Annotated in this window: 59 protein-coding genes (1 of these 59 cut by a window edge); 34 read left to right on the top strand and 25 right to left on the bottom strand. The window is 72.7% G+C overall.

The window, feature by feature from the left end; all coding sequences use genetic code 11:
* Nucleotides 1-1,239, bottom strand: a 1,239-nt coding sequence (locus tag DN069_RS35110; RefSeq protein ID WP_111507355.1) for an aminotransferase-like domain-containing protein, incomplete at its 3' end; no start/stop codon positions are given.
* Between DN069_RS35110 and DN069_RS35115 the strand changes: the two genes are divergently transcribed.
* The 8 genes from DN069_RS35115 (at nt 1,238) to DN069_RS35150 (ending at nt 9,010) form a co-directional block, all read left to right on the top strand.
* Nucleotides 1,238-2,164: a DMT family transporter gene (locus DN069_RS35115; protein ID WP_111507302.1), complete on the top strand. Its 927-nt coding sequence runs from the start codon at nt 1,238-1,240 to the stop codon at nt 2,162-2,164. The genes DN069_RS35110 and DN069_RS35115 overlap by 2 nt on opposite strands.
* A gap of 94 nt (nt 2,165-2,258) precedes the next feature.
* On the top strand, nt 2,259-3,068 hold the full coding sequence (locus tag DN069_RS35120; protein ID WP_111507303.1) for an acetoacetate decarboxylase family protein: 810 nt from the start codon (nt 2,259-2,261) through the stop codon (nt 3,066-3,068).
* A 2-nt stretch (nt 3,069-3,070) separates the two neighbouring features.
* Nucleotides 3,071-3,958 (top strand): SDR family NAD(P)-dependent oxidoreductase, encoded by an 888-nt coding sequence (locus tag DN069_RS35125; protein WP_111507304.1) that lies wholly within the window; start codon nt 3,071-3,073, stop codon nt 3,956-3,958.
* A gap of 36 nt (nt 3,959-3,994) precedes the next feature.
* A complete protein-coding gene (locus DN069_RS35130) occupies nt 3,995-5,305 on the top strand; it encodes an amidohydrolase family protein (RefSeq protein ID WP_111507305.1) in 1,311 nt (436 codons plus the stop codon).
* Nucleotides 5,302-6,564: an amidohydrolase family protein gene (locus tag DN069_RS35135; RefSeq protein ID WP_243640185.1), complete on the top strand. Its 1,263-nt coding sequence runs from the start codon at nt 5,302-5,304 to the stop codon at nt 6,562-6,564. The genes DN069_RS35130 and DN069_RS35135 overlap by 4 nt, the downstream gene beginning before the upstream one ends.
* Nucleotides 6,565-6,796: 232 nt before the next feature.
* Entirely contained in the window at nt 6,797-7,546 is a 750-nt protein-coding gene (locus DN069_RS35140; protein WP_111507306.1) for a hypothetical protein, read from the top strand.
* 44 nt (nt 7,547-7,590) lie between these two features.
* On the top strand, nt 7,591-8,469 hold the full coding sequence (locus tag DN069_RS35145) for a sterol desaturase family protein (RefSeq protein WP_111507307.1): 879 nt from the start codon (nt 7,591-7,593) through the stop codon (nt 8,467-8,469).
* A 136-nt stretch (nt 8,470-8,605) separates the two neighbouring features.
* Complete coding sequence (locus DN069_RS35150) at nt 8,606-9,010, top strand: hypothetical protein (RefSeq protein WP_111507308.1); 405 nt, start codon at nt 8,606-8,608, stop codon at nt 9,008-9,010.
* Nucleotides 9,011-9,031: 21 nt separating this feature from the next.
* Here DN069_RS35150 and DN069_RS35155 read toward each other — a convergent pair whose 3' ends face one another.
* Nucleotides 9,032-9,484, bottom strand: a complete 453-nt coding sequence (locus tag DN069_RS35155) for a nuclear transport factor 2 family protein (protein ID WP_111507309.1) — start codon at nt 9,482-9,484, stop codon at nt 9,032-9,034.
* Nucleotides 9,485-9,627: 143 nt separating this feature from the next.
* Here DN069_RS35155 and DN069_RS35160 point away from each other — a divergent pair, with 143 nt between their 5' ends.
* The gene (locus DN069_RS35160; protein ID WP_111507310.1) at nt 9,628-10,008 is read left to right on the top strand and encodes a helix-turn-helix domain-containing protein; all 381 of its coding nucleotides are present in this window, start codon (nt 9,628-9,630) and stop codon (nt 10,006-10,008) included.
* A gap of 29 nt (nt 10,009-10,037) precedes the next feature.
* On the opposite strand, the gene DN069_RS35165 is transcribed toward DN069_RS35160, so the two are convergent.
* Nucleotides 10,038-10,865: an exodeoxyribonuclease III gene (locus DN069_RS35165; protein WP_111507311.1), complete on the bottom strand. Its 828-nt coding sequence runs from the start codon at nt 10,863-10,865 to the stop codon at nt 10,038-10,040.
* Between the two features lie 149 nt (nt 10,866-11,014).
* Between DN069_RS35165 and DN069_RS35170 the strand changes: the two genes are divergently transcribed.
* Nucleotides 11,015-12,052 (top strand): cytochrome c oxidase assembly protein, encoded by a 1,038-nt coding sequence (locus DN069_RS35170; protein WP_111507312.1) that lies wholly within the window; start codon nt 11,015-11,017, stop codon nt 12,050-12,052.
* A 27-nt stretch (nt 12,053-12,079) separates the two neighbouring features.
* Here the strand turns inward: DN069_RS35170 and DN069_RS35175 are convergent, their stop codons facing one another.
* The 4 genes from DN069_RS35175 to DN069_RS35190 form a co-directional block, all read right to left on the bottom strand.
* Nucleotides 12,080-12,985 carry an ABC transporter permease gene (locus tag DN069_RS35175; RefSeq protein WP_111507313.1) on the bottom strand — a complete coding sequence of 302 codons (906 nt, stop codon included), beginning with the start codon at nt 12,983-12,985 and terminating at the stop codon, nt 12,080-12,082.
* A gap of 119 nt (nt 12,986-13,104) precedes the next feature.
* Entirely contained in the window at nt 13,105-14,124 is a 1,020-nt protein-coding gene (locus tag DN069_RS35180; protein ID WP_111507314.1) for an SMP-30/gluconolactonase/LRE family protein, read from the bottom strand.
* Between the two features lie 381 nt (nt 14,125-14,505).
* Entirely contained in the window at nt 14,506-16,173 is a 1,668-nt protein-coding gene (gene ptsP / locus DN069_RS35185; RefSeq protein ID WP_111507315.1) for a phosphoenolpyruvate--protein phosphotransferase, read from the bottom strand.
* Nucleotides 16,170-16,478: an HPr family phosphocarrier protein gene (locus DN069_RS35190; protein WP_424556358.1), complete on the bottom strand. Its 309-nt coding sequence runs from the start codon at nt 16,476-16,478 to the stop codon at nt 16,170-16,172. The genes ptsP and DN069_RS35190 overlap by 4 nt, the downstream gene beginning before the upstream one ends.
* A 249-nt stretch (nt 16,479-16,727) precedes the next feature.
* On the opposite strand from DN069_RS35190, the gene DN069_RS35195 reads away from it, so the two are divergent.
* The 3 genes from DN069_RS35195 to DN069_RS35205 all read left to right on the top strand — a co-directional run bounded on the left by DN069_RS35195 (nt 16,728) and on the right by DN069_RS35205 (nt 20,610).
* The gene (locus DN069_RS35195; RefSeq protein WP_111507316.1) at nt 16,728-17,501 is read left to right on the top strand and encodes a DeoR/GlpR family DNA-binding transcription regulator; all 774 of its coding nucleotides are present in this window, start codon (nt 16,728-16,730) and stop codon (nt 17,499-17,501) included.
* Nucleotides 17,498-18,448 (top strand): 1-phosphofructokinase, encoded by a 951-nt coding sequence (gene pfkB / locus DN069_RS35200; protein ID WP_111507317.1) that lies wholly within the window; start codon nt 17,498-17,500, stop codon nt 18,446-18,448. The genes DN069_RS35195 and pfkB overlap by 4 nt, the downstream gene beginning before the upstream one ends.
* Before the next feature lie 80 nt (nt 18,449-18,528).
* Complete coding sequence (locus DN069_RS35205) at nt 18,529-20,610, top strand: PTS fructose transporter subunit IIABC (RefSeq protein WP_111507318.1); 2,082 nt, start codon at nt 18,529-18,531, stop codon at nt 20,608-20,610.
* 49 nt (nt 20,611-20,659) lie between these two features.
* On the opposite strand, the gene DN069_RS35210 is transcribed toward DN069_RS35205, so the two are convergent.
* Nucleotides 20,660-22,849, bottom strand: a complete 2,190-nt coding sequence (locus DN069_RS35210) for a collagenase (RefSeq protein WP_111507319.1) — start codon at nt 22,847-22,849, stop codon at nt 20,660-20,662.
* Between the two features lie 149 nt (nt 22,850-22,998).
* Nucleotides 22,999-23,907 (bottom strand): LysR family transcriptional regulator, encoded by a 909-nt coding sequence (locus tag DN069_RS35215; RefSeq protein ID WP_111507320.1) that lies wholly within the window; start codon nt 23,905-23,907, stop codon nt 22,999-23,001.
* Nucleotides 23,908-24,204: 297 nt separating this feature from the next.
* Between DN069_RS35215 and DN069_RS35220 the strand changes: the two genes are divergently transcribed.
* From DN069_RS35220 to DN069_RS41135, 4 genes are read left to right on the top strand one after another with little or no spacing between them, the layout of a single operon-like run.
* The gene (locus DN069_RS35220) at nt 24,205-25,356 is read left to right on the top strand and encodes an ABC transporter ATP-binding protein (protein WP_111507321.1); all 1,152 of its coding nucleotides are present in this window, start codon (nt 24,205-24,207) and stop codon (nt 25,354-25,356) included.
* Nucleotides 25,356-26,102 carry an ABC transporter permease gene (locus tag DN069_RS35225; protein WP_243640188.1) on the top strand — a complete coding sequence of 249 codons (747 nt, stop codon included), beginning with the start codon at nt 25,356-25,358 and terminating at the stop codon, nt 26,100-26,102. The genes DN069_RS35220 and DN069_RS35225 overlap by 1 nt, the downstream gene beginning before the upstream one ends.
* Nucleotides 26,075-26,851: an ABC transporter permease gene (locus DN069_RS35230; RefSeq protein WP_111507322.1), complete on the top strand. Its 777-nt coding sequence runs from the start codon at nt 26,075-26,077 to the stop codon at nt 26,849-26,851. Before DN069_RS35225 ends, DN069_RS35230 begins: the two co-directional genes overlap by 28 nt.
* Nucleotides 26,852-26,885: 34 nt before the next feature.
* Complete coding sequence (locus tag DN069_RS41135) at nt 26,886-27,848, top strand: glycine betaine ABC transporter substrate-binding protein (protein WP_207892380.1); 963 nt, start codon at nt 26,886-26,888, stop codon at nt 27,846-27,848.
* 67 nt (nt 27,849-27,915) lie between these two features.
* On the opposite strand, the gene DN069_RS35240 is transcribed toward DN069_RS41135, so the two are convergent.
* Together DN069_RS35240 and DN069_RS35245 are read right to left on the bottom strand one after the other, a co-directional pair.
* Nucleotides 27,916-28,407 carry an SRPBCC family protein gene (locus DN069_RS35240; protein WP_111507323.1) on the bottom strand — a complete coding sequence of 164 codons (492 nt, stop codon included), beginning with the start codon at nt 28,405-28,407 and terminating at the stop codon, nt 27,916-27,918.
* On the bottom strand, nt 28,404-28,778 hold the full coding sequence (locus DN069_RS35245) for an ArsR/SmtB family transcription factor (RefSeq protein WP_111507324.1): 375 nt from the start codon (nt 28,776-28,778) through the stop codon (nt 28,404-28,406). Before DN069_RS35245 ends, DN069_RS35240 begins: the two co-directional genes overlap by 4 nt.
* Nucleotides 28,779-29,191: 413 nt before the next feature.
* Between DN069_RS35245 and DN069_RS35250 the strand changes: the two genes are divergently transcribed.
* Both DN069_RS35250 and DN069_RS40640 read left to right on the top strand, forming a co-directional pair.
* Nucleotides 29,192-29,377 (top strand): hypothetical protein, encoded by a 186-nt coding sequence (locus DN069_RS35250; protein ID WP_133260151.1) that lies wholly within the window; start codon nt 29,192-29,194, stop codon nt 29,375-29,377.
* A gap of 318 nt (nt 29,378-29,695) precedes the next feature.
* Nucleotides 29,696-29,833, top strand: a complete 138-nt coding sequence (locus DN069_RS40640; protein WP_165845780.1) for a hypothetical protein — start codon at nt 29,696-29,698, stop codon at nt 29,831-29,833.
* 627 nt (nt 29,834-30,460) lie between these two features.
* On the opposite strand, the gene DN069_RS35255 is transcribed toward DN069_RS40640, so the two are convergent.
* On the bottom strand, nt 30,461-30,661 hold the full coding sequence (locus tag DN069_RS35255) for a hypothetical protein (RefSeq protein WP_111507326.1): 201 nt from the start codon (nt 30,659-30,661) through the stop codon (nt 30,461-30,463).
* A gap of 9 nt (nt 30,662-30,670) precedes the next feature.
* On the bottom strand, nt 30,671-30,925 hold the full coding sequence (locus DN069_RS35260; protein WP_111507327.1) for a hypothetical protein: 255 nt from the start codon (nt 30,923-30,925) through the stop codon (nt 30,671-30,673).
* A 49-nt stretch (nt 30,926-30,974) separates the two neighbouring features.
* Here DN069_RS35260 and DN069_RS35265 point away from each other — a divergent pair, with 49 nt between their 5' ends.
* From DN069_RS35265 to DN069_RS35280, 4 genes are all read left to right on the top strand, one after another.
* Nucleotides 30,975-31,616 (top strand): HAD family hydrolase, encoded by a 642-nt coding sequence (locus DN069_RS35265; RefSeq protein WP_111507328.1) that lies wholly within the window; start codon nt 30,975-30,977, stop codon nt 31,614-31,616.
* Nucleotides 31,617-31,721: 105 nt separating this feature from the next.
* Nucleotides 31,722-32,897 carry a helix-turn-helix domain-containing protein gene (locus DN069_RS35270; protein WP_111507329.1) on the top strand — a complete coding sequence of 392 codons (1,176 nt, stop codon included), beginning with the start codon at nt 31,722-31,724 and terminating at the stop codon, nt 32,895-32,897.
* A 93-nt stretch (nt 32,898-32,990) separates the two neighbouring features.
* Entirely contained in the window at nt 32,991-33,200 is a 210-nt protein-coding gene (locus tag DN069_RS35275; protein WP_111507330.1) for a hypothetical protein, read from the top strand.
* Entirely contained in the window at nt 33,200-33,430 is a 231-nt protein-coding gene (locus tag DN069_RS35280; protein WP_111507331.1) for a hypothetical protein, read from the top strand. The genes DN069_RS35275 and DN069_RS35280 overlap by 1 nt, the downstream gene beginning before the upstream one ends.
* 669 nt (nt 33,431-34,099) lie before the next feature.
* Here DN069_RS35280 and DN069_RS35285 read toward each other — a convergent pair.
* Nucleotides 34,100-34,576, bottom strand: a complete 477-nt coding sequence (locus DN069_RS35285; protein WP_243640190.1) for a MarR family winged helix-turn-helix transcriptional regulator — start codon at nt 34,574-34,576, stop codon at nt 34,100-34,102.
* Nucleotides 34,577-34,649: 73 nt separating this feature from the next.
* Here DN069_RS35285 and DN069_RS35290 point away from each other — a divergent pair, with 73 nt between their 5' ends.
* Nucleotides 34,650-35,045: a nuclear transport factor 2 family protein gene (locus DN069_RS35290; RefSeq protein WP_165845781.1), complete on the top strand. Its 396-nt coding sequence runs from the start codon at nt 34,650-34,652 to the stop codon at nt 35,043-35,045.
* The gene (locus tag DN069_RS35295; RefSeq protein ID WP_111507333.1) at nt 35,042-35,800 is read left to right on the top strand and encodes an SDR family NAD(P)-dependent oxidoreductase; all 759 of its coding nucleotides are present in this window, start codon (nt 35,042-35,044) and stop codon (nt 35,798-35,800) included. The genes DN069_RS35290 and DN069_RS35295 overlap by 4 nt, the downstream gene beginning before the upstream one ends.
* Nucleotides 35,801-35,824: 24 nt before the next feature.
* Here DN069_RS35295 and DN069_RS35300 read toward each other — a convergent pair whose 3' ends face one another.
* The 5 genes from DN069_RS35300 to DN069_RS35320 are packed head-to-tail and all read right to left on the bottom strand — an operon-like array spanning nt 35,825 to nt 39,916.
* Nucleotides 35,825-36,370 carry a GNAT family N-acetyltransferase gene (locus tag DN069_RS35300; RefSeq protein ID WP_111507361.1) on the bottom strand — a complete coding sequence of 182 codons (546 nt, stop codon included), beginning with the start codon at nt 36,368-36,370 and terminating at the stop codon, nt 35,825-35,827.
* 53 nt (nt 36,371-36,423) lie between these two features.
* Entirely contained in the window at nt 36,424-37,302 is an 879-nt protein-coding gene (locus tag DN069_RS35305) for a glycosyltransferase family 2 protein (RefSeq protein WP_111507334.1), read from the bottom strand.
* A 7-nt stretch (nt 37,303-37,309) separates the two neighbouring features.
* Nucleotides 37,310-38,098, bottom strand: a complete 789-nt coding sequence (locus DN069_RS35310) for a CDP-alcohol phosphatidyltransferase family protein (RefSeq protein WP_243640192.1) — start codon at nt 38,096-38,098, stop codon at nt 37,310-37,312.
* Between the two features lie 13 nt (nt 38,099-38,111).
* On the bottom strand, nt 38,112-39,173 hold the full coding sequence (locus tag DN069_RS35315) for an iron-containing alcohol dehydrogenase family protein (RefSeq protein WP_111507336.1): 1,062 nt from the start codon (nt 39,171-39,173) through the stop codon (nt 38,112-38,114).
* Nucleotides 39,161-39,916, bottom strand: coding sequence for a phosphocholine cytidylyltransferase family protein (locus DN069_RS35320; protein WP_111507337.1), 756 nt, complete (start codon nt 39,914-39,916; stop codon nt 39,161-39,163). Before DN069_RS35320 ends, DN069_RS35315 begins: the two co-directional genes overlap by 13 nt.
* Nucleotides 39,917-40,124: 208 nt before the next feature.
* On the opposite strand from DN069_RS35320, the gene idi reads away from it, so the two are divergent.
* Nucleotides 40,125-40,691 (top strand): isopentenyl-diphosphate Delta-isomerase, encoded by a 567-nt coding sequence (gene idi, locus DN069_RS35325; RefSeq protein ID WP_111507338.1) that lies wholly within the window; start codon nt 40,125-40,127, stop codon nt 40,689-40,691.
* 193 nt (nt 40,692-40,884) lie between these two features.
* On the opposite strand, the gene DN069_RS35330 is transcribed toward idi, so the two are convergent.
* Nucleotides 40,885-41,985 carry a calcium:cation antiporter gene (locus tag DN069_RS35330; RefSeq protein WP_111507339.1) on the bottom strand — a complete coding sequence of 367 codons (1,101 nt, stop codon included), beginning with the start codon at nt 41,983-41,985 and terminating at the stop codon, nt 40,885-40,887.
* Between the two features lie 128 nt (nt 41,986-42,113).
* On the opposite strand from DN069_RS35330, the gene DN069_RS42525 reads away from it, so the two are divergent.
* The 3 genes from DN069_RS42525 to DN069_RS35345 are packed head-to-tail and all read left to right on the top strand — an operon-like array spanning nt 42,114 to nt 44,760.
* Nucleotides 42,114-42,782, top strand: a complete 669-nt coding sequence (locus DN069_RS42525; RefSeq protein WP_111507340.1) for a MarR family winged helix-turn-helix transcriptional regulator — start codon at nt 42,114-42,116, stop codon at nt 42,780-42,782.
* On the top strand, nt 42,779-44,191 hold the full coding sequence (locus DN069_RS35340) for an MFS transporter (protein ID WP_243640195.1): 1,413 nt from the start codon (nt 42,779-42,781) through the stop codon (nt 44,189-44,191). The genes DN069_RS42525 and DN069_RS35340 overlap by 4 nt, the downstream gene beginning before the upstream one ends.
* A gap of 23 nt (nt 44,192-44,214) precedes the next feature.
* Complete coding sequence (locus tag DN069_RS35345) at nt 44,215-44,760, top strand: isochorismatase family protein (RefSeq protein ID WP_111507341.1); 546 nt, start codon at nt 44,215-44,217, stop codon at nt 44,758-44,760.
* Nucleotides 44,761-44,810: 50 nt separating this feature from the next.
* Here the strand turns inward: DN069_RS35345 and DN069_RS35350 are convergent, their stop codons facing one another.
* Nucleotides 44,811-45,584, bottom strand: a complete 774-nt coding sequence (locus DN069_RS35350) for an SDR family oxidoreductase (RefSeq protein ID WP_111507342.1) — start codon at nt 45,582-45,584, stop codon at nt 44,811-44,813.
* A gap of 162 nt (nt 45,585-45,746) precedes the next feature.
* Here DN069_RS35350 and DN069_RS35355 point away from each other — a divergent pair, with 162 nt between their 5' ends.
* Nucleotides 45,747-46,496 carry a L,D-transpeptidase family protein gene (locus DN069_RS35355; RefSeq protein ID WP_111507343.1) on the top strand — a complete coding sequence of 250 codons (750 nt, stop codon included), beginning with the start codon at nt 45,747-45,749 and terminating at the stop codon, nt 46,494-46,496.
* 72 nt (nt 46,497-46,568) lie between these two features.
* Here the strand turns inward: DN069_RS35355 and DN069_RS35360 are convergent, their stop codons facing one another.
* The gene (locus DN069_RS35360) at nt 46,569-47,795 is read right to left on the bottom strand and encodes a saccharopine dehydrogenase family protein (RefSeq protein ID WP_111507363.1); all 1,227 of its coding nucleotides are present in this window, start codon (nt 47,793-47,795) and stop codon (nt 46,569-46,571) included.
* A 16-nt stretch (nt 47,796-47,811) separates the two neighbouring features.
* Nucleotides 47,812-47,955, bottom strand: coding sequence for a hypothetical protein (locus DN069_RS40645; RefSeq protein WP_165845782.1), 144 nt, complete (start codon nt 47,953-47,955; stop codon nt 47,812-47,814).
* Between the two features lie 86 nt (nt 47,956-48,041).
* Here DN069_RS40645 and DN069_RS35365 point away from each other — a divergent pair, with 86 nt between their 5' ends.
* Nucleotides 48,042-48,899: an ABC transporter ATP-binding protein gene (locus DN069_RS35365; RefSeq protein ID WP_111507344.1), complete on the top strand. Its 858-nt coding sequence runs from the start codon at nt 48,042-48,044 to the stop codon at nt 48,897-48,899.
* Here DN069_RS35365 and DN069_RS35370 read toward each other — a convergent pair.
* Both DN069_RS35370 and DN069_RS35375 read right to left on the bottom strand, forming a co-directional pair.
* On the bottom strand, nt 48,871-49,947 hold the full coding sequence (locus DN069_RS35370) for a FecCD family ABC transporter permease (RefSeq protein ID WP_111507364.1): 1,077 nt from the start codon (nt 49,945-49,947) through the stop codon (nt 48,871-48,873). The two genes, DN069_RS35365 and DN069_RS35370, sit on opposite strands and share 29 nt — an antisense overlap.
* On the bottom strand, nt 49,944-50,957 hold the full coding sequence (locus DN069_RS35375) for a FecCD family ABC transporter permease (protein ID WP_111507345.1): 1,014 nt from the start codon (nt 50,955-50,957) through the stop codon (nt 49,944-49,946). Before DN069_RS35375 ends, DN069_RS35370 begins: the two co-directional genes overlap by 4 nt.
* A 178-nt stretch (nt 50,958-51,135) precedes the next feature.
* Here DN069_RS35375 and DN069_RS35380 point away from each other — a divergent pair, with 178 nt between their 5' ends.
* The 3 genes from DN069_RS35380 to DN069_RS35390 all read left to right on the top strand — a co-directional run.
* Entirely contained in the window at nt 51,136-52,167 is a 1,032-nt protein-coding gene (locus tag DN069_RS35380; RefSeq protein WP_111507346.1) for an ABC transporter substrate-binding protein, read from the top strand.
* On the top strand, nt 52,164-52,988 hold the full coding sequence (locus DN069_RS35385; protein ID WP_111507347.1) for a siderophore-interacting protein: 825 nt from the start codon (nt 52,164-52,166) through the stop codon (nt 52,986-52,988). Before DN069_RS35380 ends, DN069_RS35385 begins: the two co-directional genes overlap by 4 nt.
* Before the next feature lie 135 nt (nt 52,989-53,123).
* Nucleotides 53,124-54,145, top strand: the 5' portion of a protein-coding gene (locus tag DN069_RS35390; protein WP_111507348.1) for a pyridoxal phosphate-dependent decarboxylase family protein. It continues 439 nt past the right edge of the window; only the first 1,022 of its 1,461 coding nucleotides appear in the window; the start codon lies at nt 53,124-53,126; its stop codon lies off the right edge, out of view.

The raw sequence follows: 54,145 nt of genomic DNA on the forward strand, positions 1-54,145 counted from the left end.
CCTCGGCTGGCTCCGCCTCCCGCCCGGGGCGAGGGGGTGGGGTGGCAGGTCCGGCAGGTGACGCGCCAGGGCCGCGCCGAGGGCGATCCGGCGCTCGGCCAACGCTGCGGCGAGCGCCCGCAGATGACGGGACCAGGCCGGGGAGGAGACCAGCGCGAGGGTGGCCTCCTGCAGGGCTCGGGGCACGAAGAAGCTGTCCACGGCCTGCGTGGCGCGCAGGCGCTCGAACGCGGGGCCACGCGCGGTCAGCGCGGCGATGCGCAGGTTCGGGGAGGCGGCCTTGGTGAGCGAGCGGACGTGGACCACGACGCCGTCGGGGTCGTCCGCGGCCAGCGGCCGCGGCAGCCGCGGCGCGTCAGCGTGGGCGAGGAGCCGGGCGTAGTCGTCCTCGACGACGAACGCGCCCGCCGCGCGGGCCAGTCGGAGCACCTCGGCGCGCCGGCCCGGGGCGAGCGTCGCGCCCGTGGGGTTCTGGAAGAGTGGCTGGCAGACCAGCAGCCGGGCGCCGGTCACGGCGAACGCGTCGGCGAGGAGATCCGTGCGCAGCCCGTCGGCGTCGACGGGGACGGGGAACGGGCGCAGGCCCGCCGCGCGGGCGACGGCGAGGATCCCTGGGTAGGTCGGGGACTCGACCAGCACCGGCGCACCCGCCGGCGCGAGCGCGCGCAGCGCGGTCGTCAGCGCGCTCTGGCCGCCCGCCGTGATCAGCACGTCCGCCGTCGACAGGACCGCCTCCGGGCCGCCCACCTCGCGGGCGAACCAGGAGCGCAGTTCCGGCAGGCCCTCCACCGGCGGGCGGCTCCACGCCTCGGGACGCCGCGCCGCGCGGGCGAGCGCGTCGGCGAGGGCGCGTTCGGGCTGCAGCGAGGCGTGCGAATAGCCGCTGTTGAGGTCCACGACGTCGACCGGCGGCACGCTCAGCGTGGCCAGCAGTCCGCTCGCGTCCGCACGCGGCGCGGCGAGCGCGTCGTGGGCGCCGAGGGTGACCTCCTGCCAGGACAGGTCCCCGCCGTCCGCGCGCGGGGCGGGCCGCTCGGCCCGGAAGACCCCGGCACCGGGACGGCTCACGACCAGCCCCTCCGCCGCGAGCGCCCCGATCACCCGGGAGACCGTCACCGGGCTCACCCGGTACCGCTCCATCAGCGCCCGACTGGACGGCAGCTTCTCCCCACTCGGATAGCGCTCCCACTCCTGGCGCAGGCTTTCCACCAACTCGGCGACACTGCTACCGTCATTCATGAAGACACACGATAGCGCTACTCTTCCCCGACCGATAGCGGTCGACCGCGGTGGCGACGGCCGCGGCGCAGGACGGGGCATGCTGTGGGCGGGATCCGGGGTCGGCCTGTTCTCGCTCTCCTTCGCGGCGACGGAGTGGTCGCTCCGCGGCTTCGGCCCCTGGAGCACGGTCGGCGTACGCGGTGCGCTCGCCGCACTCGTCGCCGCGGCCTGCCTCGCGCTGCGCCGGGCGCCCCGGCCCGAGCGCCGGCACTGGGCCGGGTTGCTCACCGTCGGCCTCGGCTGCGTCGTCGGCTTCCCCGCCCTCACCACGCTCGCGCTGCGCACGGCCACCACCGCGCACTCGGCCGTCGTCATCGGCCTGATGCCGCTCGCGACCTCCTGCTACTCCGCCGTGCGCACCCGCAGCCGCCAGCCCCGCGCGTTCTGGGCCGCGGCCGTCGTCGGCGCGGCGACGGTGGTCGGCTTCACGCTGCTGGAGCACGGCGGCGCGCCGAGCGGCGCGGACCTCTATCTCTTCGCCGCGCTGCTGGTCTGCTCCGCCGGCTACGCCGAGGGCGGCCGGCTGGCGCGCGAGATGCCGGGCTGGCAGGTGATCGCCTGGGCACTGGTCGCCGTGCTGCCCGTGACCGCGACCATGGCGGCCCTGGCGCTGCACGGGGAACCGGTGCGTCTCGGAGCCGTGGCACTGACCGGGGTGGTCTTCCTGGGCCTGTCGCAGTTCGTCAGCTACATCCCCTGGTACCAGGGGATGGCCCTGATCGGCGTGCAGCGCGCCGCACAGCTGCAGCTCGCGCAGCCACTGCTCAACCTGCTCTGGGCGGCCCTGTTGCTCCACGAGCGCATCCCCGCCGCGGCGCCCGTCGCCGCCCTCCTCGTCCTCGTCTGCATCGCCGCCACCCAGCGTTCGGCGGCGCGAAGCTGAATCATCGTCATATCTCTTCACCCTTCGCGAGGTTCGGAGTAAGTAACACCGTTACAGAGCAAACACGCGAACCCGAGCGAAGGGACGGCACGCCATGGCACGCGTACGCTACGGCCCGCGCACCGACGAGGAGATCCGCGCGGCCAAGCAGGCCCGTTCGGTCCTGCCGGACATCTGGTCCACCGGAGTGGTCGCCGTGTGGGAGAGCGACCCCGACGCGGTCGCCCAGGTGCTGCCCGCGCCACTGAAGCCCGCGGAGCGACCGCTGGTGCGGGTGAACATCAGTCAGGTCGACATCTTCGGCAGCCCATTGGGCGCCGGCTCCTTCGCCGTGGCCGCGCAGCACGGGGTCCAGGCGGGCTGGTACCCGTTGGTGATGCCGATGACCACCGAGCGGGCGCTGATCGGCGGCCGCGAGGTCTTCGGCGAGCCGAAGAAGCTGGGCGAGGTGTCCGTCGTCCGCGACGGCGACGCGGTCACCGCCCGGCTGGGCCGCCACGGCGTGGACTTCGTCGAGGTCCGGGGGCGGGCGAGCGGCGAACTGCCGGCGCCGGAGCCCGCGGAGAAGGTGGACTTCTACTTCAAGTTCCTGCCCGCCGTGGACGGCGAGGGCTTCGACCTCGACCCGGTCCTGGTGTACTGCACCCGCCTGGAACGCGTCCGCAGGCTGGAGGCGGTGACCGGCGAGGTGATCCTGCGCGAGTCGGCCTTCGACCCGGTCGCGGACCTGCCGGTACGGCGGCTGCTGGAGATCACCGTCGGCGAGAAGACCTCCGACCAGCGCGGCCGCGTCGTCGAGCGGGTGAGCGCGGAGGCGCTGTTGCCGTTCGTGCACCAGCGCTACGACGACCCGGCCCAGGTCCTCGACTCGGTCACGCCGCCGACCTCGGCGCAGGGGGCCTGAGCGTGGAACTGACGCAGGGACAGGTCGCCGTCGTCACGGGCGCGGCCAGTGGCATCGGCCTGGCGATGGCGCGGCGCTTCGCCGCCGACGGGCTGAGGGTGGTTCTCGCGGACGTCGAGGAGGCGGCCCTGGACCAGGCCGTCGCCGGCCTGCGCGAGCGGGGCGTGGATGCCGTCGGGCAGTTGACGGACGTCTCCGAGCGGGACAGCGTCGAGGAGTTGGCGGAAGCCGCGTACCGCGCCTACGGCGCGGTCCACGTGCTGTGCAACAACGCGGGCGTCGGCTCGGGCGCCGAGGGCCGCATGTGGGAACACGAGCCGAACGACTGGAAGTGGGCCTTCGCGGTCAACGTCTGGGGCGTCTTCCACGGCGTCCAGGCCTTCCTGCCGCGCATGCTGGCGGCCGGTGAGCCCGGCCACGTCGTCAACACCTCCTCCGGCGACGGCGGAATCGCCCCGCTGCCGACGGCGTCCGTCTACGCGGTCACCAAGTCCGCGGTGGTCACCATGTCCGAGTCCCTCTACGCCCACCTCCGCGCCGAGGGCGCGCCGATCGGCGCCTCCGTCCTCTTCCCCGGCCCGCACATGCTCCGCACCGGCCTGTGGGAGTCCCACCGCAACCGCCCCGACCGCTTCGCGAAGGAGCGGCCGCGCCGCAGTCCGTACCGGTCGCTCGCGCAGTGGGAAGCGGCGATGGACGCGGCGGGCCAGAAGGTGGAGTTCACGCCGGTGGAGGAGGTCGCGGACTTCGTGGCCGAGGGCATCCGCGCGAACCGCTTCTGGCTGCTGCCGCCGAGCGAACACAGTGACCGCCAGATCCGCGCACGGTCGCAGTCCATGCTCGACCGGGAAAACCCCGGCTACCTCGAACGGTTCATTCTCGACGAGTAGCCCCATGAGGGGGATGGCAACGAAAGGAGGGAAAGAATGTCCTACGAAGATCCGTATCTCGTCGTCTCCTCCGACTGCCACGCCGGTCTGCCGACCGAGGAGTACCGGCCGTACCTGGAGGCGGCCCAGCACCGGGCGTTCGACGAGTTCCTCGCGCAGGCCGAGGCGCGGCGGCAGGAGGCGACGCGGCTCGGTGTCAGGAACGAAGCCTTCGCGCGCAAGTGGTTCGAGGACCACGAGGAGGGGCTGCGCGGCGGCTGGGACGCCGCCCAGCGGGACAAGGAGCTGGACGGGGACGGCGTCGCCGCCGAGGTCGTGTTCCCGGACGCCGACGCCGTCGACTCGCGGACCGCCGCGCCCTTCGGCGTGGGCCTCGGTCTGAGCGGGGACCAGGATCCCGTGCTCGGGATGGCGGGGGCCCGCGCGCACAACCGGTGGCTCGCGGAGTTCATCCGCTCCGGGGGGAGTCCGGAGCGACGCTGTGGCGTCGCCCTGCTGCCGATCACGGCGGAGCCGGAGCTCGTCGTCGCGGAGGTGCGGCGCGCGCACGCGGACGGGCTCGGCGCGGTGATGATCCCCTCGATGTGGGTGGACAAGGAGCCGTACCACGACCGTCGTTACGACCCGGTCTGGGCGGTCTGCGAGGAGCTGCGGATGCCGGTGGTCACGCACTCGGGCGCGGCCCCGCGCCACGAGTACGGGGACCACCTCGGTATCTACGTCACCGAGGTGACCTTCTGGCCGGCCCGGCCGCTCTGGTTCCTGCTCTGGTCCGGGGTGTTCGAGCGGTTCCCCGGCCTGCGCTTCGGCGTCGCCGAGTCCGGGTGCTGGTGGCTGCCGAACCTGCTGTGGTTCATGGACCGGCTCTACCTCGGTGCGCACGGCGGCAAGAAGCTCTCGCCGTTCAGCGAGCTGACCATGCCGCCGAGTTCGTACGTGGACCGCAACTGCTTCATCGCCGCGACCAACACCAAGCGGCGCGAGCTGGCCCACCGTTACGAGATCGGCGTCGGCACGATCTGCTGGGGCAGCGACTACCCGCACCCCGAGGGCACGTGGCCCAACACCCGGCAGTGGATGGCGACCACCTTCCACGACATCCCGATCGACGAGACCCGCCGCATGCTCGGCCTCAACTGCGCGGATGTCTTCGGCTTCGACACTGACAAGCTGGCGCCGATCGCCGAGCGGATCGGCCCGCGTCCGGCGGACCTCGGGCAGCCGGAGGACCAGCGGGCCGTCGAGGCTGCCTGGGCGCCGGCGCGGGAGGTGGGCCGCCACTGGCTGACGGGCCACGACTTCCCGTTCATCGGCACCGCCGCGCCGACGGAGGGGACGACGCTGTGAGCACCCCGAACGCTGTGAGCATTCCCGACGAGACGCCCGAGAGATACACCGTCGTCTCCGCCGACTGCCATGCCGGCGCGGACCTGCTCGACTACCGCCCCTATCTGCCGAGCCGTCACCACGAGGCCTTCGACGCCTGGGCCGCCGCGTTCGTCCACCCCTTCGCCGACCTGCTGGCCCCGGAGGCCACCCGCAACTGGGACTCCGACCGGCGGGTGGCCGAACTGGAGGAGGACGGCATCGTCGCCGAGGTCGTCTTCCCCAACACCGTGCCGCCGTTCTTCCCCAGCGCCTCGCTGAGCGCCGTGCAGCCCACGGCCGAGGAGTTCGAGCTGCGTTGGGCGGGGCTGCAGGCGCACAACCGCTGGATGGAGGACTTCTGCTCCCGGGCGCCGGGGCGGCGGGCGGGGACCTTCCAAATCCTGCTCAACGACGTGGACGCCGCCGTGGCCGAAGTGCGCCGCTGTCACGCGGCCGGGCTGACGGGCGGACTGGTGCTGCCGGGCGCGCCGCCCGGGGCGCCCGTGCCGGAGCTCTGGTCGAGCGTCTACGAGCCGCTGTGGGCGGTCTGCGCGGAGCTGGGCGTGCCGGTCAACCACCACGCGGGATCGGCGAGCCCGGTCCTGGGCGAGGAACCGGCCGCGCGGGCGGTCTTCATGGTGGAGACCACCTGGTTCTCGCACCGGGCCCTGTGGCACCTCGCCTTCGCCGGGGTCTTCCACCGGCACCCGGGGCTCAAGCTGGTCCTCACCGAGCAGGGTTCGGGCTGGATCCCGGGCGTGCTCGACATGCTGGACTACTACCACCAGCGCCTGGTCGGCGCGGCGACACGGGCGGCCACGGCGGAGTCGAAGTTCGGCGCGGGCCTGGCCGAGCTGATGGGCGAGGGGCCGCGCGCGGCGTGGGAGCGCAACTGCTTCGTCGGCGCGAGCTTCATGCGCGCCCACGAGGTGCTGCTGCGCGACCGCATCGGCCTCGACAAGATCATGTGGGGCAGCGACTTCCCGCACGACGAGGGCACCTACCCGTTCACCATCGAGGCGCTGCGGACATCCTTCGCCGACGTCCCGTACGACGAGGTGGCCGCGATGGTCGGCGGCAACGCCGCCCGCGTCTACGGCTTCGACCTTGGGGCGCTGGACCCGATCGCGGCGAAGGTCGGCCCGCTGGTGGCGGACGTGGCCCGGCCCCTTGCGGAGCCCCCCGTCGGCGCGACCAGCCCGGTCTTCGCCAAGGGCTCGTCCGTGCGGGTCTGGTGAGGCGACCGGGCTGACGGGCCCGCACCGGGACGCGACCGGCCGCGCGCCGTCCGGGTGAAACCGGAAGGCGCGGGGCCGGTCCCCGCCGGGCTTCCGCACTCACGGAGCGTCACCAACCCCCTGACTGCGTGGCGACGGTCCCTCAGCTCCCCTAGCGTGACTCGCGTCAGTCATCCAGGGGGGCTCTTCGAGGAGAACGACGTTGTTCCGTAGCTTTGTTCGGTCGGCCCCCGTGGCCCTCGCCGCCGCCTCCGCCCTCGCCTTCGCCGTCGCGCCCACCGCCCATGCCAGCCATCGCACCGTCACGGAGTGCAGCGGCGGCATGCTGGCCTCCGGCGACTACTACGAGGTCGTCGTCCACGGCACCTGCCACGTCCCCGACGGCGCGTCCGTCACCGTCGAGACGCAGCTGTACGTCACCCCGGGCTCGACCCTCGACGCCGTCAGCACGGCAAAGGTGCACGTCAAGGGGAACCTTCAGGTGGGCCGCGACGCCGTGCTCGGCCTCGGCTGCAACTCGGAGACCAACTGCGCCTCGCCCACCACCGACGAGGTGGACGGCAACATCAACAGCGCCTACTCCACGGCGGTGATCCTCCACAGCGACACCGTCAAGGGCGACATCACCACGTTGAACGACGGGCCGGGTCTCAACTGCGCGCCCTCGTCGCAGGTGAGTGCCATCACCAGGCTGGGCAAAACGCCGGCCTACGACGCCTTCGAGGACAACTGGGTCGGCGGCTACATCACCTCCAGCGGACTGCGTTCCTGCTGGATGGGCATGGAACGCAACCACGTCGGCACGAACATCCTCGTCTCCGACAACAGCACCGCGGACCCGGACGGGAACGAGGTCGCGGCCAACCACGCCAACGGCGACCTGGGGTGCTACGGCAACAGCCCGGAGGCGCAGTTCGGCGACGGACCGCACATCCCGAACTCCGTCAACGGCACCAAGCTCGGCGAGTGCTCGTCCCTCTGACGGGCCCCTAGCCGACGCGTTCCCGCGCGCCTACGCTGCTGGCCATGCCGAACCTGCCCGACCCCGTGCTCTGGTCCATACCCGCGTTCATCCTGCTCACCGTGGTGGAACTGGTCTCGTTCCTGATCCACCCGGACGAGGAGGAGGTCGGATACGCGGGCAGGGACACGGCGACCAGCCTGAGCATGGGGTTGGGCAGCCTTTTCACCAACCTGCTCTGGAAGATCCCGACCGTCACCCTCTACGGCCTCGCCTACTCGCTGACGCCGCTGCGGATCGGCGTCCACTGGGCGACGGTCCCGCTCATGCTGCTGCTCCAGGACTTCTGCTACTACTGGTCGCACCGGAGCAACCACCGGGTGCGGCTGTTGTGGGCGCAGCACGTGGTGCACCACTCCAGCCGGCACTACAACCTCTCCACGGCCCTGCGGCAGCCGTGGACGGACCTCAGCTTCGGCGTCTTCTACCTGCCGATGGTGCTGCTCGGCATCTCCCCCGCCGCCGTGGCCTTCTGCGGCTCGGTCAGCCTGGTCTACCAGTTCTGGATCCACACCGAGCGGATCGACCGGCTCGGCCGCCCGATCGAGGCCGTCCTCAACACCCCCTCCCACCACCGGGTCCACCACGCCTCCCAGGGCGGCTATCTGGACCGGAACTTCGGCGGCATCCTGATCGTCTGGGACCGGCTCTTCCGCACCTTCACCGCCGAGACCGAGCGGCCGGTCTACGGGCTGACGAAGAACATCTCCAGCTTCAACCCGCTGCGCGTCGCCACCCACGAGTACGCGTCCATCGGCCACGACCTGGCCACGGCCCAGAGCTGGCGAGCCCGCCTCGGCTACCTCTTCCGCGGCCCCGGCTGGACGCCGACGCCACTCGACACCACCACAGCGACAACCGGGAGCGTCGAGGCCGCCGTGTGATCGACGGAGTGTCAGGGGAACGTCGGGTGAACGTCGTTCCCCGGATGATCGTGGACGGGCAAGCTGCTCTGTGCCAGCGAACAAAGGCTCCACCACCCGCACTCGCGGGCCCAAGAATCTCGGGGGAACAAGCACTATGAGTCGTGCAATCAAGTCACTGGCCGCGCTCGCCCTGACCGGGGCGTCCGTCCTCGGCGTGACCTCGCAGGCGTCCGCCGACCCGAACCCGAACAACTACGGCGACCGTCCGACGACGATCCAGCTGCGCACCAGCGACCACGTGGGCGTCTACACCGCCGCCGATCCGGGATCCGGAAAGGTCAACGGCAATCTCACCCTCTCGCCGGGCGACTACATCGTGGCGACCTGCTGGGTGGTCGGGGCGAACGTCGGCAGTGCCGGCGACGTGTGGTACCGCACCGCGCAGGTGCACATCAACGGCGGCGGGGACATCTACACGGGGGCTGCCTACACCTTCGCACCGTATGTGGACTACGCGGCGGCGTTCCACAACGTGCCCGGCGTGCCCCACTGCCTCTGAACCTGCCGATGGACAGGCGGATCATCCGCGACTGCGCTGTGGCCATCCCTGCGCGTCGAACACCGCGATGGGGTCGAGGTAGTCGCGCCAGTGCGTGACCTTGCCGTCCTCGACGGTCACCACGGAGACGAACCGGTTGTCGTAGGGGCGCCCCGTCGGGACCGAGGTGCCGTGGACCTCGTACTCCAGGACGACGACCGAGGTCGCCGGGTCCCGGTGGACGCGGAGTTTGTCCGCGCTGTGCAGCGCGACGTAGTCGCCGTAGTCGCGGTACAGCTCGACGACCGCCTGCTTCCCCTCGACCCGGCGGGGGTACCCGGGCACGGTGATCACGAACTCGAAGACCACGTCGTCGGCGAGCAGGTCGTAGTAGTCCTCGCCGTCGACCAGGCCGTCCAGACCTCGCTGGATGATGCGGAAGAACGGACTGTCCGCCCCGACCAGGGGCGTGTCGTCACTGACTGTCTTGCTCATGCTGCCTCCGTCGTCCACACGTGGGTGTTGCGCTCGGCGAACGCCCGGAAGGTCGTCGCAGGCCTGCCGGTGACCTTCTCGACGTCGCCGGTGGGCGTGGAGCCGTTGCCAGCGCCGGACTGCTGGCCGCACTGCCCCAGGTCATGACCCTCTCCTCGGCCGACGACGACCCCCTGCGAGAGGTGATCACCATGCTCTCGCGCGAGCTGGTCCGCACTGAGCCCGCCCAACAGCTGGTGCTCGACCGCCTGCTGGACCTGCTCCTCGTGCTGACCATCCGCAGCGAATTCCGCCGCAGTACGACCGCGCCGCGCTGGTACCGGGCGGCGGCGGACCCGCGACTGGGCGACCTGCGCGCCGACGACCTGACGCTGCCCCAGGTTGCCGACGCCGTCGGCTACAGCTCGCCCTTCGCCTTCGCCGCGGCCTTCCGCCGCCACCACGGCGAACCCCCCGGCGCCTGGCGGCAGGGAGAACGAGCAGCCGCGGACACCCGACTGTTGACCACGCACGCGGGCACGTGAGCCCAGGCCGTCACCGCCGGCCGCTCAGGTCACAGCGCGAGGTCGACCACGACCGGGGCGTGGTCGGAGGTGCCCTTGCCCTTGCGGGCCTCGCGGTCCACGTAGGAGTCGGAGACGGCCTCGGTGAACGGCTTGTTGCCGTAGACCAGGTCGATCCTTATCCCGTAGTTCTTCGGGAAGCTCAGCTGGCGGTAGTCCCAGTAGGTGTAGGGGTGGTCGTACTTGAGCGGGCGCGGGAAGACGTCGGCCAGACCGGCCGCCTGCAGATCCGCCAACGCGGCGCGCTCCGCCTCCGTCACGTGCGTGGCGCCCTCGAACTTGGCGACGTCCCAGACGTCGGTGTCCGTCGGCGCGATGTTGAAGTCGCCGAGGACGGCGAAGGGACGCTCGCCCGCCGCGTCGGCGACCACCGCGTCGCGCAGGGTGGAGAGCCAGTCCAGCTTGTACGCGTAGTGGGCGTGCCCGACCTCGCGCCCGTTCGGCACGTAGACCGACCAGACGCGCACCGGCCCGCAGGTCGCCGCGACGGCGCGCGGCTCGATCTCCGGCTCGGCCGGCAGCAGCGTGCCCTCGTCGGCGGTGGCCGGGTCGAGGTAGCCCGGCTGGCCGGGAAGATCGCGGACGACGTCCGCCAGCCCGATCTTGGAGAGGATCGCCACGCCGTTCCACCGGCCGGTGCCGTGCGCGGCGGTCTCGTAGCCGAGCTCGCGGACGGCCTCGAAGGGGAAGGCGTCCGTGGTGGACTTCAGCTCCTGCAGGCACAGCACGTCCGGCTGCGCGGAGCGGAGCCACTCCAGCAGCTTCTCCAGCCGGGCGTTCACGGAGTTGATGTTCCAGGTGGCGATGCGAACCGTCATGCGCCCCAACCTACCGCCCACCACCGACAGCGACGTGTCCCTCACACCTTCGGGGGGTCGGTGCGTCCGCTTCGTCCACCGTCCGTCATGATGGTCTGCGCCGGAGAAGGCGCGGGACGAGCGAGCACGGGCAGAGGCAGGCGAGGAGCATGGCGGGAACGACACTCGCGGCGGGCTACAGCGGTCCCCCGGCCTGGCAGTGGTCGGACCTGGTCACCAGCTGGCAGCTCGAGCCGGTGGTCCTCGCGGTCTCCGTCGTCCTGGCCGCGCTCTACGCGCTCGGCCTGGTCCGCGTCCGCGCCAAGGACGGCAAGTGGCCCGTCGGCCGCACCGCCGCGTGGTTCGGCGGCCTGGCCCTGTGGGTCTGGTCGACGATGTCCGGCGTCGGCGTCTACGAGCGGATCCTGTTCACCGACCGCGCGGCGCAGGTCGTCACACTGCTGATGATCGTCCCGCTGCTGCTCGGCATGGGCGGCCCGGTCTCCCTCCTCGCGGACGCGGTGAGCGAGCGCGGCCGCGAGCGCCTGCTGAAGGTGCTGCGCAGCTGGCCGTCCCGGATCCTGATGTTCCCCGCCGTCTCGACCGCGCTGCTGATGCTGCCGCCGTGGCTGCTCTACTTCACGCCGCTCTACGAGCACACGCTCACCAGCCAGAGCTGGAACATGGGCCTGCACGTGGTCCTGGTGGTGCTGGGCCTGTCCTACTTCTGGCCGCGCCTGCAGATCGACCCGGTCGCGCACGAGTACCCGCAGCTGGTCGGCCTCTTCATCACCATGGCCGAGGTGGTCTTCGACGCGGGCCTCGGCATCCTGCTGGTCTACGGTCACACGACCATCGCCGAGCACTACTACGACGCACTGAACCGCCCCTGGGGCCCCTCGGTCCGGCAGGATCAGGTCTGGGGCGGCTGCACGCTCTGGGCGCTGGGCGACATGGCCGGCCTCCCCTTCATCGCCGCGCTGGTCCGCCGCTGGATGGTCAAGGGCCGCGCCGAGACGGCGGCGGTCGACGCCGCCATCGACGCCCAGATCGCCCGCCAACGCGAGGCCGCCGCCTCCGCCAAGGCCACCGCCCCCGAAGGCGCTCCGCTGGTCACCGCGACGGACGACGACCCGGAGATGCTCCGCCCCTGGTGGCTCGACGACCCGAACCTGGCCCACCGCTTCGGCGGCGGCGAGAAGGCGTAGCGTCCGCATCCGCGGCCGCCGGCGGGCTCAGCCGCGTCCGTACTGCTCCTCGGCGCGCCAGAAGTGGACGTAGCCGATGGCGCCGGCGACGACGGCCCAGCCGACGGCGGTGGCCCAGATGTGGGGGCTGAGGCTGCTGGCCGGGACGGAGGCCATGAGGGCGTAGCGCATCAGCTCGTTGAAGATCAGGGCCGGGTTGAGGTAGAGCAGCGTCCGGATCGACGACGGGATGTGGGCGCTGAGGGACTGGACGCTCCAGAAGACCCCGGACATGTACATCCAGGTGCGGATGATGAACGGCATCAGCTGCGCCAGGTCCGTCGTCTTCGAGCCCCAGCGGGCCAGCAGCATCGCGGCGCCGGCGTTGAAGACCGTCTGCAGCAGCAGTGTCGGGACGATCAGCAGCCAGCGGGCCGTCAGCGGCTCGCCGGTGGCGAGGATGATCGCGCCGAGCACCGACATCGACACCAGCAGCTCCTGCAGCTGCAGGATCGTCATCGACACCGGCAGGCACGCCCGCGGGAAGTGCAGGGCGCGGATCAGTCCGAGGTTGCCGGAGATGGAGCGCGTGCCCGCCAGCACCGCGGACTGGGTGAACTGGAAGGTGAAGATGCCCGTGCACAGGTACGCGATGTAGTTCGGGATGCCCCGGTTCTGCTGCAGCAGCAGACCGAAGACCAGGTAGTAGACGGCCGCGTTCAGCAGCGGTGTCATCACCTGCCAGATCTGCCCCAGCCGCGCCGAGCTGTAGTTCGCGGTGAGCCGCGCCGTGGCGAACGCCAGGACGAAGTGGCGCCGTGCCCACAGCTCGACGCTGTACCGGGCGAGGCTCGGGCGTCGCCCGCTCAGGGTCAGGCCATACTTCGCCGCGAGGTCGGCCGGGGCGAGCCCCGCGTCGGCACGGTCGGCGACGTCGGCGACAGGTGCGGTCACTCCCCGACGTTCTCACGCCACCCCCGCACCCGCGCGCGGCCACACGCGCGGGCTCACCCTGACGGGTGGCGGACCGTCGGGTACGACCCCGTCGGTGCGGATCCGGCGGTACGGATCCGTCAGATGCGGACGGCCGACAGGTCGAAGGTGGCGACGGCGGGTTCGGTGAGGGTGCCGAGCCAGAGGCGGCCTTCGTGTTCGGCGACGCCGGTGACCGCGCGGAAGGCGGCGCTGGGGCCCTGGAGGTCGTGGACCACGCGGCCCGCCGTGTCGATCGCGATGACCCAAACCGTCGGCTTCGGGCCCGGCAGGAGGCGTTCCGGGACGCGCCAGAGCGCCTGGCGCGCGAGGGGGTGGGAGCGGTGCAGGAGGTCGAGGAAGGGGTCGCGGGGGGCGACCATCGCGATCCAGAGGAGGCCGTGTGCGCCCGCGCCGAGGTTGTCGGGGAAGCCTGGGAGGTCGACGAAGGTCTCCGTGGTGCCGGCGCGGGCGCCGGAGAGCCAGTGGCGCAGGACGCGGTAGCTGCCGGTCTCGGCGACCGCCAGGTAGGAGTCGTCCGGTCCGAGCGCGAGGCCGTTGGCGAACTGCAGGCCGTCGAGCAGGACCTCGGGCTCGCCGCCGTCGCGGGGCAGCCGCAGCAGTCGGCCGGTGCCGGAGTGTTCGAGGATGTCGGCGCGCCAGTCGTCGATGCTGAAGCGCCGGCTTGACTCGGTGAAGTAGACGGTCCCGTCGGCCGTGGCGACGACGTTGCTGACGAGCCGCAGCGGCTCGCCGCCGACGCGGTCGGCGAGGGTCTCGACGGTGCCGGCGTCCGGGTCGACGCGCAGCAGGCGTCCGGCGCGCGCGTCGCAGACGAGCACCCGCCCGTCCGGCAGGACCTCCAGGCCGGCCGGGCGTCCGGGCGCGATGTCGGCCAGCGTCACGGCCTCGCGCCCGTCCGGGCTGAGGCGCAGCAGGCGCCCGTCCTCCACCCCGCACAGGACGCGCCCGAGCGCGTCGACGACGACGTCCTCCGGGCCGAGACCGGAGAGCGGCACCAGCGTCAGCTCGGGCAGCGAACGGTAGCCTCGCCACGCCCGCGCGCGCCCGCCTCGCCTGGGCGGAGTCCACACCTGCGGCCGGAGCCTCTGCCGGGCCATGCCTGTCCCTCGCTGACCTAGGGGATTCGCTGCCTCGGGCCACATCATGCCGTGACGCCCGGCCCGGGGCGAGCCCCGGGGGTGTGCGTCGTCGGAGTGGATGCGGAAGTGTCCTGCGCCGTTTTCCGGAACGCGCCGCGGACCTGGTGGGTCATGACTCGTGAGCGAACCGCACTGCTGTGCGGCGCCGCTCTCCTCCGCCCCGCTCCTCGCGGGCACCCCGCGCCCGCCGACGCGACCGCGCGCCGCGGGCCCGGCTGCGTCGCCTCCCCGACCCGACCGGTGGCCGGGCCCGCGCGATCCTCGACAAGGGCCTGCACCTGCAGGCCGTCATCGGGCGGGTGACCGACCACGGCCGGGACGCTGGTGGTGAGCCCCCGCTCAGCCGCCCACCCGCTCCCGCACCAGGTCGCGGGCGGTCGTCGCGTCCGGGGCGTTCAGGGCGAGGGCCGCGAGGTCCTCGCAGCGCGCCCGTGTGTGTGCGGTCAGCGCTGCCCGCACCTCGGGGAGGCAGGCGGGCGCGGCGGAGAGGCTGGTGATGCCCAAGCCGACCAGGACCAGGGCGAGTTCGGGATCGGCCGCGGCCTCACCGCAGACGCCCACGGGCTTGCCGGCGGCCGCGCCCGCGCGGGCGGTGGCGGCGACGAGGGAGAGCAGGGCGGGCTGCCACGGGTCGAGCAGCTCCGCGAGCTCGCCGAGCCCGCGGTCGGCCGCGAAGGTGTACTGGGCCAGGTCGTTGGTGCCGATGCTGAGGAAGTCGCAGGCGGCGGCGAGTTCTTCGGCGCGCAGCGCGGCGGCCGGGACCTCGACCATGGAGCCGGCCGAGGCCAGCCCGTGCGATCGAGCCCGCCCGGCGAACCACGCCGCCTCGGCCGGCAAGGCGACCATCGGCGCCATCACCCGTACGTCCGCGTCGAGTTCACGGGCGGCCGCGGCGATCGCGGCGAGCTGCGTGTCGAGCAGCTCCGGTGCGCGCCGGGCGGTGCGCAGGCCGCGGATCCCCAGGGCCGGGTTCTCCTCGTCGGCGCTGCTCACGAACGGCAACGGCTTGTCGGCACCGGCGTCCAGTGTGCGCACGACCACCCGGCGACCGGCGAACGCGGTGAACACCCGCCGGTACGCCGCGCGTTGCTCCTCGAAGGACGGGGCCTCGGCGCGGTCGAGGTAGAGGAACTCGGTGCGGAACAGGCCGACGCCCTCCGCGTCGGCCGCGGCCGCGCCGTCCAGCTCGGCGAGGCCGCCGAGGTTGACCAGCAGGGCAACCGGGTGGCCGTCCGCAGTCCGCCCGGGACCGTGCGCCGCACTGGCGCGTGCCAGCCGCGCCCGCTCGCGCTCCTGCGCCCGCGCGACCGCGTCGTCGGAGGGTGTGAGCTCGACACTGCCCGCCGCGGCGTCGACCAGCACGGGCCGGCCGTCCGTCAGGCCCGCCGCCCCGGCGCAGCCGACGACCGCCGGGAGGCCGAGGGCCTTGGCGAGGATCGCGGTGTGGCTGGTCGGGCCGCCGCGCTCGGTGACGACGGCGAGGACGCGGGCCGGATCGAGCAGCGCGGTGTCGGCCGGGGCCAGCTCCTCGGCGACAAGGACGTGCGGGTGGCCGGGGTCGGGCAGGCCGGGCGCCGGGACGCCGAGGAGGTGGCACAGCGCCCGGTCGCGGATGTCGGCGAGGTCGGCGGCGCGCTCGGCGAAGTAACCGCCTGCGGCGAGCAGGGACTGCCGGAAGGTCGCGCAGGCCCGGTCGAGGGCGTGCGGGGCGTCGAGTCCGTCGTCGCGGACCGCCACGACGGCGGTGTCGGCGAGGGCGGGGTCCTCGGCCATCATCGCCTGCGCGGCCAGCACCTCGGCGGCGGCGCCGGTGACGCGGGCCGCGCGGGTGCTCAGCTCGGCCGCGACGGCGGCGAGGGCCGCGCGGACGGCGGCCGTCTCCGCCTCCGGGTCGGCGACGGCGCGCGGAGCCGGCAGCGCGGGCACGGGCGCCATCCGGGCGACGGGCCCGGACGCGGAGCCGGTGCCGACGCCGATGCCGGAGAGCAGCGTCTCGGCAGGGCTCATCGGGCGACCTGCCCGGCGGCGTCGAGGTCCTGCCGCAGCAGCGCGGCGAGCTCGTCGAGGGCGGCACGGGCTCCGTCCTCCGCTCCCTCCGCGAGGGTGAGCTCCAGCTCCTCCCCGTGCCGGGCGGCCAGCGACATCACCGACAGCAGGCTGCGCGCGTCCACCGCCGCCTCGCCCGGGCGACCGATCCGGACCGGCGCCGCCGCGCGGACGGCGGCCTGGACGAAGAGGGAGGCCGGTCGGGCGTGCAGCCCGGAGGCGGAGCCGACGGTGGTGCGCACGGTCACGGTGGCGGGCAGGGTCACGGGAGGCTCCTTGATCAGTACCGTTCGCCGGGCGCTTCGTGGTGGGTCCGGATCCCGCGCCCGGGGGCGTCGCGCGGGATCCGGAGGCTGTTGTTTCACGCCCGTTTCAACTTTGATTGGGTTGGTTCTACGCCCGAGCCCGGGAGATGTCAACACATTCGGGCTTCGTTACCCCTTGATTCTCCGGCCGGACGGCGTACTCTCGGAGAAATCCAGGCGTAAACAAGCATGAAACGGAAGCGTTCCCACATGTATGCCCCAGAGCGGCAGCAGCAGATCCTGGTCCTCGCCCAGGAGCAGGGCCGGGTCGATGTCCCGACCCTCGCCGAGGAGTTCGGCGTCACGCAGGAGACGATCCGGCGTGACCTGAGCGCCCTGGACAAGGCCGGGCTGCTGCACAGAGTGCACGGCGGCGCGCTGCCCGCCGGCACGCTGCACCTGGAGCCGGGGCTCGCCGAGCGGGACTCGACCGCCGCCGCCGAGAAGGAGCGGATCGCCCGCGCCGCGCTCGGCGTGCTGCCGAGCCTGCTGCCCGAGGAGGGCACGCTGCTGCTGGACGCCGGCACCACCGTCTCCCGGCTCGCCGCGCTGCTGCCGCAGGACAGCCGCTACACCGTCGCCACCAACGCGCTGCCCGTCGCGGCGCGGCTGGCCGACCACCCCTCGCTGACGCTGCATCTGATCGGCGGCCGGCTGCGCCACCGCACCCACGCCGCCGTCGACGCCTGGGCGTTGCGCGACCTCGCCGACATGCACGCCGACCTGGCGATCGTCGCCACCAACGGCTTCTCCGCCGAGGGCGGCCTCAGCACGCCCGACCTGGCCGAGGCCGCGGTCAAGCGCGCCATGGTCACCGGCGCGCGCCGGGTGCTGCTGGTGGCGGACTCGTCCAAGTACGGTGCCCGCCATTTCGCCCGCTTCGCCGACCTGCGGCAGATCGATCTGCTCGTCACCGACACCGGGCTCGACGACGCGCAGGCCGCCGAGATCCAGGGCCTGGGCCCGGAGGTGATCCGCGCATGATCGTCACGATCACGCCCAATCCCAGCCTGGACCGGACCTACGAGCTGCCTGGCTCCTCCCTGCGCCTCGGCGAGGTCAACCGCGCCGAGTCCGACCGCGTCGATCCGGGCGGCAAGGGCGTCAACGTCTCCCGCGCGCTGACCGCCGCCGGGCACCGGACCACCGCGGTCCTGCCGCTCGGCGGGCTCTCCGGCGAGCTGCTGGCGCGGCTGCTGCGCGAGCAGGGCATCGACGTGGCGAGCGTGCCGGTCGCGGGCGAGTCCCGCATCAACGTCTCCGTGGTGACCGGCGACGGCGCGCTGACGAAGATCAACGCGCCCGGTCCCGAGCTGAGCGCCGCCGAGTCGGCGGCCCTGCTGGCCACCGTCCGGCGGGACTTCACCGGTCCCGGCGTCGACTGGCTTGCCTGCTGCGGCTCGCTGCCGCGCGGACTGACACCCGCGTGGTACGCCGAGCTGGTCGGCCAGGTCCACTCCGGCGGCGCGCGCATCGCCCTCGACACCTCCGGCCCGGCGCTGCTGGCCGCGCTGGCCGCCCGGCCCGACGTGGTGAAGCCCAACGCGGAGGAGCTGGCCGAGGCCGTCGGCCGCCCGCTCGCCACCGTCGGCGACGCCCTCGACGCGGCCGGCGAGCTGCGCAAGCGCGGCGCGCGCCAGGTGCTGGCCAGCCTCGGCGCGGACGGCATGCTGCTCGCCGCCGAGGAGGGCAACTGGTTCGGCACGGCCTCGGTGGACGTGGTCCGCAGCGACGTCGGCGCGGGCGACGCCTCGCTCGCGGGCTTCCTCGGCGCCGGCGGCGCCGGGCCCGAGGCGCTGGCCTCGGCTCTCGCCCACGGCGCGGCGGCGGTGCAGTTGCCCGGCAGCGTCATGCCCTCTCCCGCCGACCTGCGGCCGCTGGCCGTGCGGGTGACCGCCGACATCCCGTTGGAGCGGCCCCTGGGACGCTGACGCCAGCTCACTCCGCGCAAGGAACCCGGGGGCAAGGGATCCGCAGCACGAGCCGCACCACCGAGAAGGACTGACACGCCATGAGCGACGACACCACTCCGCGTCTGACCACGCCACCCCTGGTGGACCTGTACCTCGCCCCCACCGACAAGTCCGAGGCCCTGCGCGCGCTCGCGCAGCGGCTGGTCGCCGAGGGCCGGGTCACCGACCTCGACGGCTTCCTCGCCGACGTCCACGCCCGTGAGGCCCAGGCCCCGACCGGCCTGGGCGACGGCATCGGCATCCCCCACTGCCGCTCCGCCCACGTGACGGCGCCCAGCGTCGTCTTCGGCCGCAGCTCCCACGGCATCGACTTCGCCGCTCCGGACGACCGCCCGGCCGACCTCGTCTTCCTGATCGCCGCCCCGGACGGCGCGGACGACACCCACCTCGCGATCCTGGCCTCGCTGGCCCGCCGCCTGATGGACCCGCAGTTCACGGACGCACTCCGCTCGGCGACGGACCCGATGAAGGTCGCGGCCCTGGTCTCCGGCGACGAGCCGGCGCGCCCCGAGGACGCGGCCACGACCGGGAGCGCGGGCACGGCCAGGGGCGGGGGCGCCGGCGGAGCCGGGGCGGCCCAGGCCCGTGCGGCCGAGGCTGCTTCCGCGCCGGTCACCAACCCCGCCGTGCGTGGCGGGCTGCGGCTTGTCGCCGTCACGTCCTGTCCGACCGGGATCGCCCACACCTATATGGCGGCCAAGTCGCTGGAGTCGGCCGCCGAGCGGGCGGGGGTGGAGATCCGGGTGGAGACGCAGGGTTCGGCCGGGTTCGAGCCGCTGGCGCCTGAGGTGATCGCGGCGGCCGACGCGGTGATCTTCGCGCATGATGTGGAGGTCCGCGACCGAGACCGCTTCGCGGGGAAGCCGACGGTCGACGTGGGGGTCAAGGCGGGCGTGAACCGCGCGGACGAACTCGTCGCGGAGGCGGCCCGGCTGGCGGAGGGTCACCAGCCCTCGCCCACAGGTCCGGTGGCCGCCAGGGCGTCGAGGCCGGACGAGCACTGGGCCAAGCGCCTGCGCACCTACCTGATGTCCGGCGTCAGTTACATGATCCCGTTCGTCGCGGCGGGCGGTCTGCTGATCGCGCTGGGCTTCGCCATCGGCGGCTACCAGATCAAGTCCGCTCCCTCGGTCGTCGGCCACTTCGACTGGTCCTCGAAGGAGAGCTGGGCTGCTCTGCTGTTCCAGACCGGCGCGGCCTCCTTCGGCTTCCTGGTCCCGATCCTGGCGGGCTTCATCGCCTACGCGATCGGCGACCGCGCCGCGCTCGCGGCGGGCATCGTCGGCGGCGCGATCTCGGTGACGGTCGGGGCCGGCTTCCTCGGCGGCATCATCGCCGGTCTGATCGCCGGCTTCCTGGTGCGCTGGATGGTCCGCTGGAAGGTCCCGCAGGCGGTCGCCGGGATCATGCCCGTGGTGGTGATCCCCTTGCTGTCGGTGCTGGCCGTCGGCCTGTTGATGTTCGTCGTGCTGGGCTCCCCAATCGCCTCGCTGATGCAGGCGCTCACCACCTGGCTCAACGGGCTGAACGGCACCAACGCGATCCTGCTCGGCCTGCTGCTGGGCGGCATGATGGCCGTGGACATGGGCGGCCCGATCAACAAGGTCGCCTACACCTTCGCGGCCGGCGCGCTCACCACCGCCGGCACCGTGCCGGACGCGGGCAGCCTCAAGGTGATGGCCGCCGTCATGGCGGGCGGTATGACGCCGCCGCTCGGCCTGGCCCTGGCCACGACGCTGCGCAGGCGCTTCTTCACTCCCGAGGAGCGCGAGAACGGCAAGGCCGCCTGGGTGCTGGGAGCGTCCTTCATCACCGAGGGCGCGATCCCGTTCGCCGCCGCCGATCCGCTGCGCGTCATCCCCTCATGCATCCTGGGCAGCATGACCGCGGGCGGCCTCTCCATGGCCTTCGGCTGCACGCTGCGCGCTCCGCACGGGGGCATCTGGGTGCTCCCCCTGATCGGCGGGCCGCTCCTCTACCTCCTGGCCATCGCCGCCGGCACGGCCGTCACCGCCCTCACGGTGATCACCCTCAAGTCCCGCCGGCGGGTCCCGGGCACCGGCCTCGCCCCGGAGCCCGACACCGTCGTCAGCCCCGAACCCGCCGCCCTCGCGGCCTGAACCCGACCCCGCTGGGCGCCCCCTCCGGTGGGAGGGGGCGCCTCGGTGTCTACCGGGAGGCGACCGTGACGCGACGGCTCACGGTGGCGGTGTGCCCGTGGCTGTCGGTGACGGTCAGGATGACGGTGTAGGAGCCGGGCTTGCGGAACGTCTTCGTCGGGGACGGCGCGGTGGATGCCGTGCCGTCGCCGAACTTCCACGACCACGCGGCGATGCTGCCGCCGCCCGTCTCCGCGGACCGGTCGGTCAGCCGGACCGTGAGGCCGGAGGCGGCCGCGGCGAAGGCCGCGTGCGGGGTGCCGGGCGTGAGGGTGCACGCCCCGGCGGCACAGCGGTCCAGCCAGGCGGCGAAGTCGGCGTCGTAGGAGGTGCCGAGGGAGTGGTACACCGCGTAGCCGCCGGTGTAGTCGCCGGAGCGGAAGTGGGCGAGCATGGCCTGGACGACGTCCGGGTGCCGCTCCACCATGTAGCGGACGGCCAGGTAGCCCCACGGGTAGGTGCGGGTGACGTCGCTGTTGTCGTAGGTGTTCTGGAACAGCGTGCTCAGCGCGTAGGTGTGTTTGGCCGCCTCGGTCATCGCCTCGGTGTCGGTGACGCCGCGGTAGGTGTAGGAGACGTACTCCGCGACGCCTTCGATCCACCACACGTCGGGCACGGTGATCTCGTCCGCGAAGCTGCCCTTCATGTCGTAGCGGCCGTCGAGGGCGTGGGTGTACTCGTGGTTGAGGTTCCAGATCCGCGCCACGAAGCCGTCGTCGTGGATCTGGCGGTAGGTGATCGACAGGGGCTGGTTGGCCGGGTCCGCCGGGTCACCGGTCAGCGTGATGCCGCCGTTGTTCGTGTCGACGCCGAAGATGGGCCCGGCGTAGGTCTGGTAGTCCGACAGGCTCGCGAAGTTGACGATCCGCACGGACGCCTCGTGCTGGCCCGGAATCGGCCCGTGGTCCTTGACCAGCCGGTGGACGAACGGATCCTGGCCCTGGAGGCTGGCGCAGACGGCGGCGAGATCGGCCGCGGTCAGGTTCTGCGCCTCGACGGAGTGCGTGGCGTCGCAGGTGTGCCGGATCGGGAGGGCGGCCGCCCGCAGCCGCGCCGGCAGGTCGCAGACGCCGTAGGAGGAGCACCGGGCCTCGTCGTAGGCGGCGACCTGGCTCGCGACGCCGACCCACAGCGCCGCGGTCCGGCCGGTGATCTTCGAGGCCGCGAGCAGGCCCTTGATCAGCGGCTGCACCTTGCCGTACAGGGCCGGGTGTTGGACGAAGCGGGCCGTCTCGATGCCCGCGTTGGAGTCCAGGAAGGCGTTCGGCCCGCCGAGCAGGTCCCGGTGCGCGAGCGCGAAGGCGTCGAGGGTGTCGACGATGCCCGGGTCGGCGGTGACGGCGCTGACGAAGTCCGGGTTCTGGTGGCCGCGGAACAGCGGCGTGAAGACGTCGTTGACGAGGTTGACCATGTACCAGGAGTGCTCGTACGCGTTGGTGTAGCCGCTCAGGATCCGCTGGTAGGTGCGCAGGTAGCGGGCCTGCAGGCCGGCACTGTCGGTGAGGGTGACCACCTCCCCCGCGACCTGGCCGTTCGCGTCCGTGACGTCGGCGAGGTGCGGGCTCGCGACGAAGGCGTCGACGCCGCCCGCGACCGCGCCGGTGAGTGCCGCGTCGTAGCCCCCGACGTCCCCGGGGTCGTAGAACTGCACGTAGTAGCCGGCCCGGAGGAACAGGGCGAGCTGCTCCAGGCCGGTCGAGTCGTCGCCGGAGTAGCTCGCCGACGCGGCGCGGAACGCGTCGGCCACGGCGCGCATCTGGCTCTCCCGGAACACCCCGGAGGCGTTCGGACCGGTGACGGCGAAGAGCGTGTTGACGCAGTCGGTGCTCGCCGACGTGACGAAGGAGACCAGCGCGGCTCCGGTCCGGCTGCTGAAGTCGGCCGGGGTGCACGAGGCGGAGGGGTGACCGGGCGCGGTCGCGGCGGCCGTCTGCGGGTCGGTCGTGGGAGCGGTGCTCGGGCTGTGCGGGGGTAGTTGACCGGCCGTCAGGCGCTGGGCCTGGACGACCGGTCGGTCGGCGGCGGCGCCGGTCCGACTACCGGTCGGCGGCAGCGACCGGCTGCTCTGCGCGGCGGCCGGCCGCACGTCGGCGGCATGGCCCGGCGTCACGGACAGGCCGACGAGGGCTGTGCTCGCGGCAACGAGCCCGGCCAGAAGGGGAGCGGGCAGGGATATGGACGTGCGGAAGCGCCGACGCATCCTCGTTCCTCGGGTGGTGGTGGACAGGGAGCCCCAACAGGTGGGTGGCCCGGGGGATGTGACGCACCGTCTCACGCGTGAACGGACAGCGACAATAGGGTGTGACATAGCATATTGCTTTGCCGGGTCATAACAACGCCCGCCGGCCGTCAGCGAACGACGAGATCCCGGTACGCGGCCGACGCGGCGGCGAACAGGTGCTCCGCCACCTCCCCGCTCACGCCCGCAGGCCGCCAGGCCAGCAGGTACCGGCACCACAGCGGGGTCCCGGTCAGCGGTTTCACCAGCACACCGGGTATCGGACGCAGGGTGGCCTGCACGACGGAGACGCCGAGCCCCTCGCCGATCATGTGCTGCAACTGCGACGCGTCGCCGAGGAACTCGTGGACCGTACCCGGCGTGAAACCCGCCCCCGCGCAGGCGCGGTAGAAGACGCCGGGCCAACCCGCCCCGTCGTCTGGGGTCACGAACCACGCCTCCGCGGACAGGTCGCCGAGCGCGATCTCGGTCCGGTGGCGCAGCGGATGCCGGGCGCTCATGGCGAGCGAGCACGGCTCGGTGACCAGGCCGCGCACCGCGACGGCGTCGGAGTGCCGCAGTTCCATCCCGGGATAGTCCACGGCGATCGCCGCGTCCAACTCGCCCTGCTCCAACAGGTCCACGATGGTCGAGGAGGCGTAGACGCTGCTCACCCGGAGCGTCAGTCCCGGCAGCCGGCCGCGCAGCCGGGCCACCATCCCGGGCAGCACCGGGGAGTTGGTGGCCGCCAGGCGCAACGGCGGACGTGCCGCCGCGGCGTCCGCCGCCGGGCGGCGCCCGATCGCGGCCACGCGCACCAGCGTGTCGCGCGCCTGGGCGAGTACCTCCGCGCCGTACGGGGTCGGCTCCACTCCGGAAGGGGCGCGTTCGAACAGCGGCTCCCCGAAGAACTGCTCGATCCGCCGCAGCTGTGTGCTCATCGCCGGCTGCGAGCAGCCGAGCGCCACGGCCGCCCCGCTGACGCTCCCGGCGTCGGCGATCGCGCACAGCGCCCGCAGATGCCGAAGCTCCAGCTCCATCAGCGCCTCCCCCTGATTTCCCGTTGATCGGGGGAACGCATGATAGCCAGCGGTCAGACCCGCCTCGCCGGACACGCGCGCCGATCCCGACCACGGGCGGAGCCGGCACCCCCGAGCGGGGGTGTGGGCACCCCCGCCGGGGGTAGCGGCAGCCGCCCGCGCGACCCCGCGAGCGCTCGCCACGGCCACCACCTCACCCGTTCGGCCTACGCCTTAGAGCGCGTCGCCCGGCGTCGCGGGGTCGGTGACAGTTCGATGGTGATCGCACCTGTCTCCGGCCGAAAGGGGAGCGGCCTCGTGATCCGGTTCGAGTCCGTGAGCAAGAAGTACCCCGACGGGACGCTCGCCGTCGACGAGCTCGACCTGGTCGCGCCCTCGGGCCGGATCACCGTGCTGGTCGGACCGTCGGGCTGCGGCAAGACCACCAGCTTGCGGATGATCAACCGGATGATCGAGCCGACCGACGGGCGGATCTGGCTGGACGACCGGGACACCGCGAGCGTGCCCACGCACGAGCTGCGGCGCGGGATCGGCTATGTGATCCAGCACGCGGGGCTGTTCCCGCACCGCACCGTGGTGGACAACATCACGACCGTGCCCGAGTTGCTGGGGCAGGACAAGAAGCGGGCGCGCGCCCGGGCGATGGAGCTGATGGAGCGGGTCGGGCTGCCGGCGCAGCTGGCCAAGCGGTATCCGGCGCAGCTTTCCGGCGGACAGCAGCAGCGCGTGGGCGTCGCCCGCGCCCTGGCCGCCGACCCGCCGGTGATGCTGATGGACGAGCCGTTCAGCGCCGTCGACCCGGTGGTGCGGGCGCAGCTGCAGAACGAGTTCCTGCGGCTGCAGGGCGAGCTCGGCAAGACGATCGTGTTCGTCACCCACGACATCGACGAGGCCATCAAGCTGGGCGACCAGGTCGCCGTGCTGCGGGTCGGCGGACATCTGGCGCAGCTCGCGTCGCCCGCCGACCTGCTGGCGGCGCCCGCGGACACCTTCGTGGCCGAGTTCGTCGGACGCGACCGCGGCTACCGCGCGCTCGGCTTCGCCGGGGCCGGACGGCTGCCGCTGCACCACGAGCACTCCGTCGCGCTCGGGAGCGGGCTGGGCGAGGCCCGGGAGGCGGGGGTGGACGGCTGGGTGCTGGTGACCGACGCCGAGGAGCGTCCGCAGGGCTGGCTGCGCACCGACCGGCTCGCGGACGCGGCCAGCGGGGAGACGGTGGTCCAGGAGCAGCTCAACCTCGGCGGCACGCTCGCCTCCGAGAACGCCACGCTGCGCGAGGCGTTGGACTCCGCGCTCTCCTCCCCCAGCGGCCGCGGCGTCATCGTCGACGGCTCGGGCCTGCTGCTCGGCACGGTGACGGCCTCCGAGGTACTCGCGCGGATCGAGCAGCAGCGCGTCGCGGCTGACGGACCATCAGTGCGGCGCACCGGGGCGGGTGAGGCCTCCTGATGACCCCGCCCGGGCTCACCGCCCCTCCCGTTCTCCTCCACCACGCCCCGACGGCCGGGCTCGCCGTCGACTCCTCGCCCGGAGGCATGTTCTCCTACTTCAGCGACCACCGTGACGAGGTGCTGAACTGGCTCGGCTACCACGCCTGGCTCTCCGCCGTCCCGGTGCTGGCGGGCCTGCTGATCGCGCTGCCGCTGGGCTGGCTGGCGCGCCGCTACCGCTGGACCTACCCGCCGCTGGTCACCGCGGCCGGGGTCCTCTACACGATCCCCTCGATCGCGCTGTTCGTGGCCATGCCGGAGCTCATCGGCACGCAGATCCTCGACCCGATCAACGTGGCGGTCGCGCTCACCGTCTACACCGTCGCGCTGCTCGTCCGCGTCGTCGCGGACGGGCTCGCGGCGGTGCCGGAGGACGTCGCCCAGGCGGCGACGGCGATGGGGCTGACCCGCCGTCAACGGCTGCTCAAGGTGGAACTGCCGCTGGCCGTGCCGGTGATCGCCGCGGGCGTGCGGGTCGCGGTCGTCGCCAACGTCAGCCTGGTGGCCGTGGCGGGAACCATCGGCGTCCCCAACCTCGGCCAGCTGTTCACCACCGGCTTCCAGCTCTCGGTCGGCAATCCCTACTACCCGCCGATCACGCTCGGCATCGTGCTGTGCGTGCTGCTCGCGCTGGTCCTGGACCTGCTGGTGGTCGGCGCGACCCGGCTGGTGACGCCGTGGCGCAGGGCGGTGGGCGGCTCGTGATCCAGTGGCTCAACGACCCCGGCAACTGGACCGCCCAGGGCGGCATCTTCGACCAGCTCTGGGCGCACCTGCAGTACGCGCTGATCGCCCTGGTGGTCGCCATCGTCCTGGCGCTGCCGCTGGGCCTGCTGATCGGGCACACCGGTCGCGGCCGGTGGCTGGTGACCGTCGCCAACGCCGTGCGCTCGCTGCCCGTCCTCGGCCTGCTGATCCTGCTGTACGTGATGCTGGCCCCGCACATCCACGGCCGCGGCGACACCGTCTACCTGCTGCCGACCGAGATCGTGCTCATCCTGCTGGCCGTCCCGCCGCTCCTGGCCAGCACCGTCGCCGGCGTCGAGAACGTCGATCCGGCGGTGCGGGACGCGGCCGCCGGCATGGGCATGCGCGGCGGCCAGGTGGTCCGCAAGGTGGAGCTGCCGAACGCCCTGCCGCTGGTCTTCTCCGGCCTGCGCAGCGCGACGCTGCAGGTGATCGCGACGGCCACCGTCGCCGCCTACCTGGGTCTGGGCGGTCTCGGCCGTTTCGTCTACGACGGCCAGGCCAGCCAGAACTTCGCCGAGCGGAACGCGGGCGCGCTGCTGGTCGCGCTGCTCGCCGTCGTCGCCGACCTGCTGCTCGCCGTCGCCCAGCGCTACACCGTCTCGCGCGGCGTCTCCGGCCGCTTCTCGAGCCGCCCCGACGCGAGCACCAGCGCCGAGGGTGGCCCTCCCGAGCTCCCCGCTCCGCCTGCCACGCACACCGCTTGACCCCTCGCATCCCCACTCCCAGGAGACACGCATCATGAAGAAGGCACTCACGTCGGCCCTCGTCGCCGCCTGCGCGACGGTCCTCGCGGCCTGCGGCAGCAGTGGCAGCAGCGGCTCGAACGGGCTGTCGGGCGGCAGCAGCGCCTCCGCCGGCGGGGGCGCGACCGTCGCCTCCAAGCTCGTCCTCGGCGGCTCGCCGGAGTTCAAGACCCGCACGGACGGCGTGCCCGGCCTCCAGCGCGTCTACGGCGTGACCTTCGGCTCCTACAAGACGCTCGACGCCGGCGGCCCGTTGACCATCAACGCGCTGAAGAACGGTCAGATCGACGCGGGCGACATCTTCACCACCGACCCGTCGATCCCCGCGAACGGCTTCGTGGTGCTGCAGGACCCGAAGAACCTCTACGCGGCGCAGAACGTGCTGCCGCTGATCAACAAGGCGAAGGCGACCCCGGGCGTCAGCTCCACGCTCAACGCGGTCTCCGCCAAGCTGGACACCAACACCCTGGCCCAGCTGGACGTCCACGTCATCACCGACAAGCAGGACCCGGACGCGGTCGCCAAGGGCTGGCTCGCCTCGGTCGGTCTCAACAAGACCGGCACGGCGGCCCAGGGCGCCTCGATCAAGATCGGCTCCGCCAACTTCCAGGAGAGCGTGCTGCTCGCCGAGATCTACGCGGAGGCGCTGCGCGCCCAGGGCGCCAACATCACCACCCGACTGAACATCGGCAGCCGGGAGACCTACATCCCGGGCCTCAAGGACGGTTCGATCGACCTGATCCCCGAGTACAGCGGCGTGCTGCTGCAGTTCTTCGACCCGAAGGCCACCGCGGTCTCCTCGGCCGACGTCTACGCGGCGCTGCAGAAGGCCGTTCCGGCGCCGCTCACCGTGCTCGACCAGTCGAGCGCCGAGGACAAGGACGCGATCGTGGTCACCAAGACCACGGCGGACAAGTACCACCTGACCTCGATCGCCGACCTCGCCAAGAACGGCTGACCGCCTTCGCACGCGGCGTGCGTCCGGCCCGGCGCGGGGAGCGCCGGGCCGGACGGGTGACGCCCGCTCAGTGGAGCGTCGCCAGCAGCGCGTCCAACCGCTCGTAGCCCTCGCGCACGCCGCGGTCCATGCCGCTGGCGAGGATCATGTCGCGGGCGACGAGGGAGTCGACCAGGGAGAGCACGGTGACGCGGGTGCGTCCGTCGCCGAGGTCCTCGAAGGTGGCGGTGTCGAGGCTGACCCCGTCCGGGAAGCCCTCGTAGGTGAAGGTCTGCACGAGGCGGGCGTCGGGGCGCACCTCGTGGAAGGAGCCGTAGAAGGCGGCGACCTGCCGGCCGTCCCGGAACTGGCGGTAGCGGTAGTGCCCGCCGGTGCGCAGCTCCCAGGCGTCGAACTCGGTGGTGAGGTCCTTGGGGCCGAGCCACTGGCCCGCCAGCTCCTGCTCCGTCCAGGCACGGAAGACCTTGGCGACGGGCGCGTCGAACTCGCGCGTGATGCGGATGGTGGGCAGTTGGGGGTCGGCCTCGATGGCGGTCTCGTGGACCGGTCGGGTGGTCATGGCGATGCAACTCCTTCGTGCTGCGGGTCTTCGTCTTCCGTCGATTCGTCCTCGTCCATCGACGCCAGCACGGCGTCCAGGCGGCGGAACCGCTCCTCGGCGGTGCGCCGGTAGCGGTCCACCCAGGCGGTCATCTCGTCGAGCACGGCCGTCTCCAGATGACAGGGGCGGCGCTGCGCCTCGCGGCTCCGGCTGATCAGCCCGGCCTCCTCCAGCACCTTGAGGTGCTTGGAGACCGCCTGGAGCGACATCGCGAACGGCTCGGCCAGCTGGCCCGGCGTGGCGTCCCCGAGCGACAGCCGGGCGACGATGTCCCGCCTGGTCGGATCGGCGAGCGCGGTGAACGCCCGGGAGAGCTGGTCCTCGGCCACGGTGTCCTCCGACGGCTTTCTCAACCGATTGGTTGACAACAACGCTACACCGATCCCCGATGTTGTCAACCGCCAGGTTGAGAAAGCCGTCGAGGTTCAGCCGTCGCGCGGGGCTCCGCAGCACCGGCAGCAGCAGGCGCAGGGTGAGGATCGAGGCGGTCACCAGCAGGCAGTACCCGAAGAACTGGTAGAGCAGGACCGCCGCCGTGGCTCTGACCTGCATCTGACGACTCATCTCAGGCCTCAAAACCGGTCCTGGGGAGTCTCAGCGCCTCGCGACATCACAGGCTAGGCGGAACGCCCCGAAGCCACGCATCCATGGCAGCCATGCCCTTGCGGCGTGCACGAGCGAAAGATCCTCGCCCGCGAGGGCTTTCATCGGGGTGCCGTACTCCGCAGCCGACTATCTGGCCTTGGCCTTGTGGCACTTCCGGCTGCGGATCCCGTGGGCACGGAAGGTCATGGCGTCCCGGGCCAGCATGATCTGCAGCGAACTCTGCGACTTCGCCTACGAGGCCGCGGGCGTCCACCTGTTCACCGACGGCCGCGCACCGGGCGACGTCACACCAGCGGACCTCGCCGCGCTCATTGGCGCGTAACGCGTAGTGTGGTGATCGCGGCGGCGTGTGCTTCGGTCTACTGCCGCCGTGAGCGTTCGGCCTGGTCTGCTTCGGCAGGCCGGGCCGTTCTGCTGTTCAAGGAACAAGCAGCCCCATCGCGCCGCTAACCTCAGAGCACACTTCGTGCATCTCTGGGGGATACGTGTCTCTCGGCCTAACACTCGCCGCTGACTGGGGCAGCGGCCCAGATCAGACGACGCTCCTGGCGGCCATCGTTAGCACGGTCGCCACAGTCGGCGGTGCCGCGGGAACCACACGGTTGCGCTCAATACCGATGACGCAGACTCAACGCTCCAGATGACGCGCCTCACCATGCTGGTTGCGTCGATCCTCGCAATGCTCGCCTTCGTTGGCGGCTTCGTGACGCTGCTCCTCGGCTACGACCAGAGCGTCGCGGTCCCCGTCACGCTCGCCGGCGGCACCGTGTCCGGGTGACCTACTGGGTCAGCAACACCGCAGCCCGAACCCGCGCCCACGTTGCCGCACTGGACTCGCGCGAGATGCAGGAACGCCGCGAGATCCGGGCGCGGCGAGATGCCCTGGAGGCCATTCGCCTGAGGACGACGGCGAGGCTAAGGATGAGGCTTTGGCTGACTACGCTCGTACCACACTGAAGTTGGCGCACAAGCCACTACCCGACGGCCCGTACCGCAAGCAGATCGACATCCCAGTTCAAGAGCCGCCGTCGGCGATCGAGTCGGGCGACAAGGAAGCAGCCGAGCCCTAGCCTTGCGCGCCAAGCCCCGCCCCTGCTTTGGCAGGAGCGGGGCTCTCTTTGCGTTCCCGGACGGGTTGTCAGTGGCAAGTGAGACGCTGCGAGATACCCCAAAGGAGAGGAGGTACAGGGGATGAGCAAGATGGAGAAGCGCCTCGCGGTCTGGGCTGCGACGCAGGCGCTCGACAAGGCGATCAACCGGGAGGCCCAGCGTGAAGGCTGGGGCTGGCTGCAGATCGAGCTGCTGAAGCTCGGTGCTGCGTGGCTGGTCGCGGGATGCTGTAGTAGCAGTTCCGCCCGGCCACGCGCTCATCGCGGCCGGGCGGTTCGCCGTGTTCAGTATGCCGTCAGGCGGCGAGTCTCGGAGGTTCGGGCTCATCCGCGCGCTGCTCGTCTCGGTGCTTCACCGCGGCGAAGTAGTCCCGGACGAGCTGCTCGTACTCCGGGCGTACCGCCGGGGTGATTCGGCCGCCGGGAAGCGACTCGATGAAGCGACGGATCGCGGAGTTGGCCTGGGCTATCGGGTCGTTCTGGTGCAGGTAGGCCACACGATCATTCTAGTAGTTGTCGCCCTCACGCTTCGCCGCCTCGCGAGCCCTGTGCAGCTCGACGACCAGCTCTGTGGCCACGTCCTGCAACCTGGCGAGTTCGGCCCGCTCGTCGTCCGTCCACGCTCGAGCCCGGGCGAGAATCGTGGCGTCGTCCGTGCCGGGCATCTCCTGCCGGTACTTCTCGGTGATGCTCGCGGAGTACGCCTCAGTGGCGGCCTGGGCTTCCTTGAACTGAACTTCGAGGTCTTGAATCGTTGGCACGGGCAGATCGTAGAACGCGGGTACGACAGCGACCGGTAGGCTCCGCGGTATGCCTCCCATCAGCGCGGTCGTGTTCGACGTCGGCGAGACCATCACCTCCGACCGGCGCTTCTGGGCTGACTGGGCCGATTGGCTCGAGGTCCCCCACCACACCCTCTCCGCGCTCGTCGGCGCCGTCGTCGCCCAGGGCCGCGACAATGCCGACGCGCTCCGCTTGATCAAGCCGGACCTGGATCTGTGGGCCGAGTACGAGAAGCGCGAGAAGTGGGGCCGCGGCGAGTACCTCGACGAGTCGGACCTCTACCCGGACGTCCGCACGGGCCTGCAGGCGCTGCGAGACGCCGGCCTCAAGGTGTACGTCGCCGGCAACCAGACCGCCCGCGTTGCCGGCCTCCTGCGAACCCTGGAGCTGCCCGTCGACGGCATCGGGACGTCCGGCGAGTGGGGCGCCGCGAAACCGCACCGCGGGTTCTTCGACTGCGTCCTGAAGTGGACTGGCCTGCCCGCCGAGCAGATCCTCTATGTCGGCGACCACCCCGCCAACGACATCGCCCCCGCCCAAGCCGCCGGCCTGAAGGTCTGCCACATCCGCCGCGGCCCCTGGGGCTACCTGTGGGCCGACCAGCCCGAGGCCGCCGCCGCGGACTACCGCATCAACAACATCCAAGAGCTCCCGGCGTTGCTGGCCTGACAGCAGTCGCGCCCAGCCCCTGGAGGACAGGCTGGGCGCTTCACCTGCACAGCAATCAAGTGCACCGGTACCGTTCCAGATGGTGAGTCAGGAACGGAGTCCAGCATGCCACCGCGCAACCCGGACACGGTAGGGGCGCGTATCGCCGCCGCCCGCCGCCTCAAGCGCCTCGACCAAGCCCAGCTTGCGGCAGCCGCCCACGTGTCGACCAGCACCATCAAGAAGATCGAGCAGGGCAGTCGCCAGCCCGGCGACCTCGTCCTTGAGGCGATCGCTGACGCGCTCGACGTCGACCCTGAGCAGCTCCTCGGGAACGGCAGCCTGACCAGCAGCCGTGTCCATGCGACGATCCCCGCGCTGCGGGCCGCGATCGACGCCTATGACCTTCCTGACGACGGCCCGGTCCGGTCGCTGCGGGAGCTTCGCGACGCCGCTGCAGGCCTGGAGCAGCAGCGACTCGACTCCCAGTACGCGCAGCTCACCCGCACCCTCGCGGAGCTGTCCCGCGCCGTCCACACCCTCCAGGGCCTGGAGCGCCAGCAGGCCGCGGCGCTCCTCGCCTCCGCGTACCGCTCCGCCGCCGACGCCGTCGTCTACAAGTTCAGGTACCACGACCTTTCTGTGCGCCTCATCGAACTCATGCGTTGGGCTGCCCGCCTCGCCGAGGACCCGGCGCTCGACGCCACCGCAGCGTACGTGCGCATGGAGACGTTCTTCGCCGCTGGCCAGCCCCAGAGCCTCGCCACCGGGCTGCGGACGCTGGAGGCCGCAATCGACGCCGCCCCCGCAGACGCGACCCGCCAGGTCACGGCCGCGGTCGGAGCCCTGCACATGCGCGCCGCCGTCGCAGCCGGCCGCGTCCGTGACGACGACCGCGCCCGCACCCACCTCGCCGGCGCGACGCGCTGCGCCGAGGCGGTCCCCGAGGGCGTGTACGCCGGGACGGCGTTCGGCGCGGACAGCTTCCACGTCCATCAGGTCGCCGTCGCCGTCGAGCTCGGCGACGCCACCACCGTCCTGAACGCCGCCAGGACCTGGAAGCCCCCCTTTCGACTCCCGGCGGAACGCCGCTCGCACTTCTACATCGACATCGCCCGCGCCCAGCTGTGGCAGAACCTGCAAGACGACGCCTTCGAGTCGCTGCAGGTGGCCCGCCGAATCGCGCCGCAGCACGTCCGCGAGCACGGCCTGGTGCATCAGACCCTGAAGTCGCTGCTCCGCACCAAGCGCTCGGGCCGCGACTCGCTGATCGGGTTCGCGGAGTGGGCCCACGTCGTCTGATCCAGGGACACAAGGTGTGTCCCTAGGTGCCCTTGCAGGTCGCCAGCATAAGTGGTGTCAGAGATCGCTCACCGAGAGCGGAGGACACCACCCATGGCGTACGTACTCGAGCGACGCCTGCCGCTGCCCGAGCAGGTGAGCATCGCCCGCCTACACGGTGAGGCGTGTATCGGCTGCGGCCGGACCGCCGCGAAAGACCGCCCCCTCGCGTTGGCCGGGACCATAGCCGTCCCCGACGCCGAGGGAATCGAGCGGCCCTGGCAGGTGGTCACGTGCCCCGACTGCACCCTGCGGGAGACGTGATGGCCACCCTGCACCCCACCCTCGTCGACTGGGAGCCCCCATCGGGTCCACCCGAGCGGATCGAGGTCAGCGGCGAGCAGCTCTACGGACGCGTCTGCGTCCGCTGCGGCAGCCACCTCGACGGCCTCATGGACTGCGGCTACGTCTACACGGCCACCAGCTCCGGCGACCGGCTGCCCTGGCCCGTGAAGGCGTGCCCGCATCACGCCGGACAGGAGGCCGCCGCATGAGCGCCATTCAGGAGCCGACGCCCGTCCTGAAGCCAACGGACGCCGGGGACCGCGCGCAGTGGCTGACGCTCCGCCGCGCGGCCCGCCTGGGGCACCTGCAACCCGAAGGCTTCAAGCTCGTCGACCGAATCCACGACCGGCACCCGGCATGGCGTCAGGAGTGGGACACCGGATCTGCCCCGGCACGTTCACGCAGAGCGCCGGGGAGATGGAGCACAGCCGGCACCTCACCTGTCACTGCGACTGCCACCGGCCTGGGACAACGCTCCACCGGCTCGTGCGCGAGCGTGGGCGGCGGTCCGGTGCGCCGGTTGGTCGTTTGTGAAGTATGCGGCACCGGATCTTCAAGGCTCGTATGTCGTTCCTGTGATGTGTGTAGGTGCAACATACTGGGCGTTGCGGAACGCTACTTGCCAGTTACGTTACGAGTCCTTACCAGGAGAAGGGGCACACAAGCCCATGCTTCACGACGCTCAAATACGCCGTGCAGTACAGGCCAAGTTCTTCAAGGGAGAAGCACCCCCTGTCCTAGGCCAGCATCAACCAGTTCCCGAAGAACTGGTAGAGCATGACCACCGCGGACAGGCGTGGACCGTCCGCCATGCCGAGCAGCCGGACCACCACTAAGCCGCGGGCGCACCCGCGAACGGACGGGTGACCCCCGCGGGTTCAGCCCTCCGCGAGGCCCGCCCAGGGAGGCGTGCCCGCCCCGGGACCGCCGCCGGCATTGGACGCCAGGCGTGTCAGCAGGTCGGCGAGGAGGGCGCGCTCCACGTCCGTCAGACCGTCGTTGAGCCGCTCGTCGAAGGCCATGGCGGCGTCGCGCATCTCCAGGAACGCGGCCTCGCCCGCCTCGGTGAGCGTGACGACGTGGATGCGGCGGTTGTCGGGGTCGCGCTGACGGGAGATCAGGCCCCGCTTGTCGAGGGCGTTGAGGTGGTGGGTGAGGGTTGCCTCGCGCAGTCCGACCGCCTGCGCCAGCTCACGCTGGGTGCCGGGGCGGCCGATCTTGAGATTGAGCAGGATCAGCCAGACCGGCAGCGAGCCGCCGGCCTGCTCCAGGGCGTCGTCGAAGGCCCGGCTGACCACGCGGGCGGCCTGGCCCAGCTGGAGACCGGTCGGCTGGCGCATCGGCGGCATCTGCATGGCGCGAGCCTACCAGGATCCATAGATGCCTAACCCTTTGACATCGAAGCTTTCGAGGTCTATGTTTCCGAGTATGAGCAGCGATCTCTCCACCACCGACAGCTTTCTCGACGCCTGGGCGTCCGCGGAGCTCGCGGGCGACGCCGCCGCGCTGGAGCCGCTCCTGCACGAGCGGTTCCGCGCGGTCGGCCCGTTCGGCTTCCTGCTCGACCGCGAGCAGTGGCTGAAGCGCTTCGCCGACGGCCTCGCCTACTCGGCCTTCTCCTTCTCCGCGGATGAGGAGGCACGGGAGGTCGGGGGCGTCACCTTCGTCATCGGCACCCAGCAGCAGCAGGGCACGTACCAGGGGCATCGGACCGACGGCGCGTTCCGCGTCAGCCTGGCGCTGACCGGCGGTCCGCAGTGGCGGCTGGTCGGCATCCATCTGAGCCTGCGCACCCCGCCCACTTCACCCGAGAGGCAGCCGTGAACGCGTTGCAGCACCGCGTCGTCCTGGTCACCGGCAGTTCCCGTGGCATCGGCGCCGCCATCGCCGAGCTCTTCGCCGCCGAGGGCGCGCGCGTCGTCGTGCACGGCCGCGACGCCGAGGCCCTCGAGTCGGTTCGCGCCAAGATCGCCGCGACCGGGGCGGAGGTGTTGGCCGCGACCGCCGATCTGACCCGCTTCGACGAGATCGAGGCCCTGCGCACCCGCGTGGAGGCCGAGTTCGGCCCGGTCGAGGTGCTGGTCGCCAACGCCGGCGGCAACCCGGTGCCGCCCGGCCCGATCGAGCTGATCAGCGAGGAGGGTTGGCGCGCCGCGGTGGACGCCAACCTCACCAGCACCTTCCTGACGATCAAGAGCTTTCTGCCGGGCATGAAGGAGCGCGGCTACGGCAGCATCGTGACGGTCTCCTCCGCCGCGTCCCGGCGTCCCACGGCGCAGACGCCCGCCGCCTACGCGGCGGCCAAGGCCGGGATCGAGGTGCTCACCAGGCAACTGGCCGTCCAGGCCGGGCCGCAGGGCGTCCGCGTCAACTGCGTCGCCCCGGAGACCATCCTGACGGAGCGCAACCAGCGCATGATCCCGGCGGAGATACAGCGCGGCCTGGTCGAGGCCCATCCCGTGCGCCGCCTCGGCACCCCGGAGGACGTGGCCCAGGCCGCGCTCTTCCTCGCCGCCGAGTCGGCGTCGTGGGTCAGCGGGGTGGTGCTGGACGTGGCCGGCGGCTCCGTGCTGGCCTGAGGGGGCCGGCCCCGCGCCAACGCATCAGCTCAGCGCGGCGTACTCCTCGCGCGTGATCGCGTCGACGAGGACCCGGCCACCGTGGGAGGGGACGGTGGCCTCCTCGGCGAAGCGCAGGCCGAGCTTCTCCATGACCCGCCCCGAGGCGTCGTTGTCGGGGTGACGGATGCTCACGACGCGGTCGAGGCCCGCCTTCTCGAAGCCGTAGGCCAGCAGGGGCCGCGCCGCCTCCGTCGCATAGCCCCGCCCCCAGAAGGAGCGGCGAAAGCGCCAGCCGATCTCGACGGCGGGCAGGATCTGCGGCAGGAACCGCGGGACCGTGAGGGTGACCCAGCCGGCGTATTCACCGCCGTCCCGGGTGAGCACGGAGAGCATGCCGTAGCCGCTCTCGTCCCACGCCTGCCGCGCCCGCGCGACGATCCCGGCGGTCGACTCCCGGTCCAGCGGCCCGGGAGTGCCGTCCCCGATGTACCGCATCACCTCGGGGTCGGCGTTCATCCCCAGCAGCGGCTCGACATCCGCCACGGACGGAACGCGGAGCAGCAGCCGGTCGGTCGTCAGCGAGATCATGGCCGCCACTGTGTCACAGCGGCGGCCATGAGACGGCTTCACATCACAGGGACTCAAATGACGGGCGGGCGGCCCAGCTTCGTCATGCGCCAGACCGTGCTCCACCGGATCGGGCGGCGCGGGCCCGCCGGCTCGCGCCAGCCGGCGGCGAAGCCGCCGAGCCAGGCGCGCAGCGCCTCGCCGGAGGGGCGACGCGCCAGCGTGAGCAGGAACCAGACACCGAGGTAGAGCGGCACCAGCACCGCGGGCAGGTTCCGGCGGGCGAGCCAGACGCGGTTCCGCGCGATGTTGTGGTGGTAGGTCGCGTGCCGCGAGGGCAGCGTGCGCGGGTGGCGCAGCACGACGTCCGAGCGGTACTCGATCTCCCAGCCGGCGTCGAGCGCCCGCCAGGCGAGATCGGTCTCCTCGTGGCCGTAGAAGAACTCGGCCGGCAACTGCCCCGACGTCGCGAAGACCTGGGAGCGCACCGCGCTCGCGCCGCCGAGGAAGGTGGTCACCCGCGAGGAGCGCATCGGGTCGGAGGCCCGCAGGCGCGGCACGTGGCGGCGCTGCGACTCGCCCTCCTCGTCGACGATCCGGAAGGAGACGACGCCCAGCTTCGGGTCGGCGGCGAAGGCCTCGCGCAGCTTCTCGGCGGTGTCCCGCAGCGGCAGCAGGCCGTCGTCGTCGAGGAAGAGCACGACGTCGACGTCGCGGCCGTCGGGCCCGAAGGCCTCGATGCCGACGTTGCGGCCCCCGGGGATGCCGAGGTTCTCGGGCTCCGCGACACCGCGCACGCCCTCGGGTAGCTCCGGCAGGGGCGCGCCGTTGGCGACCACGACGACCTCGACGGCCGGTCCCTCCTGCGCGGCGACGGAGTCGAGCAGGGCCTGCAGCTCCACCGGGCGGTTGCCCATGGTGATGATGACGGCGCCGAGTTTGAGTTCAGACATCACACGTTCACCTGAGCCGGCTGGAGAGGACGATGCTGAGCAGGTGGAGCACGGTCTGCAGCAGCGCGATCGCCGCGAGCACCACCACCGCGAGGCGGGTGAAGAACAGGTCGCCGTGGACGGCGTCGGCGACGCCGGCCGCCAGCATCAGCAGCGAGGCTTCCACGCCGCCGATGAGGCGGTGGAACTTCAGCGCCGACGCGAGCTTGCGCGCCTTGGCGACGCCCGCCGCCCGCGGCACCGAGGCGGAGTCCTCGACGGCGGTCAGACCGCGACGGATCCGGGCGACGTCGACGAGATCGGTCTCGGCCTTGATCAGGATCGCGCCGAGCGCGGCCAGCGTGCCGAGGAAGGCCCAGAGCCAGGCGCGGGCGCCGTGCTGCTGGAACAGGTCCGCCGCACGCAGGCCGAAGCCGGTCAGCAGCGCCGCCTCGGAGAGGTAGTGGCCGATCCGGTCCAGGTAGACGCCGGTGGTGGAGGTCTGCCGGCGCCAGCGGGCGAGCTCGCCGTCGACGCAGTCCAGGCCGAGGTAGACCTGGATCAGCAGCGCGCCGAGGATCGCGCCCCAGAGGCCGGGGACCAGCAGCGCGGCCCCGGCCGCCACACCGGCGACCATCATCAGCCAGGTCAGCTGGTTGGGGGTGACCGGTGCGTCGACCAGGTGCCGGGTGATCCGGGAGGAGATCCGGCGCATGTAGAGGCGGCCGGCCCAGTGCTCGCCGGAGCGGCGGTCGAGCAGCCCCTCGGGGTGCGCGACCGCGCGGAACTCGGCCAGCGTCGGCTTGCTCGTGTTCATCGCGGTGCCCCGCTCAGGAGCAGACGTCTTTGACATAGGAGTTGTACGCGTCCCGGATGGCGGAGGGGGTGAGCGAGAGGTGTTCCAGGATGGTGTAGCGGCCCGGCCGGGTCTCCGGCGCGTAGTGCACGGCCTTGACGAACTCCTCGTCGGAGAAGCCGATCTGGTCCGCCGTCACCGGGAGCCCGTGGCGGGTCAGCGCCTCGACCATCTGCCCGGCCACGGGCAGGTCGCCGCGCAGGTAGGTGGCGAAGGCCGCGCCGAGGCCGCACTGCTCGCCGTGCTGCGCCTTGCGGTTCGGGTAGAGGATGTCGAGCGCGTGGTTGATCTCGTGGCAGGCGCCGCTGGCGGGCCGGCTGCTACCGGCCACGTTCATCGAGATACCGGTCAGCACCAGCGCCTCGGCGAGGGCGACCAGGAAGTCGTTGTCCGCGATCGTGCCCGGGTGGCGCAGGATGGTCTCGCCCGCGGTGCGGGACATGGCCGCCGCGAGTCCGTCCACGGCCTCGCCGGTCTCGCGCTGGGAGAGCTCCCAGTCGGCGATGCAGGAGATGTTGGAGACGGCGTCGCCGATGCCCGCGGCGACGTAGCGGGCGGGGGCCTGCCGGATCACGTCGAGGTCGACGACCATCGCGATCGGGCTGGGCACGCCGTAGGAGCCGCGGCCGGCGTCGTTGTCGAGGGTGGAGACCGGCGAGCAGAGACCGTCGTGGGCGAGGTTGGTCGCGACCGCGACGACCGGCAGGCCGACGCGGGCCGCGGCGTACTTCGCCACATCGATGATCTTGCCGCCGCCGAGGCCGACGAGCGCGTCGTAGTGGCCGCCCTTGATCTGGTCGGCCAGCGTCACCGCCGCGTCGAGCGTGCCGTCCGCGACCGTGAACCAGGTCGCGCCGGGCAGCTGCGGCGCGAGGCGCTCGCGCATGGCGGCGCCGGAGCCGCCGCTGACGGCGACGGCGATCCGCCCGGTGGAGGCGATGCCGGGGTTGGCCAGCACCTCACCGAGGTGGTCGAGGGCGCCGCAGCGCACGTCGACCACCAGCGGCGAGGGGACCAGTCGGGTCAGTACCGGCACGCGAGCTCCCGGCCCCGGGCGAGGTCGTCGTGGTTGTCGACCTCGACCCAGTCCACCTGGCCGATCGGCTGGACGTCGATCCGCAGGCCGCGGTCGATCATCTCCTGGTAGCCGTCCTCGTAGTACAGCTGCGGGTCGCGCTCGAAGGTGGCCTGCAGCGCGGAGGCCAGGTCGTCGGCGGCGGAGGGGTTGATCAGCGTGACGCCGATGTACTCGCCGGTCGCGTCGGCCGGGTCCATCAGCTTGGTGATGCGGCGGGCGCCCAGCTCCGGGTCGACCGTGACCTTCATCTCCTCGTCGGCGAGCTTCTTCACCGTGTCGAGGGCGAGCAGCACGCCCGGCTGACGGCCCTCGGCGGCCAGCTTGGCGTTGGCCTCCAGCAGCGTCCGCTCGACCGAGGCCGGGTGGATGGTGTCGCTGTTGGCGAGGATCACGCCCTCCTTGAAGAGGTCGCGGGCGCACCAGACCGTGTAGCAGTTGTTCCAGGTCTCGGCCTTGGGGTTGTCGACCAGGTGCAGGGTGACGCCGTGGCGGCGCTCCAGCGCCGTCTTCCGCTCCCGGATGGCGTCCGCGCAGTACCCCACGATGATCGCCACATCACGCATCTCCACCTCGGCGAAGTTGCGCAGCGTGATGTCGAGGATGGTCCGCTCGTCGTCGACCGGCACCAGCGCCTTGGGCAGGGTGTCGGTGTAGGGACGGAGGCGGCTGCCAGCGCCTGCGGCCGGAACAAGGCCGATCATGAGGAGTCTCCAGGGATTGCCGGTGTGCAGTTTCGCGTACGTTCACGAAGGGTTCGCCCCCACCCCATCGTGCCGATCATCATTGCGGACCGTGCCGTGGCGGGACAAGCCGCAGCAGATCCGGGGGGCTTTTGGGGCAGACTGTACCTGGCCCGGGAGGGCCGCTGTTGCTGGCGCAGACCCGCGCGACCGACGCGAAAGGTGATCCATGACCACCACCACCGTGACGACGACGGACGAGATCCTGCTCGAACTTGTCGACGAGCAGGGCCGGACGATCGGCACGGCCGAGAAGCTCTCCGCGCACCAGGCCCCCGGCCGGCTGCACCGGGCCTTCTCCGTTTTCCTCTTCGACGCGCAGGGGCGGATGCTGCTGCAGCAGCGTGCGCTGGGCAAGTACCACTCCCCCGGTGTGTGGTCGAACACGTGCTGCGGGCACCCGTACCCGGCGGAGCCGCCGTTCGTCGCCGCGGCGCGCCGCACGGCCGAGGAGCTGGGCGAGGCGCCGGTGCGGCTGGAAGCCGCAGGGACGGTGACCTACGACCTGCCCGACGAGGCCTCCGGCCTGGTGGAGAAGGAGTACAACCACCTGTTCGTGGGCGTGGCCGCGAACGCCTTCACCCCGAACCCGGAGGAGGTCGCGGACACCGCGTTCGTGACCCCCGCGGAGCTGGCCGCGCGGCGCGCGGAGAAGCCGTTCTCGGTGTGGTTCGGCACCGTGCTGGACGCTGCGCTCCCGACGATCCGCGCCACCTTCCCGAACGCGGGCTGGTAGCGGCCCCGCGCCTTTACGCGTCGAGCCCCGGCCTGCTTCGAGCGGGCCGGGGCTCCTTTCCTGCGCCGCGGCCCGCTCCGGACACTCCCCCGAGTGCGCCCGGTCACCACCGCCCCTCCAGTCTTCGCGCCGGGGGCGCACGGCGGCAAACGATTTGATGGGAGTCGAATCGAGGCGGGCCGGCCGCACCACCTCACGGGTTCGCGGCCAGCACGAGGTAGGCGGCGAGGATGGAGAGGTGGACGCCGCCCTGCAAGGGCGTGCTGCGGCCGGGGACGACGGTGAGGGTGCCGACGATCATCGTGAGGGCCAGCAGGACCATGTGGGTCGGGTCGAGGCCGAGGACCAGGGGACCGCTCAGCCAGATCGAGGCGATGGCGACGGCCGGGATGGTGAGGCCGATGCTGGCCATCGCCGAACCGAGGGCCAGGTTGAGGCTGGTCTGGACGCGGTCGCGGCGCGCGGCGCGAACCGCCGCGATGGTCTCCGGGAGGAGGACCAGCAGCGCGATCACCACGCCGACGACGGAGGCGGGCAGGCCGGCCGCCGCCACGCCCTTCTCGATCGTCGGGGACTCCACCTTGGCCAGGCCCACCACAGCGACCAGGGCCACGCCCAGCAGGCCCAAGCTGGTCAGCGCCGCGCGCCGGCTCGGCGGGTCGGCGTGGTCCTCGGACTCGATGACGACTCCGCCGCGTGTCATCGGCAGGAAGTAGTCGCGGTGCCGGACCGTCTGGGTCACCACGAAGAGGCCGTAGAGGACGACGGAGGCGACGGCCGCGAAGATCAGCTGGGTGGTGTTGAACTGCGGGCCCGGCTTGCTGGTGGTGAACCTGGGCAGCACCAGGCTCAGCGTGGCGAGCGTCGCCACGGTCGCGAGCGCCGCTCCCGTTCCCTCGCTGTTGTAGATCGCGACACGGTGCCGCAGTGAGGTGACCAGCAGCGAGACGCCGACGATGCCGTTGCAGGCGATCATGACGGCGGCGAAGACGGTGTCCCGGGCCAGCGTGGCGTTCTTCGCCGGGCCGTCGGCCATGAGCGTGACGATCAGCGCGACCTCGATCGCGGTGACGGCGACGGCGAGGACGAGTGAGCCGAAGGGCTCGCCGACCCTGTGGGCGATCACCTCGGCGTGGTGGACCGCGGCGAGCACCGCCGCGGCGAGGCAGACGGCGACGATCGCGACCAGCACCGCGGGGATCGAACGACCCCAGGTGGCGATGAGCAGGAGCAACGCGAGCGCCGGGACGAGAGTGGTCCATTGTCGGGCGAAACGGCGCAAACGATCACTCATGACCCGAGCTTGCCATAGCGGAACCTTCCGCCCCGCGCGACGGGCCGCGGCCGGGTGGCCAGGAGAATCGACAGGGAAACTCAACAGGCAACCTTGCCATATTGCCTGTCCTGTCCTACGGTTGCGGTATGCCACCGACTGATGCCGCCGACCCCGCCGAGCTCGCGGTGGAGCTGCACGCCGTGCTCGGTCTGCTGTCACGCCGAGCGCGAGCCGCGACCGCGGCCACCGAGCTCACCGCCTCGCAGCGCTCCGTCGCCGCCCGCCTGCTGCGTGAGGGGCCCGCCACCACGGCGGATCTGGCGCGGGCCGAGTTCGTCCGGCCGCAGTCGATGCGGTTGACGCTCGGCGCGCTGGAGGAGCGCGGGCTGATCGCCCGCACGCCGCACCCCACCGACGGCCGCCAGGTGCTGGTGGAGCTGTCGGAGGCGGGCCGGGCCACCGTCGCCGGGATCATGCAGACCAAGCAGGGCTGGCTCTCCTCCGCCATCGCGGGCGACCTCGACGCAGGCCAGCGCGCGGCGCTCGCCGCCGCGCTGCCGGTGCTCCGCGCCCTCGCCGGCACGGACACCCCCGTCGGCGACGCCGCCACGGGGGCTTCCGGAGCCCCCATCGCTGGGCCCGCCGGTGCGACCACGGCCACCGGTCCCGCCGGAACCCCGGCACCCGCCCGACCCCTGGCCAAGACCGGCCCAGCGCCGGAACCCCGCAGACCCAGGACCGGCCCCGCCGACACCCCGGCGCCCGCCCGGGCTGCCGCCGCGCGCGCCGCCGGGGCCTCCGGGGCGCAGGAGTGAGCACGGCGGCCGAGGCACCCGGCGCGAAGACCGCCACCGCCCTAGCTCCCGGCATACGCAAGGCCTTCAGCGGCACGATGATGGCGCCGCTGCTGCTCGGCGTGGCCCTCAACCCGATCAACTCGACGATGATCGCCACCGCGCTCGTCGCCGTGGGCCACGCCTTCGGCGTCGGGGTCGCCCAGACGGCGTGGCTGGTGGCCTCGCTCTACCTCGCCAGCGCGGTCGGGCAGCCGACGATGGGCCGCCTGGCGGACCTGGTCGGACCCCGCAAGGTCTTTCTCAGCGGTCTCGTGGTCGTCCTCGCCGCCGGGCTGGTCGGCGCGCTCGCCCCCGCCTTCGGCTGGCTGATCGCCTCGCGCGTGCTGCTCGGCGTCGGCACCTCGGCCGCCTACCCGTCCGCGATGGCCATGCTCCGCGCGGAGTCGCGGCGCACCGGGGTCGAGGCGCCGCGCACGGTGCTGGGCCGGCTCTCGCTGGCCTCGCTGGCCAGCGCCGCGGTCGGTCCGGTGCTGGGCGGCGCGCTGGCGGCCACGCTGGGCTGGCGGGCGGTGTTCGCGGTCAACATCCCTGCCGCCGCCGTCGGTCTGCTGCTGGCCCTGCGCTGGGCTCCGGCGGACCCGCCGCGCACGGCCGAGCGCGCCAAGGTCAGCCTGGACCCGCCGGGCCTGCTGCTCTTCGCGGCGACCATCGCCACGACCATGCTCTTCCTGATGAACCTGGCCCACCCGGACTGGCTGCTGCTGGCGCTCGCGCTGCTGCTCGGCGCGGCCCTGGTGGCCTTGGAGCTGCGCGCCGGGCAGCCCTTCCTCGACCTGCGCCTGCTGGGCCGAAGCCCCGGCCTGACCAGGACGTTCGCCCGCAGTGGGATGACCTACCTGGTGCTGTACTGCATGCTCTACGGCTTCTCGCAGTGGATGCAGGAGTCCCACGGCCTGAGCGCCTTCCACGCGGGCCTGATCGCGCTGCCGATGTCCGTGACGGCGGGCGTCTTCTCGCTGCTCGGCGCGCGGACCAGAACGCTGCGCGCGCCGCTGGTGGCGCTGACGCTGCTGCTGGGCGCGGGCTCCGCGCTGCTGCTCCTGCTCGACGGCCACACCCCGGTCGCCGTGCTGGTGCTGGCGAGCACCGTCTTCGGGGTCGGCCAGGGCCTCGCCTCCAGCTGCAACCAGGCCGCCGTCTACGCCCAGGCGCCCGCCGACGGCACCGGTTCGGCGGCAGGACTGCAGCGCACCTCGATCTACCTGGGGGCGATCCTGTCCTCCTCCGTCCTCGCGCTGCTCTACGGCACTCGCGCCACCGACGCCGGACTGCACGGCATCGCCGCCGTGATGGGCGTGCTCTGCGCCGTCCTGTTGCTCTTCACCACCGCGGACCGCGCCCTGCGCGCCGGCCGCCGATCCAGCTGACACCCCGTTCCGGAAGGTTCCCGATGACCGCCACCACCCTCGACGCGACCACCGCCCTGATCATGATCGACCTGCAGAAGGGCATCACCGCCTTCGCCGCCGAGCACGGCATCGAGGAGGTGCTCGACAACTCCGGGCAGCTCGCCGCCGCGTTCCGCGAGCGCGGCCTGCCCGTCGTGCACGTCAACGTCACCGGCGGCGCGCCCGGCCGTACCGCCTTCTCCCGTCCGGCGCGCGAACTGCCCGCCGACTGGGCCGAGTTGGTGCTGCCCGTCGTCGACGGCGACGTCACCGTCACCAAGCGGACCTGGGGCGCGTTCCACGGCACCGACCTGGACGCGGAGCTGCGCGAGCGCGGCGTCACCCAGGTCGTCGTGACCGGCGTCGCCACCAGCATGGGCGTGGAGTCCACCGCGCGCGCCGCGCACGAGCACGGCTACCACGTGACCGTCGCCTCGGACGCGATCACCGACCCCGACCGCGTCTCGCACGAGCACAGCCTCACCCGCGTCTTCCCGAAGCTCGGCGAGACCGGCACCACGGCGGAGCTGATCGCCCTGCTGGGCTGACCGGAACGCACCCGGCAACGCCTCTGGGGCGTTGCCGGGTGCGTCCGGAGTCAGCCGCGGCCGAGGAAGGGCATCCCCGTGGCCATGATCGTCATGAACGGGACGTTCACGTCGAGGGGCAGCGAGGCGATGTGCACGATGGTCGACGCGACGTGCGCCGCGTCCATGACCGGCTCGACGGCGATCCGGCCGTCCGCCTGGAGGATGCCCTGGGTCATCCGCTCGGTCATCTCGGTCGCGGCGTTGCCGATGTCGATCTGCCCGACCGCGATGCGGTGGGTGCGGCCCTCCAGGGCAAGCGACTTGGTGAGACCGGTCATCGCGTGCTTGGTCGCCGTGTAGGCGACGCTGTTCGGGCGGGGCACCTGGGCCGAGACCGAGCCGTTGTTGATGATCCGACCGCCGACCGGGTCCTGATCGCGCATCAGCGCGAAGGCGCGCTGGGCGACGAGGAAGGCACCGGTGAGGTTGACGTCCACGATCGAGCGCCAGCGCTCGGTCGGGAGCTCGGCCGCGGGGGCGGGGGTGCCGAAGGAGCCGGCGTTGTTGAAGAGCAGGTCCAGGCGGCCGTAACGCTCGGCGATCTGCTCGAAGAGCGCGGCGACCGCGGCCTCGTCGGTGACGTCGGCGGGCAGCACCCAGGCCTGGGCGATCTCCGCCGCGGTCTCCTTGAGCGCCTCCTCCCGACGCCCCGTCAGCACGACCGTCCAGCCGGCCCGGCCGAGCGCCCGCGCGGTGATTCTCCCGATGCCGGAACCGGCACCCGTCACCAGGGCGATCCGGCCTGCCGACCGCGGCTCTTCCTCGTTGAACTCCTGCGTCATGCAGCTCCTCCCGTTGATCCACACGCTACCGCTTTCGGGCGAAACTCCGTCGTGCCGTTCGCGTGGCGGGACAGTGATCAAGACCATAGGTTGTGCGGGATTCGAACGGTGTTGCCACACGTGGCGCACCGCAGGCGGCTCGGCTCAGGAGGCACGGTCACCATGTCGGACACGTCCCCACCGCTGCGCGCCCGTCGCCGGCTGCTCACCGGCGCAGCCTCGCTGCTGGCCGCGAGCGCCCTGCTCCTCGTGCCGGCCACCGCGCTGGCTGCCGGGCGGACGACCGGCCCGGCCGACGGCCCGGGCTTCCCCGTACCGGTGCGTGTGGGCGACGCCCGGCAGGTGATCACTGTTCAGGCGCACGGCACCCACGCCACGGTGACGGCCTGGCAGCTGACGCCGGCGGGCTGGCGGCGGGTCCTGGCCACCACGGCCGCCCGGATCGGCGCCCACGGCCTGGCGGACGGCGCGACGCGCGTGCAGAACACGCTCACCACGCCGACCGGCACCTACACGATCACCCAGGGCTTCGGGAACGGCCCGGCCCCGCAGGGCACCCTGATCCCGTACCACCGGGTCACGCCGCACGACTGGTGGGTCGAGGACCCCCAGTCGCCGTACTACAACACGCTGCGCACCGCGGAGCAGGGCGGCTTCCCGCTCACCGCGGCCGGGGCGCGCGGCAGCGAGCACCTGGCGGACTACCCCGTCCAGTACCACAACGCGCTGGTCGTCGACTTCAACATGCACCCCGCCGTCCCGGGCCGCGGTGCGGGCATCTTCCTCCACGACCTCAGCCCCTCCGCCGGCCCGACGGCGGGTTGCGTCGCCGTCCCGGCGGCCGTGATGACCGCCATCCTCCGCTGGATCACCCCGGCCGCCCACCCCGTGATCGCCATCGGTGGCAAGTGACCGGCGCCGGGCGTGTCCGGCGCGGCGTGCGCCCGGCCGCTCAGCCGCTCAGCCGCCCGGCCGCTCAGCCGCTCAGCCGCCGAAGCGGGACGGGGGCTCGGTGGGCTGGGAGTCGAGGACGCGGAAGGTGATGCCCGCGGCGCGGAGGCGGTCGATGAGGGCGGAGCCGCAGGCGGAAGCGGTGGTCTGCTGGCCGGCGGTCTTGGGCAGGTCGTCGTAGGCGAGGCAGAGGGCGGTCTCGGCCAGCATCTTGGCCGTCTCGCCGTAGCCCGGGTCACCGCCGGAGACCTCGGTCCAGACGTGGTGGTCGCCCGCGGTGGCGGAGAACCTGACGGTGAACCAGCTGCGGGCGCGCTGGGCCTCGTCGGGGCCGGCGCCGGAGGGGCGCAGGCTCTCGAGCTTGCGGCGCAGCGGCGGGATCTGGGCGCCGACGGCGATCCCGACCACCGCGGCGATGCCGGCCAGGGCGATCGGCAGGCGCTTGACCGCCGCGTAGTGGCCGTAGCGGAAGTCCGGCCCGTAGGCGGGCAGTGCGGCGGCGCTGCGCAGGATGACCTGCTGGTCGATCGCGGGCATCGGCACCGCCCAGGCGCGCGCGTCCTTCGACCAGCGCGGGCCGACCGCGAGGCCGTGCACCTTGCGACCGGCCGGCGGCGGCTCGAGCAGGCGGCGGGCCTTGGCCGCCTGGCTCATCTGGACCGGACGGGAGAAGGCCGTCAGCGTCGAGGCGAAGGTGCCGCCGGAGAAGGTGCCGGAGACGCGGACGTAACCCTCGACGCCGACCGGGCCGTCCAGTTCCTCCCGGCCCGTGACGCGGCCAAGCTCGCCGACGGTGAAGAGCACGCCGAGGTCGTGCGGGACGGAGTCGAAGCCGCAGGCGTGCACCATGCGGGCGCCGCTGGCCACCGCGCGGGCGTGGTAGCGGTTGTACATGGTGTCGACGAACTCCGGCTCACCGGTGAGGTCGACGTAGTCGGTGCCGGCGTCGGCGCACGCAGCGACCAGGGGCTCGCCGTAGCGCTGGTACGGGCCGACGGTGGTGACGACGACCCGCGCCGCGCGCGCGACCTCGGCGAGGGCGGCCGGATCCGCGCTGTCGGCGACCAGCACCGGCAGCTCGGGCAGCCCCAGCCGCTCGCGCAGTGCCTCCAGCTTGGCGCGGTTGCGGCCGGCGACAGCCCACCGGCAGCCCTCCGGCACCTGCCGGGCCAGATACTCGGCGGTCAGTCCCCCGGTGAAACCGGTGGCTCCGAACAGGACCAGGTCGTACTCACGATCCGCTGCACCCTCAGACACCATGGGCAGCACTCTAGCGCTACCGATCGGTAGCGCCCGGGGATTCCGCGGCCTTGCGGACCAGCAGACAGGCCTGCTCACGCCGCCCGCCCGGGCGCAGCGTCAGCGCCTCCCTGCAAAAGCCCACCGCCGCCAACTCGGCGGTGACCACGTCGGGTTGCATCAGCTCGATGGTGTGGGCGACACAGTCCTGCGCAGGCCGCGCGGACAGCTTGACATACTTAGGTTAGGCAACCCTAAGTTAATCGCATGCTTGAGACCCACTCCCTCCGCCTCTCCTACGACCGCTCCCGCGCGGCCGCGGCCGCGCCCGTGGTTGACGGGCTGGACCTCGCGCTGCCGCGCGGCGCCGTGACCGCGATCGTCGGGCCCAACGGCTGCGGCAAGTCGACGCTGCTGCGCGGGCTCGCGCGGCTGCTGCGGCCGGCCGCGGGCACGGTGCTGCTGGAGGGCGACGACCTGCACCGGCTGCCCTCGCGGGAGGTGGCGCGGCGGCTCGGGCTGCTGCCGCAGCAGCCCGTCGCGCCGGAGGGGATCACCGTCGAGGGACTGGTCCGGCTCGGGCGGCATCCGCACCAGGGGCTGTTCGGGGCGTGGAGCGCCGCCGACCAGGACGCCGTGGAGCGGGCACTGGCGCGCACCGGGACGGCCCAGCTGCGCGACCGCCCGGTGGACCGGCTCAGCGGTGGGCAGCGCCAGCGCGCCTGGATCGCGCTGACGCTCGCCCAGGAGACGGAGCTGCTGCTCCTCGACGAGCCCACCACCTTCCTCGACCTGCGCCACCAGCTGGACGTACTGGACCTCGTGGTGCGGCTGCAGCGCGAGGCCGCGCGGACGGTCGTGATGGTCCTGCACGACCTGGGCCAGGCCGCCCGCTACGCGGACCACCTGGTGGTGCTGCGCGCGGGCCGCCTGGTCGCGGCGGGCGCGCCCCGCGAGGTGCTGGACGCGGAGCTGGTGGCGGAGGTGTTCGAGGTGGAGTGCCGGATCGTGCCGGACCCGGAGACCGGCACTCCCCTCGTCGTCCCCGCCGCCCGGCACGGCGGCGCGGCGGTCCGGACCTCCGAGGTCGCCGCCGTCACACCGTCGCCGAGCGCCGCTCCCTGACAAGCAGTCGCACCAGGTAGCCGCCGCCGAGCAGGCCCGTCACCACCCCGACGGGCAGCTGGTGCCCGGGCACGGCCCGCTGCGCGGCCCAGTCCGCGAGGACGAGCAGCAGCGCGCCCATCGCCGCGGAGGGCAGCAGGTTCGGCCCCGGCGCGCGGGTCAGCCGCCGGGCCAGCTGCGGCGCCGTCAGCGCGACGAAGGCCACCGGCCCGGCCGCCGACGCGGCCGCCGCGGCCAACAACAGCGCGGCGAGCAGCAGCATCCGCCGGGTGCGGGCCACCGGGACGCCGAGGGCCGTTGCCGCGTCCTCGCCGAGTTCGAGCAGCCGCAGCGCGCGGGCCTGACCGAGGGTCAGGGGCACCAGAACCGCCAGCGCCACGGCGAGCACCGCGGCGGCCGACCAGTCGACGCCGTCGAGGCTGCCGGTCAGCCAGAGCACCGCGCGGGCGGCGTCGGTGAGTTGGCCGCGCGTCAGCAGGTAGCCGTTGACGCCGGTCAGCACCGCGCCGACGGCGATGCCGACCAGGACGAGCTGCTGCCGTCCGCCCCGGGCGAGCAGCAGCACCGCTCCCCCGGCGAGCAGCGCGCCGGCGACCGCGCCGACCGGAACCGCCACCGCGCCGCCGACTCCCCCGAGCAGCACAATCGCCGTGAGCGCGCCGGTGGCCGCGCCCTGGGTGAAACCGAGCACGTCGGGGCTGCCGAGCGGGTTGCGCAGCAGGGCCTGGAACACCGCGCCGGACAGGGCCAGCGCCGCGCCCGCGAGCAGTCCCGTCACCACGCGCGGCAGCCGCAGCTCCCAGACGACGAAATGGGTGGCCGGGTCGGCGGTCGCGGCGTTCGGGTCGACCAGGGCACGCACGACGCCGGCCGGAGCAAGGGCCAGGTCGCCGCCGCCCGCGAGAGCGAGCACCGCCGCCGCCGCGGCGGCGAACAGGAGCAGCAGCGTCACCAGGCGCGCCCGGCGCGCGGACCGGTCCGCGGCGCGAGCGGCGGTCGCGGCCGCGCGCCCCCGGGAGAGCACACGAGAGAGAACGAGAGCCTTCATGCCGGACCGCCCCGACGGCACACCAGCGCGAGCAGCAGCAGGCCGCCCACCACCGCCGTCACCACGCCGACCTGCACCTCGCCGGGACGGGCCACCAGCCGGCCGAGCACGTCCGCGCCGAGCAGCAGGACGGGCCCGAACACGGCGCAGTACGGCAGTTGGTGCCGCGGGTCCGGCCCGGTGAGCCGGGCGACGAGATGCGGGGTGAGCAAGCCGACGAAGACCAGCGGCCCGCAGGCGGCCGTGGCCGCGCCGCAGAGCAGCGTCACGGCGAGGGTCGCGCCCGCGCGGGTCACCGGCAGGCGGGAGCCGAGCGCGCGGGCGGAGTCCTCGCCGAGCGCCAGGGCGCCCAGCGGGCGGGCAAGCGCGAGCGCGAGCGCCAAGCCGGCGAGGACGAACGGCGTCATCGCGGCGACGGTGCCGAGCTGCGCGGAGGCGAGCGATCCGACGGTCCAGAACCGCATCCGGTCCAGCGCGTCCGTGTCGACCAGCTCGACGGCGCTGACGTACGAGAAGAGAGCGGCGTTGACGGCGGTTCCGGCGAGCACGAGGCGCGCGGGCGTGGCCGTGCGCCCGCCGCCGACGGCGTGCACCAGCACGGCGACCAGTGCCGCGCCCGCGAAGGCGAACCACACCGCCCCGCCGAAGCCGGAGAGTCCGAGGAGGGCGGAGGCGGTGACGACGGCGGCCGAGGCGCCCGCGTTGACGCCGAGCAGCCCGGGATCGGCGAGCGGATTGCGGGTCAGTGCCCGCATCACGCCGCCCGCGAGGCCGAGGGCGGACCCGGCGAGCAGGCCGAGCAGGGTACGCGGCAGCCGCATGCCGTGCACGACGTCCCAGGCGGGCGCGGCGGGATCGGTGAGGCCCTGCCAGACGGCGCCGGGCGCGAGCGGCTTCGCGCCGAGCGCGAGCGAGAGCCCGAGCACGGCGAGCAGCAGCGCGGCCGAGGCCAGCGGCAGACGCCACCCCCGCAGGGTGAGTGAGGGCGGATCAGCGGTGAGCGCGGTCATGGGCGCGGGGCCTCCGACGGGATGGACGCCGAGGTGGACGGCGGGGTGAGCAGGGCGGTGGACAGCGGGCGGAATACTTAGGTTAGGCTACCCTAAGTTGACCTTGCCCGACGGGCCCACAGGTCACCTGTGCCGGCCTCTCCCCTGCCCGCCCTCCCTCCGAGAAAGCGTTCTGCGCATGCGCGTTCAGCCCTCCCGCCGTACCTTCCTCGCCGCCGGCGGCGTCGCCGGTCTCGGCGCGCTCCTCGCCGCCTGCGGCGCCGGCGCCGGTTCCGGCTCCGGTTCAAGCGGCGGAGACGCGGCCGCCTCCCGAGGAACGTGGCGCTTCACGGACGACCGCGGCGCCACCGTCTCCCTCCCCCACGCCCCGACCCGCGTCGTCGCCTACACCGGCACCGCCGCCGCCCTGCACGACTTCGGCGCCGCCGACCGCGTCGTCGGCGTCTTCGGCCCAACGAAGCTGGCCGACGGGAGGACCGACCCGATGGCCGGTCAGCTCGACGTCGCAAAACTGACCGTGCTCGGCAACGCGTGGGGCGAGTTCGACCTGGAGAAGTACGCCGCCCTACGGCCGCAGCTGCTCGTCACCGACATGTGGCAGCCCAAGCAGCTCTGGTACGTGCCGGACGCGACCAAGGACAAGATCGCGGCACTCGCGCCCACGGCCGGGATCAGCATCGCCCACGTCCAACTACCCGAACCGCTGCGCCGCCACGAGGAGTTGGCCCGACTGCTGGGTGCGGACCTCACCGCCGCATCCGTCGTCGCCGCCAAACAGCGCTTCCAGCAGGCCGTCGAGACGCTGCGCCGCACGGCGAAGGCGCGGGGCGGGCTGAAGGTGCTGGCCGCCTCCGCCGGCGCGGACCTGCTCTACGTCTCCGACCCGGCCGTCTACCCGGACCTGGCCTACTACCGCAGTCTCGGCGTCGAGCTGATCGCCCCCGACAAGGTGCAGGGCGGCTTCTTCGAGTCGCTCAGCTGGGAGAACGCCGACAAGTACGGCGCGGACCTGATCCTGCTCGACAGCCGCAGCTCCGCGCTGCAGCCGAAGGACCTGACGGGCAAGCCCACCTGGCGACAACTCCCGGCCGTGAAGGCGGGTCAGGTCGTGCCGTGGCTGAGCGAGGTGCGCTTCTCCTACGCCGGATGCGCGCCACTGGTCGAGCAGTTGGCGGGCGCGCTGGACCGCGCGAGGCAGGTGGCCCGATGACGGCCGCGTCCCCGTCCCCGTGGGAGTTCCTCGACCTGCGCGTGCTGCGCGCCCAGACGCTCGGACCCTCCATGCGCCGGATCGTCCTCGGCGGCCCCGACGTCGACCGTTTCCGCTCCGGCGGGCGGGACCAGCGGTTCAAGCTCTTCCTGCCACAGCCGGGCGAGTCGACGCCGCTGGTGCCGACCGAGGCGGGCGTGGACTGGTACGCGGCGTGGCGCGGCCTCGACCCGGCGCGCCGCGCGCTGATGCGGAGCTACACCGTGCGGGCGCAGCGGCCGGGCGAGCTCGCCGTCGACTTCGCCCTCCACGACGGCACCGGCCCGGCCGGACGCTGGGCCGCCACGGCCGCGCCCGGGGACCACGTGCTCGTCCTCGGGCCGACGGACGCCGACAACGCGGGCGTCGACTTCCGTCCGCCGGCCGGTACCGACTGGGTGCTGCTGACGGCGGACCTGACGGCGCTGCCCGCCGTCGCGGGCATCGTCGCCTGGCTCGGCGCGGAGCGCCCCGAACTGCCGGTCCGCGCCTGGATCGAGGTGCCGTTCGAGCGCGACCGGCAGGCCCTCGCGTCGGCGGGCGCCGATCTGGACGTGCGCTGGGTCGCCCGCGGCGGCCTGCCGGGCGCGGTGCTGAACGCTCCGGCGCTCCCGTCCGGCACCCCCTACGCCTGGCTCGCCGGCGAGGCGGGCTGCGTCCGCGCACTCCGTCGCCACCTGGTCAACGACCGCGGCGTCGACCGCACGCGCATCACCTTCACCGGCTACTGGCGCCGTGGCGCCACCGAAGAAGACCTCCTCGCCGAGGCCGCCACGGCATAGGGGCGCGAGGAACTGCGCGACGGGCCACCCGCCCAGGTAGAGCTCCGAACGCGCAGGGCCCTCCTCCCAGGGTGGCTGTTCGCGCAGCTCCCCGCGCCCCTCGCGAAGTTGCCACTTCCCTACGAGAGGAACCTCATGCGGTCACTCCCCCAGACCCAGCTGTTCAATGCCCAGTCGATCGATTCGTACCGCGAACTCGTCTGCCAAGGTGCCGCGCTCGTCGCGAGGCACGTCGCCGCCGCGCAAGCGCCCTTCACGGGCGTCAGCCCGCGCGCGTTGGCGCGCGAGTTCGCGCCCGTCGATCTCGACGCGCCGCTCGGCGACGCGGACGCCGCGCTCGACGAGCTGGACCGGCTCTACCTGCGCGACGCGGTCTGGTTCCACCACCCGCGCTACCTCGCCCACCTCAACTGCCCCGTGGTGCTGCCGGCGCTCCTCGGCGAGACGGTCCTCGCCGCCGTCAACTCCTCGCTCGACACCTGGGACCAGAGCGCCGGCGGCACGCTCGTCGAGCGCCGGCTGATCGAGTGGACCGCCGGACGGATCGGCCTCGGGCCGCTCGCGGACGGGGTGTTCACCAGCGGAGGGACCCAGTCGAACCTCCACGCCCTGCTGCTCGCCCGGGACGAGACGCTCGGCGGCGACCTCACCCGCCTGCCGCGCCTGCGGATCCTCGCCTCCGAGGCCGCGCACTTCAGCGTCGTGAAGTCGGCGCGGCTGCTCGGGCTCGGCGCGGGCGCCGCGGTCGCGATCCCCGCCGACGAACGGCGCCGGATGGACCCGGAGGCGCTGGAACGGGAGCTGGAGGCCTGCCGCCGCGCGGGCGAGCTGCCGATGGCCGTGGTCGCCACCGCGGGGACCACCGACTTCGGCAGCATCGACCCGCTGCCCGCGATCGCGGACGTCTGCGCACGCCACGGCGTGTGGCTGCACGTCGACGCCGCCTACGGGTGCGGGCTGCTGGTCTCCCCCACCCGGCGCGACCGCCTCACCGGCATCGAGCACGCGGACTCGGTGACCGTCGACTTCCACAAGTCCTTCTTCCAGCCCGTCAGTTCGAGCGCCCTTCTGGTCCGGGACGCGGCGACGCTGCGCCACGCGGGACACCACGCCGACTACCTCAACCCGAAGCGACTGGCGGACCGTGGCATCCCCAA

This window comes from Streptacidiphilus pinicola (assembly GCF_003258295.1).
In the GTDB taxonomy this organism is placed as follows: Bacteria; Actinomycetota; Actinomycetes; order Streptomycetales; family Streptomycetaceae; genus Streptacidiphilus; species Streptacidiphilus pinicola.

What these genes read in the sequence shown, in the direction of transcription:
- DN069_RS35115 (WP_111507302.1), top strand. Translation starts at nt 1,238, where the DNA reads ATGAAGACACACGATAGCGCTACTCTTCCCCGACCGATAGCGGTCGAC.
- DN069_RS35120 (WP_111507303.1), top strand. Translation starts at nt 2,259, where the DNA reads ATGGCACGCGTACGCTACGGCCCGCGCACCGACGAGGAGATCCGCGCG.
- DN069_RS35130 (WP_111507305.1), top strand. Translation starts at nt 3,995, where the DNA reads ATGTCCTACGAAGATCCGTATCTCGTCGTCTCCTCCGACTGCCACGCC.
- DN069_RS35145 (WP_111507307.1), top strand. Translation starts at nt 7,591, where the DNA reads ATGCCGAACCTGCCCGACCCCGTGCTCTGGTCCATACCCGCGTTCATC.
- DN069_RS35150 (WP_111507308.1), top strand. Translation starts at nt 8,606, where the DNA reads ATGAGTCGTGCAATCAAGTCACTGGCCGCGCTCGCCCTGACCGGGGCG.
- DN069_RS35155 (WP_111507309.1), bottom strand. Translation starts at nt 9,484, where the DNA reads ATGAGCAAGACAGTCAGTGACGACACGCCCCTGGTCGGGGCGGACAGT.
- DN069_RS35160 (WP_111507310.1), top strand. Translation starts at nt 9,628, where the DNA reads ATGACCCTCTCCTCGGCCGACGACGACCCCCTGCGAGAGGTGATCACC.
- DN069_RS35165 (WP_111507311.1), bottom strand. Translation starts at nt 10,865, where the DNA reads ATGACGGTTCGCATCGCCACCTGGAACATCAACTCCGTGAACGCCCGG.
- DN069_RS35170 (WP_111507312.1), top strand. Translation starts at nt 11,015, where the DNA reads ATGGCGGGAACGACACTCGCGGCGGGCTACAGCGGTCCCCCGGCCTGG.
- DN069_RS35180 (WP_111507314.1), bottom strand. Translation starts at nt 14,124, where the DNA reads ATGGCCCGGCAGAGGCTCCGGCCGCAGGTGTGGACTCCGCCCAGGCGA.
- ptsP (WP_111507315.1), bottom strand. Translation starts at nt 16,173, where the DNA reads ATGAGCCCTGCCGAGACGCTGCTCTCCGGCATCGGCGTCGGCACCGGC.
- DN069_RS35195 (WP_111507316.1), top strand. Translation starts at nt 16,728, where the DNA reads ATGTATGCCCCAGAGCGGCAGCAGCAGATCCTGGTCCTCGCCCAGGAG.
- pfkB (WP_111507317.1), top strand. Translation starts at nt 17,498, where the DNA reads ATGATCGTCACGATCACGCCCAATCCCAGCCTGGACCGGACCTACGAG.
- DN069_RS35205 (WP_111507318.1), top strand. Translation starts at nt 18,529, where the DNA reads ATGAGCGACGACACCACTCCGCGTCTGACCACGCCACCCCTGGTGGAC.
- DN069_RS35210 (WP_111507319.1), bottom strand. Translation starts at nt 22,849, where the DNA reads ATGCGTCGGCGCTTCCGCACGTCCATATCCCTGCCCGCTCCCCTTCTG.
- DN069_RS35215 (WP_111507320.1), bottom strand. Translation starts at nt 23,907, where the DNA reads ATGGAGCTGGAGCTTCGGCATCTGCGGGCGCTGTGCGCGATCGCCGAC.
- DN069_RS35225 (WP_243640188.1), top strand. Translation starts at nt 25,356, where the DNA reads ATGACCCCGCCCGGGCTCACCGCCCCTCCCGTTCTCCTCCACCACGCC.
- DN069_RS41135 (WP_207892380.1), top strand. Translation starts at nt 26,886, where the DNA reads ATGAAGAAGGCACTCACGTCGGCCCTCGTCGCCGCCTGCGCGACGGTC.
- DN069_RS35240 (WP_111507323.1), bottom strand. Translation starts at nt 28,407, where the DNA reads ATGACCACCCGACCGGTCCACGAGACCGCCATCGAGGCCGACCCCCAA.
- DN069_RS40640 (WP_165845780.1), top strand. Translation starts at nt 29,696, where the DNA reads ATGACGCGCCTCACCATGCTGGTTGCGTCGATCCTCGCAATGCTCGCC.
- DN069_RS35265 (WP_111507328.1), top strand. Translation starts at nt 30,975, where the DNA reads ATGCCTCCCATCAGCGCGGTCGTGTTCGACGTCGGCGAGACCATCACC.
- DN069_RS35270 (WP_111507329.1), top strand. Translation starts at nt 31,722, where the DNA reads ATGCCACCGCGCAACCCGGACACGGTAGGGGCGCGTATCGCCGCCGCC.
- DN069_RS35275 (WP_111507330.1), top strand. Translation starts at nt 32,991, where the DNA reads ATGGCGTACGTACTCGAGCGACGCCTGCCGCTGCCCGAGCAGGTGAGC.
- DN069_RS35280 (WP_111507331.1), top strand. Translation starts at nt 33,200, where the DNA reads ATGGCCACCCTGCACCCCACCCTCGTCGACTGGGAGCCCCCATCGGGT.
- DN069_RS35285 (WP_243640190.1), bottom strand. Translation starts at nt 34,576, where the DNA reads ATGCAGATGCCGCCGATGCGCCAGCCGACCGGTCTCCAGCTGGGCCAG.
- DN069_RS35290 (WP_165845781.1), top strand. Translation starts at nt 34,650, where the DNA reads ATGAGCAGCGATCTCTCCACCACCGACAGCTTTCTCGACGCCTGGGCG.
- DN069_RS35300 (WP_111507361.1), bottom strand. Translation starts at nt 36,370, where the DNA reads ATGATCTCGCTGACGACCGACCGGCTGCTGCTCCGCGTTCCGTCCGTG.
- DN069_RS35305 (WP_111507334.1), bottom strand. Translation starts at nt 37,302, where the DNA reads ATGTCTGAACTCAAACTCGGCGCCGTCATCATCACCATGGGCAACCGC.
- DN069_RS35310 (WP_243640192.1), bottom strand. Translation starts at nt 38,098, where the DNA reads ATGAACACGAGCAAGCCGACGCTGGCCGAGTTCCGCGCGGTCGCGCAC.
- DN069_RS35320 (WP_111507337.1), bottom strand. Translation starts at nt 39,916, where the DNA reads ATGATCGGCCTTGTTCCGGCCGCAGGCGCTGGCAGCCGCCTCCGTCCC.
- idi (WP_111507338.1), top strand. Translation starts at nt 40,125, where the DNA reads ATGACCACCACCACCGTGACGACGACGGACGAGATCCTGCTCGAACTT.
- DN069_RS35330 (WP_111507339.1), bottom strand. Translation starts at nt 41,985, where the DNA reads ATGAGTGATCGTTTGCGCCGTTTCGCCCGACAATGGACCACTCTCGTC.
- DN069_RS42525 (WP_111507340.1), top strand. Translation starts at nt 42,114, where the DNA reads ATGCCACCGACTGATGCCGCCGACCCCGCCGAGCTCGCGGTGGAGCTG.
- DN069_RS35345 (WP_111507341.1), top strand. Translation starts at nt 44,215, where the DNA reads ATGACCGCCACCACCCTCGACGCGACCACCGCCCTGATCATGATCGAC.
- DN069_RS35350 (WP_111507342.1), bottom strand. Translation starts at nt 45,584, where the DNA reads ATGACGCAGGAGTTCAACGAGGAAGAGCCGCGGTCGGCAGGCCGGATC.
- DN069_RS35355 (WP_111507343.1), top strand. Translation starts at nt 45,747, where the DNA reads ATGTCGGACACGTCCCCACCGCTGCGCGCCCGTCGCCGGCTGCTCACC.
- DN069_RS35360 (WP_111507363.1), bottom strand. Translation starts at nt 47,795, where the DNA reads ATGGTGTCTGAGGGTGCAGCGGATCGTGAGTACGACCTGGTCCTGTTC.
- DN069_RS40645 (WP_165845782.1), bottom strand. Translation starts at nt 47,955, where the DNA reads ATGCAACCCGACGTGGTCACCGCCGAGTTGGCGGCGGTGGGCTTTTGC.
- DN069_RS35365 (WP_111507344.1), top strand. Translation starts at nt 48,042, where the DNA reads ATGCTTGAGACCCACTCCCTCCGCCTCTCCTACGACCGCTCCCGCGCG.
- DN069_RS35370 (WP_111507364.1), bottom strand. Translation starts at nt 49,947, where the DNA reads ATGAAGGCTCTCGTTCTCTCTCGTGTGCTCTCCCGGGGGCGCGCGGCC.
- DN069_RS35375 (WP_111507345.1), bottom strand. Translation starts at nt 50,957, where the DNA reads ATGACCGCGCTCACCGCTGATCCGCCCTCACTCACCCTGCGGGGGTGG.
- DN069_RS35380 (WP_111507346.1), top strand. Translation starts at nt 51,136, where the DNA reads ATGCGCGTTCAGCCCTCCCGCCGTACCTTCCTCGCCGCCGGCGGCGTC.
- DN069_RS35385 (WP_111507347.1), top strand. Translation starts at nt 52,164, where the DNA reads ATGACGGCCGCGTCCCCGTCCCCGTGGGAGTTCCTCGACCTGCGCGTG.